At 23.6% G+C, this 57671-nt stretch carries 43 protein-coding genes and 5 tRNA genes (1 of these 48 running past the window's edge); 22 read left to right on the top strand and 26 right to left on the bottom strand.

Features of this window, described 5'->3' with window-relative positions; translation table 11 throughout:
- Window positions 1–723: the 3' end of a DNA primase gene (dnaG, locus tag AB4W75_RS00240; RefSeq protein ID WP_367679466.1), read on the top strand. The gene continues 1020 nt to the left of window position 1, outside the view; 723 of the gene's 1743 nt are visible here — the last part of the coding sequence; the start codon falls outside the window, past its left edge; the stop codon is at window positions 721–723.
- Window positions 724–934: 211 nt separating this feature from the next.
- Window positions 935–2767: an RNA polymerase sigma factor RpoD gene (rpoD, locus tag AB4W75_RS00235; protein WP_367679465.1), complete on the top strand. Its 1833-nt coding sequence runs from the start codon at window positions 935–937 to the stop codon at window positions 2765–2767.
- A 194-nt stretch (window positions 2768–2961) separates the two neighbouring features.
- Here rpoD and cysE read toward each other — a convergent pair whose 3' ends face one another.
- The 5 genes from cysE to argC all read right to left on the bottom strand — a co-directional run bounded on the left by cysE (window position 2962) and on the right by argC (window position 9493).
- Window positions 2962–3810 (bottom strand): serine O-acetyltransferase, encoded by an 849-nt coding sequence (gene cysE / locus AB4W75_RS00230; RefSeq protein WP_367679464.1) that lies wholly within the window; start codon window positions 3808–3810, stop codon window positions 2962–2964.
- A gap of 1187 nt (window positions 3811–4997) precedes the next feature.
- Window positions 4998–6377 carry an argininosuccinate lyase gene (argH, locus tag AB4W75_RS00225; protein ID WP_367679463.1) on the bottom strand — a complete coding sequence of 460 codons (1380 nt, stop codon included), beginning with the start codon at window positions 6375–6377 and terminating at the stop codon, window positions 4998–5000.
- Window positions 6378–6430: 53 nt separating this feature from the next.
- On the bottom strand, window positions 6431–7657 hold the full coding sequence (locus AB4W75_RS00220) for an argininosuccinate synthase (protein ID WP_367679462.1): 1227 nt from the start codon (window positions 7655–7657) through the stop codon (window positions 6431–6433).
- 26 nt (window positions 7658–7683) lie between these two features.
- Window positions 7684–8466, bottom strand: a complete 783-nt coding sequence (gene argB, locus AB4W75_RS00215) for an acetylglutamate kinase (RefSeq protein WP_367679461.1) — start codon at window positions 8464–8466, stop codon at window positions 7684–7686.
- 22 nt (window positions 8467–8488) lie between these two features.
- Entirely contained in the window at window positions 8489–9493 is a 1005-nt protein-coding gene (gene argC, locus AB4W75_RS00210; protein ID WP_367679460.1) for an N-acetyl-gamma-glutamyl-phosphate reductase, read from the bottom strand.
- Between the two features lie 155 nt (window positions 9494–9648).
- Between argC and argE the strand changes: the two genes are divergently transcribed.
- Window positions 9649–10797 (top strand): acetylornithine deacetylase, encoded by a 1149-nt coding sequence (gene argE, locus AB4W75_RS00205; protein WP_367679459.1) that lies wholly within the window; start codon window positions 9649–9651, stop codon window positions 10795–10797.
- A gap of 43 nt (window positions 10798–10840) precedes the next feature.
- Here the strand turns inward: argE and metF are convergent, their stop codons facing one another.
- Window positions 10841–11731, bottom strand: coding sequence for a methylenetetrahydrofolate reductase (metF, locus tag AB4W75_RS00200; RefSeq protein WP_367679458.1), 891 nt, complete (start codon window positions 11729–11731; stop codon window positions 10841–10843).
- Window positions 11732–12243: 512 nt separating this feature from the next.
- On the opposite strand from metF, the gene AB4W75_RS00195 reads away from it, so the two are divergent.
- From AB4W75_RS00195 to purH, 13 genes are all read left to right on the top strand, one after another.
- Window positions 12244–12316 (top strand) — tRNA-Thr (locus AB4W75_RS00195).
- 24 nt (window positions 12317–12340) lie between these two features.
- Window positions 12341–12422, top strand: a tRNA-Tyr gene (locus tag AB4W75_RS00190).
- Between the two features lie 81 nt (window positions 12423–12503).
- A tRNA-Gly gene (locus AB4W75_RS00185) sits at window positions 12504–12578 on the top strand.
- A gap of 8 nt (window positions 12579–12586) precedes the next feature.
- Window positions 12587–12662 (top strand) — tRNA-Thr (locus AB4W75_RS00180).
- A gap of 316 nt (window positions 12663–12978) precedes the next feature.
- A complete protein-coding gene (gene secE / locus AB4W75_RS00175) occupies window positions 12979–13362 on the top strand; it encodes a preprotein translocase subunit SecE (RefSeq protein WP_367679457.1) in 384 nt (127 codons plus the stop codon).
- A gap of 1 nt (window position 13363) precedes the next feature.
- Entirely contained in the window at window positions 13364–13912 is a 549-nt protein-coding gene (gene nusG / locus AB4W75_RS00170) for a transcription termination/antitermination protein NusG (RefSeq protein WP_367679456.1), read from the top strand.
- A 65-nt stretch (window positions 13913–13977) separates the two neighbouring features.
- Window positions 13978–14409: a 50S ribosomal protein L11 gene (rplK, locus tag AB4W75_RS00165; protein WP_367679455.1), complete on the top strand. Its 432-nt coding sequence runs from the start codon at window positions 13978–13980 to the stop codon at window positions 14407–14409.
- 9 nt (window positions 14410–14418) lie between these two features.
- The gene (gene rplA, locus AB4W75_RS00160) at window positions 14419–15111 is read left to right on the top strand and encodes a 50S ribosomal protein L1 (protein WP_367679454.1); all 693 of its coding nucleotides are present in this window, start codon (window positions 14419–14421) and stop codon (window positions 15109–15111) included.
- Between the two features lie 188 nt (window positions 15112–15299).
- Window positions 15300–15791 carry a 50S ribosomal protein L10 gene (gene rplJ, locus AB4W75_RS00155; protein ID WP_367679453.1) on the top strand — a complete coding sequence of 164 codons (492 nt, stop codon included), beginning with the start codon at window positions 15300–15302 and terminating at the stop codon, window positions 15789–15791.
- A 63-nt stretch (window positions 15792–15854) separates the two neighbouring features.
- Window positions 15855–16220 (top strand): 50S ribosomal protein L7/L12, encoded by a 366-nt coding sequence (gene rplL, locus AB4W75_RS00150; RefSeq protein ID WP_367679452.1) that lies wholly within the window; start codon window positions 15855–15857, stop codon window positions 16218–16220.
- A gap of 268 nt (window positions 16221–16488) precedes the next feature.
- Window positions 16489–20520 (top strand): DNA-directed RNA polymerase subunit beta, encoded by a 4032-nt coding sequence (gene rpoB / locus AB4W75_RS00145; RefSeq protein WP_367679451.1) that lies wholly within the window; start codon window positions 16489–16491, stop codon window positions 20518–20520.
- Between the two features lie 86 nt (window positions 20521–20606).
- Window positions 20607–24860, top strand: coding sequence for a DNA-directed RNA polymerase subunit beta' (rpoC, locus tag AB4W75_RS00140; RefSeq protein ID WP_367679450.1), 4254 nt, complete (start codon window positions 20607–20609; stop codon window positions 24858–24860).
- Window positions 24861–25349: 489 nt separating this feature from the next.
- The gene (purH, locus tag AB4W75_RS00135; RefSeq protein ID WP_367679449.1) at window positions 25350–26936 is read left to right on the top strand and encodes a bifunctional phosphoribosylaminoimidazolecarboxamide formyltransferase/IMP cyclohydrolase; all 1587 of its coding nucleotides are present in this window, start codon (window positions 25350–25352) and stop codon (window positions 26934–26936) included.
- 209 nt (window positions 26937–27145) lie between these two features.
- On the opposite strand, the gene metE is transcribed toward purH, so the two are convergent.
- The 4 genes from metE to ftsY form a co-directional block, all read right to left on the bottom strand.
- Window positions 27146–29422 (bottom strand): 5-methyltetrahydropteroyltriglutamate--homocysteine S-methyltransferase, encoded by a 2277-nt coding sequence (metE, locus tag AB4W75_RS00130; RefSeq protein ID WP_367679448.1) that lies wholly within the window; start codon window positions 29420–29422, stop codon window positions 27146–27148.
- An 892-nt stretch (window positions 29423–30314) separates the two neighbouring features.
- Complete coding sequence (locus AB4W75_RS00125) at window positions 30315–31121, bottom strand: Cof-type HAD-IIB family hydrolase (RefSeq protein ID WP_367679447.1); 807 nt, start codon at window positions 31119–31121, stop codon at window positions 30315–30317.
- Window positions 31122–31504: 383 nt separating this feature from the next.
- Complete coding sequence (gene rpoH, locus AB4W75_RS00120) at window positions 31505–32362, bottom strand: RNA polymerase sigma factor RpoH (RefSeq protein ID WP_367679446.1); 858 nt, start codon at window positions 32360–32362, stop codon at window positions 31505–31507.
- A 284-nt stretch (window positions 32363–32646) separates the two neighbouring features.
- Window positions 32647–33840, bottom strand: a complete 1194-nt coding sequence (gene ftsY / locus AB4W75_RS00115) for a signal recognition particle-docking protein FtsY (protein WP_367679445.1) — start codon at window positions 33838–33840, stop codon at window positions 32647–32649.
- A gap of 110 nt (window positions 33841–33950) precedes the next feature.
- On the opposite strand from ftsY, the gene rsmD reads away from it, so the two are divergent.
- Both rsmD and dnaC read left to right on the top strand, forming a co-directional pair.
- Window positions 33951–34541 carry a 16S rRNA (guanine(966)-N(2))-methyltransferase RsmD gene (gene rsmD / locus AB4W75_RS00110; protein WP_367679444.1) on the top strand — a complete coding sequence of 197 codons (591 nt, stop codon included), beginning with the start codon at window positions 33951–33953 and terminating at the stop codon, window positions 34539–34541.
- 235 nt (window positions 34542–34776) lie between these two features.
- Entirely contained in the window at window positions 34777–35517 is a 741-nt protein-coding gene (gene dnaC / locus AB4W75_RS00105; protein WP_367679443.1) for a DNA replication protein DnaC, read from the top strand.
- Between the two features lie 69 nt (window positions 35518–35586).
- On the opposite strand, the gene efp is transcribed toward dnaC, so the two are convergent.
- The 3 genes from efp to AB4W75_RS00090 all read right to left on the bottom strand — a co-directional run bounded on the left by efp (window position 35587) and on the right by AB4W75_RS00090 (window position 38597).
- Complete coding sequence (gene efp, locus AB4W75_RS00100) at window positions 35587–36156, bottom strand: elongation factor P (protein ID WP_367679442.1); 570 nt, start codon at window positions 36154–36156, stop codon at window positions 35587–35589.
- Window positions 36157–36607: 451 nt separating this feature from the next.
- Complete coding sequence (gene groL / locus AB4W75_RS00095; RefSeq protein WP_367679441.1) at window positions 36608–38254, bottom strand: chaperonin GroEL; 1647 nt, start codon at window positions 38252–38254, stop codon at window positions 36608–36610.
- 52 nt (window positions 38255–38306) lie between these two features.
- Complete coding sequence (locus AB4W75_RS00090) at window positions 38307–38597, bottom strand: co-chaperone GroES (RefSeq protein WP_367679440.1); 291 nt, start codon at window positions 38595–38597, stop codon at window positions 38307–38309.
- 303 nt (window positions 38598–38900) lie between these two features.
- On the opposite strand from AB4W75_RS00090, the gene AB4W75_RS00085 reads away from it, so the two are divergent.
- A tRNA-Phe gene (locus tag AB4W75_RS00085) sits at window positions 38901–38973 on the top strand.
- Between the two features lie 97 nt (window positions 38974–39070).
- On the opposite strand, the gene mnmE is transcribed toward AB4W75_RS00085, so the two are convergent.
- The 4 genes from mnmE to rpmH form a co-directional block, all read right to left on the bottom strand.
- A complete protein-coding gene (gene mnmE, locus AB4W75_RS00080; protein WP_367679439.1) occupies window positions 39071–40438 on the bottom strand; it encodes a tRNA uridine-5-carboxymethylaminomethyl(34) synthesis GTPase MnmE in 1368 nt (455 codons plus the stop codon).
- A gap of 129 nt (window positions 40439–40567) precedes the next feature.
- Window positions 40568–42178, bottom strand: a complete 1611-nt coding sequence (gene yidC / locus AB4W75_RS00075; protein ID WP_367679438.1) for a membrane protein insertase YidC — start codon at window positions 42176–42178, stop codon at window positions 40568–40570.
- Window positions 42179–42407: 229 nt separating this feature from the next.
- Window positions 42408–42761 (bottom strand): ribonuclease P protein component, encoded by a 354-nt coding sequence (rnpA, locus tag AB4W75_RS00070; protein ID WP_367679437.1) that lies wholly within the window; start codon window positions 42759–42761, stop codon window positions 42408–42410.
- A gap of 11 nt (window positions 42762–42772) precedes the next feature.
- Complete coding sequence (rpmH, locus tag AB4W75_RS00065) at window positions 42773–42916, bottom strand: 50S ribosomal protein L34 (RefSeq protein WP_367679436.1); 144 nt, start codon at window positions 42914–42916, stop codon at window positions 42773–42775.
- 463 nt (window positions 42917–43379) lie between these two features.
- Here rpmH and dnaA point away from each other — a divergent pair, with 463 nt between their 5' ends.
- The 3 genes from dnaA (at window position 43380) to gyrB (ending at window position 48573) form a co-directional block, all read left to right on the top strand.
- The gene (gene dnaA, locus AB4W75_RS00060; protein WP_367679435.1) at window positions 43380–44756 is read left to right on the top strand and encodes a chromosomal replication initiator protein DnaA; all 1377 of its coding nucleotides are present in this window, start codon (window positions 43380–43382) and stop codon (window positions 44754–44756) included.
- Between the two features lie 4 nt (window positions 44757–44760).
- Complete coding sequence (gene dnaN, locus AB4W75_RS00055) at window positions 44761–45873, top strand: DNA polymerase III subunit beta (RefSeq protein WP_367679434.1); 1113 nt, start codon at window positions 44761–44763, stop codon at window positions 45871–45873.
- 285 nt (window positions 45874–46158) lie between these two features.
- A complete protein-coding gene (gene gyrB / locus AB4W75_RS00050; RefSeq protein ID WP_367679433.1) occupies window positions 46159–48573 on the top strand; it encodes a DNA topoisomerase (ATP-hydrolyzing) subunit B in 2415 nt (804 codons plus the stop codon).
- A 245-nt stretch (window positions 48574–48818) separates the two neighbouring features.
- Here the strand turns inward: gyrB and AB4W75_RS00045 are convergent, their stop codons facing one another.
- The 9 genes from AB4W75_RS00045 to mnmG form a co-directional block, all read right to left on the bottom strand.
- Window positions 48819–49226, bottom strand: a complete 408-nt coding sequence (locus tag AB4W75_RS00045; protein WP_367679432.1) for a F0F1 ATP synthase subunit epsilon — start codon at window positions 49224–49226, stop codon at window positions 48819–48821.
- Between the two features lie 8 nt (window positions 49227–49234).
- On the bottom strand, window positions 49235–50650 hold the full coding sequence (gene atpD, locus AB4W75_RS00040; RefSeq protein ID WP_367679431.1) for a F0F1 ATP synthase subunit beta: 1416 nt from the start codon (window positions 50648–50650) through the stop codon (window positions 49235–49237).
- Window positions 50651–50678: 28 nt separating this feature from the next.
- Window positions 50679–51548, bottom strand: a complete 870-nt coding sequence (gene atpG / locus AB4W75_RS00035) for a F0F1 ATP synthase subunit gamma (RefSeq protein WP_367679430.1) — start codon at window positions 51546–51548, stop codon at window positions 50679–50681.
- Window positions 51549–51589: 41 nt separating this feature from the next.
- Window positions 51590–53128: a F0F1 ATP synthase subunit alpha gene (gene atpA / locus AB4W75_RS00030; RefSeq protein ID WP_367679429.1), complete on the bottom strand. Its 1539-nt coding sequence runs from the start codon at window positions 53126–53128 to the stop codon at window positions 51590–51592.
- A 14-nt stretch (window positions 53129–53142) separates the two neighbouring features.
- On the bottom strand, window positions 53143–53679 hold the full coding sequence (locus tag AB4W75_RS00025) for a F0F1 ATP synthase subunit delta (protein ID WP_367679428.1): 537 nt from the start codon (window positions 53677–53679) through the stop codon (window positions 53143–53145).
- Between the two features lie 8 nt (window positions 53680–53687).
- Window positions 53688–54158, bottom strand: coding sequence for a F0F1 ATP synthase subunit B (locus AB4W75_RS00020; RefSeq protein WP_367679427.1), 471 nt, complete (start codon window positions 54156–54158; stop codon window positions 53688–53690).
- A gap of 98 nt (window positions 54159–54256) precedes the next feature.
- Window positions 54257–54496, bottom strand: a complete 240-nt coding sequence (gene atpE, locus AB4W75_RS00015) for a F0F1 ATP synthase subunit C (RefSeq protein WP_367679426.1) — start codon at window positions 54494–54496, stop codon at window positions 54257–54259.
- A 57-nt stretch (window positions 54497–54553) separates the two neighbouring features.
- On the bottom strand, window positions 54554–55372 hold the full coding sequence (gene atpB, locus AB4W75_RS00010) for a F0F1 ATP synthase subunit A (protein ID WP_367679425.1): 819 nt from the start codon (window positions 55370–55372) through the stop codon (window positions 54554–54556).
- Between the two features lie 292 nt (window positions 55373–55664).
- On the bottom strand, window positions 55665–57578 hold the full coding sequence (gene mnmG / locus AB4W75_RS00005; RefSeq protein ID WP_367679424.1) for a tRNA uridine-5-carboxymethylaminomethyl(34) synthesis enzyme MnmG: 1914 nt from the start codon (window positions 57576–57578) through the stop codon (window positions 55665–55667).
- Between the last annotated feature and the right edge of the window lie 93 nt (window positions 57579–57671).

Here is a 57671-nt window from a genome sequence, read left to right as displayed (position 1 = left end):
TTTTTACCCAATAATACAGATCCCGATACAATTATTCAACAAGAAGGAACAATTTCTTTTCAAAACAGAATTAATAATGCCATGAATGCTTCAGAATTTTTATTTTTAAAATTATTACATAATGCAGACTTATCTTCTATTGAAAAAAAATCTTATTTTAGTTCATTAATTATTCCTTTAATTAATTTAATTCCAGGAAAAATAATGAGAACATATTTGCATCAAAAATTAGGACTACAATTAGGAATTTTAAATATAGAACAACTAAACTCATTATTCCTTCAACAACATAAAAAAAATCTTAATATAAAAATAAAACATACACCCATGCGTACAATAATTGGATTATTAATACAAAATCCAAAACTATCAAAATTCGTTCCAAAAAAAATAACTATAATTAAATTTAATATTAAAGGATTTGATATATTTTTAGATTTATTTAAAACTTGTATAAGTAATCCAAAATATAAAACTGGTCAAATATTAGAATTATATAGAAATAGTAAAATAGAAAATATTCTGAAAAAATTAACTATATGGGATCACATGATCATCAAAGAAAAAATTAAAAACGTGTTTTTAGATTCATTAACCATGATATATAATCAAAAGTTAGAAAAACAATATTATAATCTTATTATGAAAGAAAAAAACCAAGGATTAAATAAAAATGAAAAAAAAGAATTATGGTCAATTACTGTTTCTTTATCACAAAAATAAAAATTATTACTAATTTTATTAATTTAAATACTAATTTAGTTCTATAACATGTTAAAAAAAGTAATATTAATTATATATCAATATATTTATAATATAAAATATTATAAAAAAAAATATTAAAATTACTCAATACATTTATATAACTAACTCATAAATTAATTACTATTGTAATTAATTTAATATTAATTAACTGCAGTATGGATATCGTCTTATGGAGCATAATCCACAATCACAATTAAAATTACTAGTTACTCATGGAAAAGAACAAGGTTATCTGACTTATTCTGAAGTTAACGATCATCTTCCAGAAGATATTGTTGATTCTGATCAAATTGAAGATATTATACAAATGATTAACGATATGGGAATTCAGGTGGTAGAAGAAGCACCCGATGCTGATGATTTAATTTTAAATGAAAATAGTACCAATACAGATGAAGATGCAGTTGAAGCAGTAGCACAAGTATTATCTAGTGTAGAAACAGAACTAGGTAGAACTACTGATCCTGTTCGTATGTATATGAGAGAAATGGGATCAGTTGAATTACTTACTAGAGAAGGTGAAATTGATATAGCTAAAAGAATTGAAGAAGGAATTAATCAGGTACAATGTTCTGTAGCAGAATATCCAGAAGCTATTACTTATTTATTAAAACAATATGATCGAGTTGAATCTGGAGATATACAATTATCAGATTTAATAATAGGATTTATAGATCCTAACGCAGAAGAAACTATTTCTCCATCTATAATAAATATTGAATCAGAACTAGATGAAGAAAAGATACAACATGATGAACAACAAGAAGAAAATCATGTAGATGAAGATCATAATATTGATCCTATACTAGCTCATGAAAAATTTTCTGCATTAAGAAATCAATACTTCGCTACTACAAAAGCTATAAAAAATAAAAATCGAACTCATAAAGACGTTTTATTAGAAATTCATAATCTTTCAGAAATATTTAAACAATTTCGATTAGTTCCTAAACAATTTGATTATTTAGTAAATAACATGCGAAATATGATGGAACGTGTTCGTGTGCAAGAAAGATATGTCATGAGATTATTTGTAGAAAAATGTCAAATTCCTAAAAAAAAATTTATTCATATTTTTAGCAAATCTGAAACTAATAAAAATTGGTTTAATCAAGTTAAAAAAATGAATAAAAACTGGTCAGAAAAATTATTACATTTTCAAGAATCAATTCATAATAGTTTAAAAAAATTAACGGAAGTAGAGCAAGAAACAGGACTTACTATTGAACAAGTTAAAGATATTAATAGAAGAATGTCTATTGGAGAAGCTAAAGCAAAACGAGCTAAAAAAGAAATGGTAGAAGCTAATTTAAGATTAGTAATCTCTATTGCAAAAAAATATACTAATAGAGGATTACAATTTTTAGATTTAATTCAGGAAGGAAATATAGGATTAATGAAAGCAGTAGATAAATTTGAATATCGTCGTGGATATAAATTTTCAACATATGCTACTTGGTGGATTCGACAAGCAATTACACGATCTATAGCAGATCAAGCTAGAACTATTAGAATTCCAGTTCATATGATAGAAACAATTAATAAACTTAATCGTATTTCTAGACAAATGTTGCAAACAATTGGAAGAGAACCTACTCCTGAGGAATTATCAGAAAAAATGCTTATTCCAGAAGATAAAATAAGAAAAGTTTTAAAAATAGCGAAAGAACCTATATCCATGGAAACTCCTATTGGTGATGAAGAAGATTCTCATTTAGGAGATTTTATTGAAGATACTACTTTAGAGTTACCATTAGACTCAGCTACATCAGAAAGTCTTCGTTCTGCTACTCATAACGTATTAGCTGGATTAACTCCAAGAGAAGCTAAAGTACTAAGAATGAGATTTGGTATTGATATGAATTCTGATCATACCTTAGAGGAAGTAGGTAAACAGTTTGATGTTACTCGTGAACGAATCCGTCAAATTGAAGCTAAAGCATTACGAAAATTAAGACATCCTAGTAGATCAGAAATATTAAGAAATTTTTTAGATGAGTAATTTTAAATTGTATTTATTTAAATTTATATTCTAATACAATAGAAATAAAAGCTTCCTTTATTTTTTTGGAAGCTTTTTCTACTCATTAAAAATATTTATTTATAAAAATAATATTTACTAAAAATACAATTAATATATATTATTTTAATGTTATTATTATAATTATTTATACAATAATAAAACTATTAACAAATTTAAATTCCAGATCCATATTCAAATTCATTTTCTATAATTTTACTATGACGCATCTTATTAGTATTATGAAGATCTGTTTTATACAATAGCATACTAATACGATCTTGATTAACAATTTTAGCAGGTACTCCAACTACTGTTGAGTATTCTGGAACTGAATTTAATACTACCGCTCCTGCTCCTATTTTTGCTCCATAACCAACTTCAATATTTCCTAAAACTTTAGCTCCAGCTCCTATAATGACTTTAGATCGAATTCTTGGATGACGACGATTACCTACTACTGTCTGTTTTCCTGTTCCACCTAACGTTACTGATTGCAAAATAGAAACATTATCTTCGATAATTACTGTTTCTCCTATTACAATACCAGTAGCATGGTCAAACATAATTCCAGAACCAATTGTTGCAGCAGGATGAATATCTACCGCCATTAAAGTAGAAATTTGATTTTGTAAATATAATGCTAAAGATTTTTTATTTTTTTTCCAAAAGTAATTACTAATTCTATAACCTTGTAATGCATGAAAACCTTTAAAATACAATAGTGGAATTACATAATGGTTAACTGCAGGATCTTTGTTATAAATAGCTTGAATATCTCTACTAGCAAATTCAATCATGATAGGGTTAGATAAATAACATTGATTAAAAATCTTATATAAAAAGTTATCTGAAATCATAGGATTTGATAATTTTTTCGATAAAATAAAAATTATTGATTCAGTTAAATTATGATGTTGTAAGATATTTTTATAATAAAAACGAAATAAGAACGATTCTTTTTTTAATAAAAATTGAGTTTCATTAACTATTGTAGACCAAAGCATATCTAATGTTTTAAACATTATTATTCTCTCTTAATAACAGGAAAATATAAATATTTAATGTATCAATCATGTTCATATTACAAATAATTTATAATATTAAAGTCAATTAATGTTATTTATATAAATATATATATTATCATTTGTTCTTATTTTTAATAAAAATCATTTGTAAATTTATTTCAATAATAATTCTAGTAACTTTACTTATATTAAAAAATAATATTATGTATATAATACTATAAAATATAAACCAAACATTTAAATATTATATATGAAAATATTTTTTATTTATTTATCATAATGATATATATATAAAAATAAATCTTAAATTAATAAAATTATTATATTTAAATAATATATTTTATATATATATTACTATTGTAATAATATCATTATTTTCATAATTAAAATTAATACTTATTTAAAATTATTTATATTAAAATTTTAATTTATTTTAAAATTATTATTTTATTTAAAAAAAAATATGACATAAAATTATTTAATATCATACTATTTAATAAATATAGAAAATTAAATAATATGATGATTAAAAAATCCAATTTTTAATTAAATTTAATATAATACAATCGTTAAAGATATAAAAATAATACATTAACATATATCTAATTAAGTATATTTTTATAATTTAAATATATTATTAATTTATCAATATCATAGTAATATATAATTTTTATTATTAATATATGTATAAAAAAAAATGATATTAATTTTAAATTAAAGTGAATCATATTGAATTATAAATCATTAATATTATTATAAATATATTTATATAAAATAAATTTTATTTTAATAAAAACATAATTTATTTTAAATACAAATGTTACAATGTTTACCTAAAATAATTTTAATTAGTAACAATGTTTTGCATAAAAGTTTACCTAAATTTTTTTAAAAATTAATAAATTAAATTACTAATAATAATTAAATGAATTCTAATATAAATAAAATATAATTATATGTAATACATAAATTTAAAAAAAAATATTTTAAAAATAATATAAAATATAATTGTTTATTTTCAAATATATATATAAAATTTATATTAAAAAAAAATAAAATTTTATATCAATATATAATATATATGCAATATAATTAATATTACAAACATACTATATACAACATTAAAAATATTGTATATAGTATATTTCATAAATAAAATGTTATTTGTTCATTAATTATGTAAATTAAGTTAAATTTAATCTAATTTTTTCATTTTCAATAACTTTTTTTGTTCGTAAAAATGAAACACCACCTTGAGAATTACGTTTATTAATACAAGACTCTAAACTTAGTATTTTATACACATCTTTTTCGATTACAGTGTGATACTTTTGAAACGTACATAAATCTAATTGTTCTAAAGAAACATTTTTATTAATTGCTTCTAATACAATTTGACCAACAATATAATGAGCTTCCCTAAATGGAATATTTTTTGTAACTAAATAATCAGCTAATTCAGTGGCATTACTATATCCAAGTTGAGCTGCAGAATAACAATTTTTCTTTTTAACTTTAATTGTATCTAAAATTAATCCAGACATTTGTACACAATTATTCCATGTATATAAAGCATCAAATAATCCTTCTTTATCTTCTTGCATATCTTTATTATAAGATAACGGTAAACTTTTTAATAATACTAATATTTGAACTAATGAACCATATACTCGTGCACATTTTCCACGAATTAATTCTAAAGAATCAGGGTTTTTTTTCTGTGGCATTAAAGAAGATCCAGAAGTAACATCATCAGATAATTCAATAAAATTAGCTTCTCCTGAATTAAAAAAAATTAAATCTTCAGAAAACCGAGATAAATGCATCATACTAATAGAAGCTACCGATATTAGTTCAATAACATAATCTCTATCTCCTACACTATCTAAACTATTATTAGAAGTATTAGTAAAACCTAATAAACAAGATATCTTTTCACGATCGATGTTCCAAGTAGTTCCTGAAAGTGCACCAGATCCTAAAGGATTAACATCCATTCTTTGATATGCATCTTCTAATCTACTTTTATCTCTTTTTAACATTTCTAGATATGCTAAACACCAATGAGCGAATGTAATTGGTTGTGCTCTTTGTAAATGAGTATATCCTGGCATAATTACATCAATTGTTTTTTCTGCTACTAATATCAATTTTTTTTCTAAATTGGTTAATTCATCCATTAATATTATTACTTGAGATTTACACCATAACTTTAAATCAGTAGTTACTTGATCATTACGACTCCTACCAGTATGTAATTTTTTAGCTAATGCACCTAATTTATCTACTAATTGTTTTTCCACCCAACTATGAATATCTTCTACATCACTAGATAAAATTATACTTGGTTCTTTTGTAACTTTTTCTAATAAATTAATTAATTCTCTTTCAATCATTTGTTGTTCATCATATGTAATTATATTACTACTTAAGATAGCTTTTGACCAAGCAATAGATCCTAAAATATCTTGTTTAGCTAAATTATAATCAAAATATAAAGAACTATTAAATTTTTTAAAAAAATTATCAGATTTTTTAAAAAATCTTCCTCCCCATAGCACCATTATTACTCCAAAAAAAAAAGTGAATTTTATAGATGTTCAAAGCAATAAAATGTTTAATGATTGTTATTCAATTGATTAGATTTTATTGCTCTAATTCGAGTGGATAAAGAAGTTAAACGAATAAAACCAGAAGCATCAGAATGAGTATATTGTTCATCATGTTCAAATGTAGAAAATGCTTTAGAATATAATGAATGAATTGATTTCTTTTGTAAAATTGTAATAGATCCTTTATATAATTGTAATTTTACCTCTCCTGTTATTAATTTTACTAATACTTCTGAAGCTGCTTGCAATGATTCACGATACGGAGAAAACCAACATCCATCATAAATAATATAAGACATATCTAAACCTAATTTTAATCTCCATTTCATACTTTCTCTATCTAATACTAATTCTTCAATAGCACGTATAACTTTCATAATAATAGTTCCTCCAGGTGTTTCATAACATCCTCTAGATTTAATTCCAACTAATCTATTTTCTACAATATCAATTCTACCAATACCATGTTTAGAACCAATTTTATTTAATAATTCTAAACACTGTAGGGAATCCATTTCAGTATGATTAATAGAATTTACTTTACCATGATTAACATGAATAGTCAGATATTCTGGTTCATTAGGAGCTAAAATAGGATCTACAGTTCGTATCCAACAATCCATAGTTGTATTGTTCCAAGTTTCTTCTAATCTTCCACCTTCAGTAGAAGTATGCCAAATATTGGAATCTCTACTATATATTTTTTCTGCAGTAGCTGTTGTTGGTATATTTTTCAACTTTAAATATGATAATAAATCTTCACGAGAATGAAAATTCCATTCTCTCCAAGGAGCAATTACTTGTAATTGAGGTCCTAATGCTGCATAAACCATTTCAAATCTAACTTGATCATTTCCTTTCCCTGTCGATCCATGACATAAAAATTTAGCTTTTAATTTTATAGCTAATTCAACTTGAGATTTAGCTATAATAGGACGAGCCATACTTGTACCTAATAAATAATTCCCTTCATACATTGCTCCTGTTTGTATTACTGGATATATATAACTATTTAATAGTTCTTCTCTAAGATCTAATAAATAAACTTCATCAGCACCTGAATCTAAAGCTTTTTTTTCAATTCCTTCTAATTCTATTTGTTCTTGACCTACATTAGCAATAAAAGCAACAACTTGTAAATTATAATTTTCTTTAATCCAGGGTATAATAGCAGAAGTATCTAAACCACCAGAATAAGCTAATACAACTTTATTTAATAATTTTTTATTCATTTAATTACTACCTTTAACATTATATATTAATTAGTATGAAATACTCGAGTACCTATTGATACTCCTTGAAATAATAATTCTAATTGTGAAATTTGTTGCCAACTAGCAATATCAATAGGTCTTCCTAACGAACATGCTACATCTAATGCTGCTCGTACTTTAACAATCATACCATTAGTAATAATTCCTTGTTGAATTAATGTTTCTGCTTCAATATTATTTATTGATGTAATTCTTTGTCCTTTACCATTTAAAATAGCACTAACATCAGATAACAAAAGTAAATTAGCATTTAAAGTTTTTGCCAAAGCAGCTGCTGCTAAATCAGCATTAACATTCATTAACTCACCAGAATCAGTAATACCAATAGAACTAATAATAGGAAGAAATTTATTAGAAAGAATTTGTTTTAAAAATACATCTGATCCAGGTTCGGCTAATCCTACATATCCTAATTCTTCATTAAATTGTTTAACATTGATACTATTTCCATCTGATAAACATAAACCAATTGCATTAATATTTGTTTGTTTTGCATACGACAAAATAGTTTTATTTACTGTACCTGCTAATACTCCAGTAATTATATTAATATGTTCACGTAATGTTTGTCTTAATCCATTAATCTTATGTATCTTAAATCCTAACTTTTTCATCATTTGATCAATTAATTTACCTCCTCCATGTACAATTAATACATCACGATTATGTAATTGAAGATAAGACGATAAAATATTAAAAAAATTTTTTATTGCGAAATTATCATTTAATATAGCTCCGCCTAACTTAATGATTAACGAACTATTCATAATAAAAATAAACTCATTGAATTTAAATAAGTGTTTTAGTTTCATCAAAACCAAAACGAATGTTAAAACATTGTATTGCCTGTGAAGCAGCTCCTTTTAATAAATTGTCTTCTGTTACAACAATTACTAAATAATTTTTATTACTTTTAAAACCAATATCACAAAATGGTAATCCTAAAACTGATTTTAGTTTTGGAATACTATCATGATATAAACGAATACAAGAAGAATTCTCATAACATTGAGTAAATATTGAAATTATCTCTGATAACAGAATATTATCTTTTAATACACAAGTAATAGTTGCTAAAATACCACGATTAAATGCTCCTAAATGAGGAATAAATACAATAGGAATACCTAGTTGTTCAGTAATTTCAGGAATATGTTTATGGATAAAAATATTATATGGTTGTAAATCTACTTCGCAAAAACTATTAATCATACTAATTTTTCTACCTGCCCCACTCACTCCACTAATAGCATTTATAATGGGACGATGAGAACAAGATAACAACTGTTTTATAACTAATGGTTTTAAAGCTAATTGAATACATGTTGCATAACATCCTGGAAGAGCAAGTAATTGAGCTTGTTGAATTTCTTTAAAATTCCATTCTGGTAGTGAATAAATAGCATTTTTTAATAAATCTAAATGTTCATGAATAAATCCATAATATTTAGGATATTTATTATAATTTTTTAATCTAAAAGCTCCTGATAAATCAAATATTACACAACCTTTAGAAATAAATAATGGAATTAAATTATAACTGACAAGATGATCAGTAGCAAAAAATACTGCATGAAATACACTATTACTATGTATAAATTTATTGATTGATTCTAAATAAAGATTAACTCTTCCTTTTAAAGAAGGATAAATATCAGAAATGTTTTTCCCAATGTCTTTACTATCATGTGAAACTGCTAAAGATATTGAATTAACATGTTCGTGTTTATTTAAATAACAAACTAATTCAACACCAGAATATCCACTAGCTCCTACTATAAGTATTTTTAACATAAGATTGGTACACCTTTTTGTTAAAACATTTTAAATAAAAAAATAAATTATACAAATATTAGATAATTAATTAAAATCAATTTTAATCAGATTTACTCTATACAATAGAAATAATTTAAGATAAAATTTAAATTTAATTTTCATACTATTTTACCATGAAAAAATTTCCTTCATTTATTCAAATATATAAAAAATTAATACAGACTAATTCAATTAATTCAATAAATATAAATGACGATTCTAGTAATAAAATTATTATTGATATATTAGCTAATTGGTTATATGACTTAAATTTTTCAGTTGAAATTCAATCTATTCCAAAAACTAATAATAAATTTAATTTACTGGCAACTATGGGTTCAGGTCCAGGAGGTCTACTAATCTCTGGACATTCTGATACTGTTAATGTTAATACGAAATTATGGAATTTTGATCCTTTTCAATTGACTATACGAGATAATAAATTTTATGGCTTAGGAGCAGTAGATATGAAAGGATTTTTTGCGTGTATATTAGATTTATTACATGATTTAAACTTAAAAAAAAATACGCATCCATTATATATACTTATCACTGCTGATGAAGAAACAACTATGTCTGGAGCAAAATATTTTTCTCAATTTACTCAAATTAAACCAAAAATAATATTTATTGGAGAACCAACTTCTTTAAAACCTATAATTGGACATAAAGGGCATATTTCAAAATCTATTTCTGTACAAGGTAAATCCGGTCATTCCAGTGATCCAAACAATGGAATAAATAGCATTGATATTATGCATTTAATATTAAATTCATTATTTCAATTAAGAGATAAATTAAAATATATGCTTAACCAGAAGCAATTTCAAATCCCTTATTCTACAATGAATTGTGGATATATCCATGGAGGTAAATCAGCAAATATTATTTGTGATTTTTGTACTTTGCATATAGATATACGTTTACTTCCTAATTTATCTATTCCACAATTTGATGATTTAATGTTTAATGAACTAAAAACAATACAAAATACATGGGGACAAAATATTATAATTAAAAATATACATGAACCCATTCCAAGTTATGCATTATCTCAATCATCTGATCTTTTATATATTGTGGAATATTTATCACAAAAAAAATCAGAATTTGTAAATTACTGTACTGAAGCATCATTTATGCAATATGTAGCTCCTACAATAATTTTAGGACCTGGATCAATTAATCAAGCACATCAACCTGATGAATATCTAGATATGAATTTTATAAAACCTACCAAAAATATTTTTAAAAAATTTATTCAATATTTTTGTAAAAAATAATACAAATAATAAAGAATCATAGTAGATTTTTTCAATAATAATGTCATTCATTAGATGTATTACTTAATAAACGACAAATTGCATACGATAATTTAGAACAATTTAATGTATAAAAATGAAAACTAGTAACACCTTCATAATACAATGATTGTATCATATCCATAGCAATTTTATATCCAATCATCATACTAGTTATTGAATTTTTTTCTACATTTTCAAAAATTTTATATATCCATTTTGGAATATGTACATTGGTCATTTTTGCAAAACGATGAATTTGATTAAAATTAACAATTGGTAAAATACCAGGAATAATCTCAACTGTAATGCCATTAGCTATACATTTATCTCTAAAATAAAGAAATTTATCTGTACTAAAAAAAAATTGTGTTATTGCCTGGTTAGCACCCTCATCAATTTTTTTTTTTAAATAAATTAAATCTGATTTTTCATTAATTGCTTCTGGATGAACTTCTGGATATGCTGCAACAGAAATATTAAAATTAGCAATTTTTTTTAAAAATTTTACTAAATCAGAAGCATACATAATTACTTTTTTTGAAATATTTAATGTATCTCCTCTTAAAGCTACAATATGTTTAATACCAGCTGACCAATATTTTTTTGCAATTTCTTCTAATTCTATCAAATTATGATTTATGCAAGTTAAATGAGGAGCTACTTCTATATTTGTAACTTGATTAACTTGAGTAACTATATCTAAAATTTGATTACAATCACTATTATTAGCTCCATAAGTAATGGAAAAAAAATTAGGATTCAATTTTTTTAATTGATTTATAGAATCCCAAAATTTATTTTGCATATCAATATTTTTAGGTGGAAAAAATTCAAATGAAATATTTATTTTTTTAGTTAAATTTAAGATATGATGATTCAATAATTCGTATTTGTATTTATTAAAAAAAAACATAATGTTATCCCATTAACAAATATTTATTTTATTCTATAATAATTTTAAAATAAAAATATGCAATATTTAATTAATAAACTAATAAAAAATAACTACTTAATAGTAATAATTTATGAAAAACAATTACTACTAAAATAATTTATGATCATTATCAATTATAATTCATTTATTATACTAAAAATTAAACAAAAAAATCTATATATAAAATAATTTATATTTGCATACATAAAAAAAATTTCTAACAATAAGTTATATACTCTATATAATTCATAATTAAAATATCTAGTATTAATTTATTTATGTATAAAATTAAAACAAACATGATTTTTATTATTAGTAAACGTTATAATTTCTATTGATAAATAAAAATGTTAATAAAAATTCAGAATTACATGCTTTTTTATTTTAAATATGATATCATGAAAACATTATAGTTGAATACATTCAATTAGAAAAATTAAAAACTAAAAAATTTATATTAAAATACATATTTTAAAATAAAAAAAATATTAGCCGGCTTAGCTCAGTAGGTAGAGCAACTGACTTGTAATCAGTAGGTCACCAGTTCGATTCCGGTAGCCGGCAGCAATAAGAAAAAATATATATTTAGGTGGGATTCCCGAGTGGCTAAAGGGAGCAGACTGTAAATCTGCCGTCATTGACTTCGAAGGTTCGAATCCTTCTCCCACCATATATACATAACATATGTAATTACAATATATTTTAATGAAAAAATTATTACAATTAGTTTATTAGCTAAAAATATTACTATGCGGGCATGGTATAATGGCTATTACATCAGCCTTCCAAGCTGATAATGCGGGTTCAATCCCCGCTGCCCGCTCCATATTTTTTGCTGGTATGGCTCAGTAGGTAGAGCGCACCCTTGGTAAGGGTGAGGTCCCCAGTTCAAATCTGGGTATCAGCACCATCCATAAAAAAATATTTTTATATGTAATTAATTACTATTCTAACTTATCTAAAAAAAATAAGATTAACAAAAATCAGAAATAATTTTAAAAATATATATAATATTGAAATAATAATATTACATATATTATTGTTAACTTCAGTTTAAACAGTTGATTGCAGGGGGGTAAATTACGATACTATAAAAAATAATAGTATCGTAATTTACCCCCCTGCAATCAACTGTTTAAACTGAAGTTAACAATAATATTGTTACCACATGACACAAAAAAAGGTATAATACAAAAAAATTATATCTATAACTTTTAAACCATCTTATGAATATTACTAATCGAGATCAAAAATTTAATTATTCAATAGAACTAATAAAATGGATTTCTATAATTATTTTACTTATAACAATTATCATTAGTAATTCTTACTATAGAAACATTAATATATTTATTCGAATTAGTTTCATTCTTAGTATTAGTATTATAATACTTAACATCTTTTTAATAACAAAGAAAGGGACTAATACACTATCTTTAATTCAAGAATCTAAAAATGAGTTAAAAAAAATTATTTGGCCAAACTACAAGGAAACATTATATACGACATTAATTGTATCTATCATAACTACTATTATGTCATTAATCTTATGGACACTAGACCAATTTTTATTTTATCTAGTATCATTAATTACCAACATGAGATTGTAAAATGTTTAAGGAAAAAAAGAAAAGATGGTACGTATTACAAACTTTTTCTGGTATTGAGACTCGTGTTTCTCAATCTATACAAGAACACATTAAACTTAATGGAATGGAATCTTATTTTGGAGAAATTATGGTTCCTACAGAAGAAGTAGTAGAAATGAAAAGTGGACAAAGAAGGAAAAGTGAACACAAATTCTTTCCAGGATATATATTAATTCAAATGCATATGAATAATAAGAGTTGGCATTTAATTAAAAATGTACCTCGAGTTATGGGTTTTATTGGAGGAACTTCTGATCATCCAGCTCCAATTAGTGATAAAGAAGTTGATACTATAGTCAATCGTCTGAGACAAGTGAGTGACAAACCTAGACCTAAAACATTATTTGAACCAGGAGAAACAGTTCGAGTAAATGATGGCCCTTTTTCTGATTTCAATGGAATTGTAGAAGAAGTTGATTATGATAAAAGTAGATTGAAGGTATCCGTGTCAATATTTGGAAGATCTACTCCAGTGGAATTAGATTTTGCACAAGTAGAAAAAATTAACTAAATTATAAAATAAATTATGATAAATAATTATATAAAACTAATACAATTCATAGAGCAATTATACTTATGGCAAATAAAAAAATAAATGCTTATATAAAACTTCAAGTAGCAGCTGGAATGGCAACTCCCAGTCCTCCCATTGGACCGGCTTTAGGGCAAAAAGGATTAAATATTATGGAATTTTGTAAATTATTTAACTCTAAAACTGCACAATTAGAAAAAGGAATACCTATTCCAGTAATTATCACAGCTTATGTTGATAAAACTTTTACATTTATCACAAAAACTCCTCCTGCTTCTGTGTTATTAAAAAAAGCAGCAGGTATTAAATCAGGATCTAGTAAACCTAATCAAGATATTGTTGGAGAAATCACTCTACAACAAATTCAAGAAATAGCACAATTAAAATTAGATGATATGACAGGTTCTAATATTGAAAATATAAGTAAATCAATTGCAGGAACAGCTAAATCAATGGGATTAAAAATTAAACAATAGAAAAAAGTTATGAAAAAAATAACAAAAAGAATGAAATATATAAAAAATCAAATTAATATAAAAAAAATATATAATATTGATGAAGCAATTACATTATTAAAAAATGTTTCTTCAACAAAATTTATAGAAAGTGTTGATATAGCAGTTAATTTAGGTATTGATCCAAAAAAATCAGATCAAAATATTAGAGGATCTGTTGTATTACCTCACGGAACGGGTAATGTAGTACGAGTAGCTGTTTTTACACAAGGTGATAATATTAATAAAGCAAAACAAGCAGGTGCAGAATTAGTAGGAATGAATGATTTGGCAGAAAAAATAAAATCTAATGGAATTAATTTTGATGTTGTTATTGCATCTCCAGATGCAATAACAGTTGTTAGTAAATTAGGTTCTTTACTTGGACCTAAAGGTTTGATGCCTAATTTAAAATTAGGTACTGTAACAGAGGATATTAGTACTGCTGTACATAATGCTAAATCAGGTCAAATACGTTTTCGAAATGATAAAAATGGAATATTACACACCACAATTGGAAAAGTTAATTTTTCATTATTGCATTTAAAAAACAATTTTTTCATATTTTTAGAAACATTAAAAAAACTTAAACCAAGTCAATCTAAAGGAATATTTATTAAAAAAATATTTTTATCTACAACTATGGGAGGATCTATCAATATTGATCCATCTTTAACTATTTAATTAATTCATATAATATGAAAATGTACAATTAAATTTTAAATAAGTATTGTTATGATAAATATCATATATTTAAGATTATACGGAAATTAATATGTTAAATGAAAAATATCATAAATATTAAAACCAAATTTTTAGAAATTATGATATTCCATAATAAGTATCTTGATTCTAGAATTTAGGAATAAAACATGGCATTAAATCTTCAATCCAAGAAAACAATTGTTTCAAAAATACATGAAATATCTAAATTAGCATTATCTGCTATCATTGCTGATTCTAATGGTATTGAAACAAATAAAATAACAGAATTAAGAAAAAAAGCTCGTAAATTAAGAGTTACAATTAAAATTGTACAAAATAATTTATTACGTTTAGCTATACAAGGAACTCATTTAGAATGTTTAAAAAATTCTTTAAAAGGACCTTCTTTAATTGGTTATTCTTTTATACATCCTGGTAGTGCTGCTAGATTGTTTACAAAATTTTCTAAAGATAATGTAAAATTTAAAATTATTAGTGCTGTATTTGAACAAAAATTACTAACAAAAACACAAATTAATCAATTAGCCAATATGCCAACATATGAAGAATCTATAATAAAATTACTATTTATTATGAAAGAAGCTTCTGTAGGAAAAATAGTACGCATACTATTTCATTTATCAAAAAAAATCAATTAAATTAAAATAATATATTGAATTTTAAATATAAAAAATTTTAAATTTTCTTTAGGAAAAATTTATATGTTACTTACAAAAGAACAAATTATTGATGCTATATCTAATATGTCAGTTATGAATGTTGTAGAACTAGTATCTGCTATGGAAAAAAAATTTGGTGTTTCTGCTAATTTATCCATAAATTCACAAACAACTCAAAATACTGAAAAAGAAGAAAAAACTGAATTTAATATATTTTTAAAATCTATTGGTAGAAACAAAGTATCTGTAATTAAAGCTGTTCGTAGTGCTACTAATTTAGGTCTAAAAGAAGCTAAAGATCTTGTCGAATCTGCACCAGTAATGATAAAAGAAAATTTGAATAAAGAAGATGCTGATTTGTTAAAAAAAACTTTAGAAGCAACAGGAGCTGAAATAGAAATACAATAAAAAAATAATTTATATCTTAGTTTATTTACAATATTGGCTGGTAATAATTAGTTGCCAGCCTTGATTAAATAAAAGTAATATTTATTATAAAAAATAATATTTTCATTAAGATATTAATTATATTGAAAATTAAATGATCAAAAATATACTTAATTTTACTATAATTAATTTAATATAATTAAATTATTAATACATCTCAGAATACAGTACTTTTTATTATATTTTATGATAAGCAGTTTAAAACTTATCAGGCTAACTGAGGAACCCCATGGTTTACTCTTATACTGAAAAAAAAAGAATTCGAAAAGATTTTGGAAAACGTCCAAAAGTATTAAATATACCATATTTATTATCTATTCAACTTGATTCTTTTCAAAAATTTATTAACAAACATAATTCTAATCCTTCTGGATTAGAATCCGCTTTTCGTTCTATATTTCCTATTAAAAGTTATAGTGGAAATGCAGAATTACAATATGTCAGTTATCGTTTAAGTAATGCTATATTTAATGTAAAAGAATGTCAAATTCGAGGAATCACTTTTTCTGCTGCTCTAAGAGTAAAATTAAGGTTGGTTATATATGAAAAAGAAACTTTAGATACAATTGTTAAAGATATAAAAGAACAAGAAGTATATATGGGAGAAATTCCATTAATGACTAATAATGGTACTTTTATTGTAAATGGAACTGAAAGAGTTGTAGTATCTCAATTACATCGAAGTCCAGGTGTATTTTTTGATAGTGATAAAGGTAAAACACATTCTTCAGGAAAAGTATTATATAATGCTAGAATAATTCCATATAGAGGATCATGGTTAGATTTTGAATTTGATCCTAAAGATAACTTATTTGTTCGAATTGATCGTCGTAGAAAATTACCGGTAAGTATTATTTTAAAAGCTTTAAATTACAACACTGAAAATATTTTAGATATTTTTTTTGAAAAAACAGTATACAAAATATTAAACAATAATACAATTCAAATGGAATTAATTCCAGAACGACTCAGAGGTGATACAGCTTCTTTTAACATTACATACAAATCTAAAATATACGTTGAAAAAGGACGTAGAATTACTGCTCAACATATTAGAGAATTAAAAAATGATCAAGTAACAAATATCATAGTTCCAATTGAATATCTTGCAGGAAGAATTATATCAAAAAATTATATTAATTTATATACTAATGAAACGATTATATCAGCAAACATGACATTATCTATTAATATAATAGAAAAGTTAATTCAATCTGGACATAAAACTATTGAAACTATTTTTACTAATGATTTAGATCATGGACCATATATTTCAGAAACATTAAAAATTGATCCTAGTAAAGATAAATTAAGTGCTTTAATAGAAATTTATCGTATGATGAGACCAGGAGAACCTCCTACTAAAGAAGCAGCTGAATATTTATTTAATAATCTATTTTTTTCTGAAGAAAAATATGAACTATCTTCAGTAGGAAGAATGAAATTTAATCGATCTTTATCAAGAACGAATACCGAAGGATCGAATACATTAAATAAATTAGATATAATTGATGTTATTAAAAAATTAATTCATATTCGAAATGGAAAAGGAGAAGTGGATGATATTGATCATTTGGGAAATAGAAGAATTCGATCAGTTGGAGAAATGGTAGAAAATCAATTTCGAGTTGGATTGATTAGAGTAGAAAGATCTGTTAAAGAACGATTATCTTTAGGTGATGTGGATACATTAATGCCACAAGATATGATTAATGCTAAACCAATTTCTGCAGCTATTAAAGAATTTTTTGGATCTAGCCAATTATCTCAATTTATGGATCAAAATAATCCATTATCAGAAATTACTCATAAAAGAAGAATTTCTGCATTAGGAATAGGAGGATTAACTAGAGAAAGAGCAGGATTTGAAGTCAGAGATGTACATCCAACACATTACGGTAGAGTTTGTCCAATTGAAACTCCTGAAGGACCGAATATAGGATTAATTAATTCTCTATCTGTATATGCAAGAACTAATGAATATGGATTTTTAGAAACACCTTATAGACAAGTTATCAATGGAGTAGTAACTGATAACATTCAATATCTTTCAGCTATTGAAGAAGGAAATTATACCATTGCACAAGCAAATACTAATTTATTTCCTGACGGAAAATTTATAAATGATCTTGTCACTTGTAGACATAAAGGAGAATCTAACTTAATTCATAAAAATCAAGTCCAATATATGGATGTTTCTACTCAACAAATCGTTTCAGTAGGAGCTTCTTTAATACCTTTTCTAGAACATGATGACGCTAATCGGGCATTAATGGGAGCTAACATGCAAAGACAAGCTGTACCTACATTAATTTCAGAAAAACCACTAGTTGGTACAGGTATGGAACGTTCTGTTGCAGTAGACTCAGGAGTTACATTAATAGCTAAAAGAGGCGGTGTAATTAAATATGTAGATTCCTCTAGAATCGTTATAAAAGTAAATGAAGAAGAAAGTACCGTTAAAGAATCAGGAATAGATATTTATAATCTAACAAAATATACTCGATCTAATCAAAATACCTGTATTAATCACAAACCATGTGTATATTTAGGAGAAAAAATAAAAACTGGTGATGTATTAGCAGATGGACCAGCTACAGATTTAGGAGAATTATCTTTAGGACAAAATATGCGTGTAGCTTTTATGCCTTGGAATGGATATAATTTTGAAGATTCGATACTTATTTCAGAAAAAATAGTACAAGAAGATCGATTTACTACAATACATATTCAAGAGTTATCTTGTATAGCGAGAGATACAAAATTAGGAGCAGAAGAAGTAACATCTGACATTCCAAATATTGGAGAAGCAGCATTATCAAAATTAGACGAATCAGGAATCGTATATATCGGTGCGGAAGTAAAAGGAGGAGATATTCTTGTAGGAAAAGTGACCCCTAAAGGTGAAACTCAACTTACTCCTGAAGAAAAATTATTAAGAGCAATTTTTGGAGAAAAAGCATCAGATGTAAAAGATTCTTCATTAAGAGTACCTAACGGAGTATCTGGAACTGTAATTGATATACAAATTTTTGTTCGAGATGGTGTAAAAAAAGATAAAAGAGCAATTTCAATTGAAGAAATGTTATTAAAAAAAATAAAAAAAGATTTAAGAGAAGAATTTAAAATATTTGAATCTGAAATTTTTTCTAATGTTCAAGTAATATTATTAAAATCAGGGATACAAAAAGAAAATTTTATTTTTTTACCAAAAGAACAATGGATGTCAATTAACTTACATAACAAAAAAAATAATGAATTATTATTATCTTTATCTAAACAATATAAAACATTAAAAATAAAATTTGAAAAAAAATTAGAAAATAAAAAGAACAAAATTACTCAAGGAAATGATCTTGCTCCAGGAGTATTAAAAATAGTTAAAGTTTATTTAGCTGTTAAACGTCATATTCAACCAGGTGATAAAATGGCTGGAAGACATGGAAATAAAGGTGTAATTTCTAAAATTAATCCAATAGAAGATATGCCATATGATGAAAACGGAGAACCAGTAGATATTGTATTAAATCCATTAGGAGTACCTTCTCGTATGAATATCGGTCAAATCTTAGAAACACATTTAGGAATGGCAGCTAAAGGTATTGGAAATAAAATTAATGCAATGATTAATCAAAATAAAACAATATTCGAATTACGTCAATTTATTCAAAAAGCTTATAATATTGGAAATAATCTACGACAAAAAATTAATTTATCTCATTTTTCTGATCATGATATTTTAGTATTAGCAAAAAATTTAAAAAATGGAATGCCAATATCTACACCAGTATTTGATGGTGCACAAGAAAGTGAAATAAAACAATTATTACAATTAGCAGAATTACCTACTTCTGGTCAAATATCTCTTTTTGATGGAAGAACAGGAGAAAAATTTGAACGTCCAGTTACAGTAGGTTATATGTATATGTTAAAGTTAAATCATTTAGTAGATGATAAAATGCATGCTAGATCTACTGGTTCATATAGTTTAATTACTCAGCAACCATTAGGTGGAAAAGCTCAATTTGGTGGACAAAGATTTGGAGAAATGGAAGTATGGGCTTTAGAAGCATATGGTGCTTCATATACTTTACAAGAAATGTTAACAGTAAAATCAGATGATGTTAATGGTAGAACTAAAATGTATAAAAATATTGTAGATGGTAATCATCAAATGGAACCTGGTATGCCAGAATCATTTAATGTACTATTAAAAGAAATACGATCTCTGGGAATTAATATTGAACTAGAAGATGAGTAAATAATTAAACATCCATGTTATTACAAGGAATCCTGTTGAATCAAACTGGATTCCTTGTTTCGTTTCACTTTAATGGGAACTAATTTGTGAAAGATTTGCTTAAATTTTTAAAATCACAAACTAAAAAAGAAGAATTTGATTCAATAAAAATTGAACTTGCATCACCAGATATGATTCGTTCTTGGTCTTATGGGGAAGTTAAAAAACCAGAAACAATTAACTATCGTACTTTTAAACCTGAACGAGATGGACTATTTTGTGCAAGAATTTTTGGTCCAATAAAAGATTATGAATGTTTATGTGGTAAATATAAACGATTAAAACATCGTGGTGTAATTTGTGAAAAGTGTGGAGTTGAAGTCACACAAAGTAAAGTTCGAAGAGATCGAATGGGTCATATTGAATTAGCTTCACCTACAGCTCATATTTGGTTTTTAAAATCTTTACCTTCTCGTATTGGATTATTATTAGATATGCCATTAAGAGATATTGAACGTGTATTATATTTTGAATCTTACGTAGTAACTGAAGGAGGAATGACTAATTTAGATAAAAATCAAATTTTAACAGAAGAACAATATTTAGATGCATTAGAAGAATTTGGAGATGAATTTGATGCAAAAATGGGTGCTGAAGCGATTCAATATTTATTAAAAAATTTAAATTTAAAACATGAATGTCATATTTTAAGAAATGAGTTACATGAAACAAATTCTGAAACTAAAAGAAAAAAAATAACTAAAAGGATAAAATTATTAGAGTCATTTATTCATTCAAATAATAAACCAGAATGGATGATTCTAACAGTATTACCAGTATTACCACCAGATTTAAGACCATTAGTTCCATTAGATGGAGGAAGATTCGCCACTTCTGATTTAAATGATTTATATAGAAGAGTTATTAATCGTAATAATAGACTGAAAAGATTATTAGAACTTGCTGCTCCAGACATTATTGTTCGAAATGAAAAAAGAATGCTACAAGAATCTATAGATGCTTTACTAGATAACGGTAGGAGAGGAAGAGCAATAATTGGTTCTAATAAAAGACCTCTTAAATCTTTAGCTGATATGATCAAAGGGAAACAAGGAAGATTTAGACAAAATCTTTTAGGAAAAAGAGTAGATTATTCAGGTAGATCTGTAATTACTGTAGGACCATATTTACGTTTACATCAATGTGGATTACCAAAAAAAATGGCTTTAGAATTATTTAAACCTTTTATTTATGGTAAATTAGAAGTTCGTGGTTTAGCTACAACTATTAAATCAGCTAAAAAAATGGTTGAAAGAGAAGAATCTGTAGTATGGGATGTTTTAGATGAAGTTATCAGAGAGCATCCTGTTTTATTAAATCGTGCTCCTACATTACATCGACTAGGTATTCAAGCTTTTGAACCTGTTTTAATTGAAGGAAAAGCAATACAATTACATCCTTTAGTTTGTGCTGCATATAATGCTGATTTTGATGGCGATCAAATGGCAGTACATGTTCCTTTAACATTAGAAGCACAATTAGAATCTAAAGCTTTAATGATGTCTACAAATAATATTTTATCTCCAGCCAATGGAGAACCTATTATAGTTCCTTCTCAAGATGTTGTTTTAGGTTTGTATTATATGACTAGAGAAAAAATTAATGGAAAAGGAGAAGGAATGATTTTAAGTGGACCAGAAGAAGCTGAAAAATCATATCGAACAGGATATACTGAATTACATTCTATAGTAAAAGTATTAATAACTGAATACACAAAAAACAAAAAAGAAATAATAATTTCAACAAAAAAAATAATCAAAACTACTATTGGAAGAGCTCTGTTATGGATGATAGTTCCTAAAGGATTACCATTTAGTATGGTTAATCAAGTTCTTGTAAAGAAAACAATCTCAAAAATGTTAAACACTTGCTATCGTGTATTAGGTTTAAAATCAACTGTTAATTTTGCTGATCAGATTATGTATACTGGTTTTTCTTATGCTGCTCGTTCTGGATCATCAGTAGGTATTGATGATATGGTAATTCCTGCTAAGAAATCGTCTATTATTTCTGAAGCAGAAACAGAAGTAATTGAAATACAAGAACAATTCCAATCAGGTTTAGTTACTGCAGGAGAAAGATATAACAAAGTTATTGATATTTGGGCAGCTGCAAATGAACGAGTAGCTACAGCTATGATGAAAAATTTGTCTACTGAATTACTTTATAATAATAATGGTAAAATAGAAAAACAAACTTCTTTTAATAGTATTTTTATGATGGCGGATTCAGGTGCTAGAGGTTCAGCTGCTCAAATTAGACAATTGGCTGGTATGAGAGGACTAATGGCAAAACCTGATGGATCTATTATTGAAACTCCTATTACTGCTAATTTTCGAGAAGGATTAAACGTATTACAATACTTTATTTCTACTCATGGTGCTAGAAAAGGATTAGCAGATACAGCATTAAAAACTGCTAATTCAGGTTATTTAACTCGTCGTTTAGTTGATGTTGCTCAAGATTTAGTAGTAACTGAAGATGATTGTAAAACTCAAGAAGGATTAATTATGACTTCTCTTATTGAAGGTGGAGATGTTAAAGAACCATTAAGAGAACGAGTACTAGGAAGAGTATTAGCAGAAGATGTCTTTAAAATAAATTCTTCTATTGTATTAATACCAAAAAATACATTACTAAATGAAAAATGGTGCAATATATTAGAAAAATGTTCAATTGATAATATTAAAGTACGTTCAGTTGTGCATTGTGAAACTAATTTTGGTGTATGTTCTTATTGTTACGGTAGAGATTTAGCTAGAGGTAATTTAGTTAATAAAGGTGAAGCAATCGGAGTAATTGCAGCTCAATCTATTGGAGAACCAGGAACACAATTAACTATGAGAACATTTCATATTGGAGGAGCGGCTTCTAGAGCAGCAACAGAATCAAGTGTTCAAGTAAAAAATAAAGGAATATTAAAACTATATAATATTAAATCAGTTAAAAACTCTATTGGAAAAATTATAATTACATCAAGAAATGTAGAATTAAAAATTATTGATGAATACGGTAGAACTAAAGAAAGTTACAAAGTACCCTATGGAACCATTATGGCAAAAGAAGACGGAAACACAGTATACTCCGGAGAAACTATTGCAAAATGGGATCCTCATACTATGCCAGTAATAACAGAAGTAAATGGATTCATACAATTTATTGATATGATAGAAGGACAAAGTATTATTAGACAAACTGATGAATTAACAGGATTATCATCTATTGTTGTATTAGATACTGCTGAACGCACAACCACAGGAAAAGATTTTAGACCAGCTTTAAAAGTTGTTACAGATCATGGTGAAGATGTACTTATTCCTGGAACAGATATGCCAGCTCAATATTTTTTACCTGGAAAAAGTATAGTACAATTAGAAAATGGAGTAAAAATCACTTCTGGAGATACATTAGCAAGAATACCACAAGAATCAGGTGGAACAAAAGATATTACAGGTGGTTTACCAAGAGTAGCAGATTTATTTGAAGCACGTAGACCAAAAGAATTAGCTATTTTAGCTGAAATAACCGGAATTATATCATTTGGAAAAGAAACTAAGGGAAAAAGAAGATTAATTATTTCTCCAATTAATAATGAATATGAATCTCATGAAGAAATGATTCCAAAATGGAGACAATTAAATGTTTTTGAAGGAGAAAAAGTAGAAAGAGGAGATGTTATTTCAGATGGTCCAGAATCTCCTCATGATATTTTACGTCTAAGAGGAATACAATCAGTTACTAGGTATATTGTGAATGAAGTACAAGAAGTATATCGTTTACAAGGTGTTAAAATTAATGATAAACATATTGAAGTGATAATAAGGCAAATGCTTCGTAAAGCAACAATAATTGATAAAGGAGATTCCAACTTTTTAGATGGAGAACAATTAGAATATTCAAAAATTAAAATTGAAAATAAAAAATTAACACAATTAAATAAAAATATAGCAATTTTTTCTAGAGATTTACTAGGAATTACTAAAGCATCTTTAGCTACAGATTCTTTTATTTCTGCAGCCTCTTTTCAAGAAACTACACGTATTTTAACAGAATCAGCAGTGGCAGGTAAAAAAGATGAATTACGTGGTTTAAAAGAAAATGTTATAATCGGTAGATTAATACCAGCTGGTACAGGATATGCCTATCATAAAAATAGATTTAATCGAAAAAACAGAAATATGAATTATGATTCTCAACAAAATAAAAGTAATCAGCAAATTAGTGCTGAAGAAGCTTCCGCAAGCTTATCAGAATTATTAAACGCCAATACTTCTAATATAATAAATAAAGAACATATTTAAAATATATATTTATATTTACTACTATGAGGAGTGTTTTATACTCCTCATATCATGAAGTTGATGATAGAAATAAATAATTATGTTAATAGTTGATAATTTTATCATTAATTGATTAAATTTAATAATGTTTGAAATTCAATTTAAATTGCAGTGTTTTTTAAAATTACAAATATTATTATATTAAAATATATAATTTATTTTAATTTAAAGTTTATAAAATATTTTTAATGAATATTAAATATTATTATGTAATAAAATTATTATATATATAATTTATTAAAATAATTAGACATTATAAAAAAAATAAAATTTATGTTTATTTTAAAATAAAAATAAATTTTATTTATATAAATTATAAATCTGTTTTTTAATTATATTAAAATATAATAAATTAAAATATTTATGTATTTTTATATAATTTTTAGTTTTGTTATTACAAATAACATTGTATTTATTAATATATGCTTATATATAAAAGAAACAAAATACATGAATACATTTAAATTTGTAAAATATGCTCTCATTAGTGTTTCTAATAAATTTGGAATATTAGAATTCGCTCAATCATTAATTAAGAGAAATATCAAAATATTATCTACTGGAAATACAGCACAACTTTTTAATAAACATAATATTCCTATTACAAATATTTCAGAATATACAAATTTTCCAGAATTAATGAATGGAAAAATCAAAACTTTACATCCGAAAATACATGCTGGAATTTTATTTCAAAGAAATCAAGAAGATGATATTATTAAATTATATAATATTATTCCTATAGATATTGTTATTGTAAATTTATATCCATTTTCTGAAAATAGTTTTAATATCAATGCAAATTTAAATAATATGACAAATTATATTGATATTGGAGGAAATGCTTTAATTCGTGCAGCAGCTAAAAATTATCGAGATGTAATGACTTTGATTGATCCATCTGATTATCAAATGGCAATTAATTTACTTGATTCTAATAATAATATTTTTCCAATAGAAAATAAATTAGTTATGGCCTGTAAAGCATTTGAATATACTAGCCAATACGATACTGATATTTGTCATTTTTTTAAAAAACAATACAATCAAACTACAAAAGAACAGCTTAATGTAGATTATTTTCCTAAATATTTTTATATTAATCTTATAAAAAAACAAGAATTACGTTATGGTGAAAATCATCATCAAAAATCAGCATTATATTTAGATAGTAATCAAAAATCAGGAGATTTAATCTCTTATAAGCAAATTCAAGGAAAAAAATTATCTTTAAATAATTTATCTGATGCAGAAATAGCGTGGGAATGTGTAAAAACTTTTGATCAACCGGCTTGCGTAATAGTTAAACATGGAACTCCATGTGGTGTATCAGAAAATATATCTTCTTTAGAATCTTATGTTCAAGCATATAATTGTGATCCTATATCTGCTTTTGGAGGTGTTATAGCATTTAATCAATTAGTTGATTCTATCACAATTAAAACTATAATTAATCAACAATTTGTTGAATTAATTGTAGTATATAAAATTACAAATAATGCATTAATGATATTAAAAAATAAAAATAATATCAGAGTCTTAATTTGTCCAAGTATAAAAATAAATAATGCTAGATGGAATATAAAACAAATCAACGGTGGAATAATTATTCAAGATTGTGATGAATCTAAAATTTGTAACAAATTTTGGAAAATTGTAAGTAAAAGAAAACCTACTCAAATTATATATGAAGATGCTATTTTTGCCTGGAAAGTTGTAAAGTTTGTAAAATCAAATGCTATAGTATATGTTAATAATAAAAAAACTATTAGTATAGGTTCAGGTCAAACTAGTAGAGTTGATTCAACCAAAATAGCTAATTTAAAATTGATAGAAAAAAAACTAAAAACAAAAAACATTGTTATGGCTTCAGATGCATTTTTTCCTTTTAGAGATAATATTGATATAGCAAAAGAAATAGGTGTGGATTGTATTATTCAACCAGGTGGTTCAATTCGTGATCAAGAAATTATTGATGCTGTAAACGAATTTAATATGGTGATGATTTTTACTAATAAACGTCATTTTAAACATTAGTTATTAATGTCTATTTCTTATAGATTAACATTAATTAATATTATATTAATTAATATAACACATGAATCAATATAATTATTAGTATTAAGTAATATGATAATTGCCGTTAAAAAAATTCGTACTGAGTTGGATAGTGTGTAATTGTATATAAAAAAAGAGGATGCTTTATTAATATAATATAATTAGCATCCTCTTTTTGTTATATACAATTACACACTATCCAACTCAGTACGAATTTTTTTAACGGCAATTATCATATTACTTAATGCTTGTATTGTTTCTTTCCAGTTTCTAGTTTTTAAACCACAATCAGGATTAACCCATAATCTATGAATCGGAATATAATTCAATGCTTTTTTTAATAATTTTTCTATCCATTCTACTGTAGGTATATTAGGAGAATGAATATCATATACTCCAGGTCCTATTGAATTTAGGTATTTAAAATCCTTAAAAAATTCTAATAATTCCATATCAGAACGAGAAGTTTCAATAGTGATTACATCTGCATCTAATAATGCAATTGAACTCATAATATCATTAAATTCACAATAACACATATGAGTATGAATTTGAGTATCATCATCAACTCCAGAAGAAGCTAATTTAAAAGCATTAACAGACCATGATAAATAATCATTCCATAAACTTTTACGTAATGGTAAACCTTCTCGTAAAGCTGGTTCGTCAATTTGAATAATTTTAATACCTGATTGCTCTAAATCATGTACTTCTTCTCGTAAAGATAGAGCAATTTGTTTAGCAATAATTTCTTTTTCTATATCTTCTCTAGGAAAAGACCATAATAATATTGTCATTGGACCAGTCAACATACCTTTAACTGGTTTTTTTGTTAAAGATTGTGCATATTTTGCCCATTTTATAGTCATTGATGATGAACGACTAACATCTCCTACAATAATAGGTGGTTTTACACAACGAGAACCATAACTTTGAACCCATCCATTAATAGTAAAAACAAATCCATTCAATTGTTCACCAAAATATTCAACCATATCATTTCTTTCAGGTTCACCATGTACTAATACATCTATATTTAATTTTTCTTGTTCACATATGATTTTTTGAATATAATCTGAAATAGATTGATTGTATTCTTGAAGACTAATTTGATTTTCTTTAAAATTTAAACGTAATTTTCGAATATCTTTAGTCTGTGGGAATGAACCTATAGTAGTAGTAGGTAAAATTGGTAACTGAAATTTATCATTTTGTATTTTTAACCTAATAGAATATTCACTTTTACGATGTAATTGTTTTTCTGAAATAGAATTTATTTTTTCTTGTACTTCTATATTATTAACAAAAGTAGAATATTTTCTTTCATGTATAGCTGAACTCCATATATTAATTTCATTAGTACAGTCTGTATTTAAAGCATGAGATAACAAAGATAATTCAGTACACTTTTGAACAGCAAAAGAGAACCAATTTTTAATTTTTTTATCTAATTTACGTTCAACATTGATATCTATAGGGACATGAAGTAATGAACATGAAGTACTTAACCATAAATTACTACGTTTAATTAACATTGGTTGTATTAATTTAAACCATTTGATTAAATTAGTTTTCCAAATATTTCTACCATTAATAACACCTAAAGATAAAATCCAATCTTTCGGTAAAACACTATTTAATTTTAATAAATCATATTTTCCAAATATAACATCAATATGTAATCCTTGGATCGGTAATTTTTGAATAATGTTTAAATTATGATTAATTTCATCAAAGTAAGTAGTTAATAATAATTTTACAGATCCATATAAATAATTATAAGCAATAGAAAAAGATTGTTTCCATAAATCAGGTAATTCTAATACTAAAATAGGTTCATCAATTTGGACCCATTCTATGTTTTTTTTTGCTAATTTATCTAAAACTTGTTTATAAATTGGTAAAATTTTATTTAATAGTTCTAATTTATCAAAATGTTCACCTTTAATTTTTCCTAACCAAAGATATGTTAATGGACCTAAAATTATAGGTTTAACTTTATGATTTAACAATAAAGCTTCTTCTACTTCTTGTAATAATTGTTTCCAAGTTAAACTAAATTCTTGATCTTTAAAAAATTCTGGTACTATATAATGATAATTTGTATCAAACCATTTTGTCATGTCTGATGCATAAGCAGATTTACCAGTAGGAGCATGACCTCTAGCAATACGAAACAATGTATCTAAAGTTACTGATTTATCATTATTTTGATGTCTTTTTGGAACATTTCCTAATAACATACTAGTACTTAATACATGATCATACCAAGCAAAATCTCCAACAGATAAAAAATTAATATTTTTATCTATTTGATTAATCCAATTATCATGTCTTATTTTGTATCCAACAGATAATAATTGTTGTTGAGTACATTGATTACTCCAATATTTTTCTTGAGCATATTTTAACTCTCGATTTAATCCAATTCTAGGAAAACCAAGAATATGATTTAAAATAGTCATAATAGTCATCTCTATAATTATAATATTAATTACGTAATTAATTACATTACGTTTTAATATTAAATGTTGTATTCTAAATTTAATTACAATTAACAAATGAAATACTACACTAATTAAATAAAGTAACATTACGATCAAAATGTAGTATTTTAAAAATATAATTAAAAATAATAAATATATTTTTACCTACAATAATAAAAGTATATCAAATACAATCAATATTGTCTCATTAATTACACATATAAAATAAAATAAATCAAATAATAAATATATAATATATCATTTATATTCGTTTAAAAAAAATTATTAACATTTTTTATAGCATAATATCATTTATTATATATAATATTCATCGATAATATATATGTTATCTTAAATACAATCACTATAAATAATGTAATAGATTACATAATATTATTTAACCAATCGTTTTTTATTAAATATTATTTTTTATTGAAAATAATTTTATTATTAAGTAAATTACAATATAAAAAAATATTTTTATTTATTATTTAATAATGAAACAAAAATATTGTATTATTTTAATAATATTTGAATAAATTTTATTTATCTTTGATTAAACATACTACTTTGAATTATATTAATAATTATTAATAGTTATTAAAATTAAACATTTTTAATATATATATATTTTTAGTAGATTTAACTTATTAAATTAAAATATTTATTTTAAAATTTACTAATAAAAAGATCTAAAGATAATATAAATATTAAAAATATAGCAATAGTAATTACATTTCAAATTTTATCAAAAAAAAATAGAAAATTATTCCATAACAAATTTGATATAAAATCTTTAAAATCTAATATATTTAATGTCCAGATATTATAATCTGTAAAAAAATTTAATATAATAATAAAATATATAAATTTACGTAAATTGATATAAATTACGTAAGTAATGTGCTACCCCATCTTCATTATTATTACCAATAATTTCTAAATTTGGTAAAATTGATTTTAAACGAGGGTCAGCATTATTCATAATACATCCTTTTCCAGACATGCTAAGCATATCTTGATCATTCATCCCATCACCAAATGTAATACAATGATTTAATGAATATCCTAAACGTTCAGCAACAAACTTTAATGCTAATCCTTTAGATATACCTTTCGGAACAATTTCTAAACATTCTGGAAACGAAAAAAATATATTAAAAAATTTATCACTCCATATATGAAGAATCTCTTTTTTTAATAATTCTAATTTTTTAATATTATGAGAAGTAAAAAATATTTTATTAATATTCATAAATGTTAATTTATTTAAATTTAAAATTTTAAATTTTAAAAATAAATTATTACAAAATTTATGTTTGTTAAATTGATTTGAATGAATATACCATTGATTAGTACAATATAATTGAGTAACAATATCTATGTCTATATATCTAATAGTACATAAAGACATAACAATATTTTTTTTTAAGAATCGATTAAATATTAATTTTTTATTGTTATCATATATTTTTGCTCCATTAGATGTAATCATATATGATTGTATATTTAATTCATCACTTAACTTAAATACATCAATATGATGTCTACCAGTTGCAAAAACAAAATGTAGACCTTGAGAAGTTAATGATAATAATGTTTTTTTAGTAAAATCAGTAATTTTATATTTAGATGTTAATAGTGTACCGTCTAAATCAGAAGCTACAATGTTATACATAATCACTCGATAATAAATTATTAATTATATTTTTTTAATATTTTAGTACAATTTAAATTACATATATAAATTATTAATAATAATATTAATTCTTTATATAATAATTAAATTTTTATTACGAAATGACAAAATTATTAATTAAAAACTATATATTACTTATAATTCATATAAACATTTTTTTAAATATCAATAATTATTGATATTTAAACTAATATCGAAGCATCAACAAAATATATAATAGATTATTTTGCTGACGCTTTTTAGATAAAAAAAAAATTTCTATTATTTATATAAAATTATATATATATATTCTAAAAATGATTATTAAAATATTAAATTTAATTATTTCAATTAATATCAATAAAATATATTTTTTACAATATTTATGTTTCTATTGCTATTCTTAATTTTTTCATAGCATTTTTTTCTAATTGTCTAACTCGTTCTGCTGAAATTCCATAATCGTTAGCTATTTTTTGTAAAGTAATTTTATTAGTATTGTTTAACCATCTAGCATAAATAATTTTTCGACTCCTTTCATCTAATCCTAATAATGCATGATTAAGTTTAATAGATGTATGTTTTTCCCAATTATTTTCTTCAATCAAATGAGCAAAATTTGAAGTATTATCTTTAAGATATGACATAACAGATGTAGATTTTCCATCCATTGTCTCTTCTTCTGGGTTTACATGTAGATTAACATCTTGTGCTGACATGCGAGATTCCATTTCTCTTACATCTGCACTACTTACTCCTAATTCTCGAGCGACTACATCAATCTCTAATTGATTAAACCAACCAAATCGTTTTTTAGTTTTTCTTAAATTAAAAAATAATTTTCTTTGTGATTTAGTAGTAGCAATTTTAACTATTCTCCAATTTCTTAATACATACTCATGTATTTCAGATTTTATCCAATGCACAGCAAAAGATACTAACCTTACTCCTATCTCTGGATTAAATCTACGAACTGATTTCATTAATCCTATATTACCTTCTTGAATTAAATCTGCTTGAGGCAAACCATAACCAGAATAATTTCTTGCTATATGTATGACAAAACGTAAATGAGATAAAATTAATGTTTTAGCTGCATTTAAATCACTATGAAAATATAATCTTTTAGATAACATTTGTTCTTCTTCTAGTGATAACATAGGCCAAGAATTAGCTAATCTAATATAAGATTCTAAATTTCCTAAAGTAGTGATTTGAAATTGATTTTTTGTATCATTCATTTAATATCTTATTGTAACAAATTATAACATAATTAAAATAAATTAAATTAAGATAATTATTATTATAAATAAATAACATTAATAAATATGATATATTATTAAACATTATTTGTAATATACTTATTATATTAATTGATTAATATTATTAATGTTAAATTTTAAATTAATCGCATTATTAATTATTTTTATTTAACAAATTACATGATATTTAAATTTATAAAAAATAAATAATATTAATACTGTTGTGTTAATAAAAAAATAATTTATTTATTAATTTAATATATTTAATATTTTTCATAAAATAAAGCATCAATAAAATCTTTACTATTAAATTCTCTTAAATCTAGTTCTTTTTCTCCAATCCCAATATAACTAATTGGAATTTTAAAATTATTAGCTAAAGAAAAAATTACTCCTCCTTTAGCAGTACCATCTAATTTAGTTAATATTATACTAGTAATTCCTAAACATTCATGAAATAATTTAGTTTGTGTTATTGTATTTTGTCCAGTACATGCATCAGTTACTAGTATAATTTCATGTGGTCCATTATTGAGTTTTTTATTAATAACTTTCTTAATTTTTTTTAATTCTTGCATTAAATATAATTTATTATGTAATCTTCCAGCTGTATCTATGATTAAAATATCTGTTTTTTTTGAAATAGAGATATCTATAGCATTAAAAATTATAGCTGATGGATCCATATTTTCATGAGAAGAAGAAATCACTGGTATATCATTTATTTGCTTTCCCCAAGCTTTTAATTGATCAACTGCAGCTGATCTAAATGTATCACCTGCTACTAACATAACAGATTTACCTTGTGTCGTATATTTTTTTGCTAATTTCCCAATTGTAGTTGTTTTACCTACTCCGTTTACTCCTACAACTAATATAACAAATGGAATAATGTTGCTATTATATTGAATTGGTTTTTCCACTTGTTTTAAAACCTCTAACATTTCTTCTTTAAGTATTTTAAAAATTGTATTAAAATCATTTATTGTTTTAACATTTAGTCTTTTAGTAATTTTTTTTATAATATAATCACTTGTATCTATATTAATATCAGATGTTAGTAATTTCTCTTCTAATTGTTCAAAAATAGAATCATCAATCTTTTTTCTTTTAAAAAAATAACTAAAATTATTACTAAATTTTTTACTAGTATTATATAAACTATTTTTAAGTCGAGAAAAAAAATGAATATTTTTATTAACTTCATGATAATTTGAAGTATGATTAATTGAATTTGAAAACGTTTTTATTTCTGTTAAGTTTTCACTGTTTACTTGTTGATTAAATATATTTGTATTTATAATATTATTATTTGTTTTAATACTATTAGTATTGTTATTTAAGTTACTTTTTTTGGTATGAATTAAATCATTTTTTTTTTTTATTTTAGATTGAATATTAGATGTACTTTTTTTTAGTTTAAATAAAGAAAAAAAACTTTTTTTATTTTCAGACATAAAGATTCCTTGTGTAATAATTATAAATAAAATATTCAAAAAAAAATAATTTTATTGTAATATATTAAATATTTTGAATATATTATAATTATTGATTAAAATATATATTAATGAACCAATATAATATAAAAATTAATAAAAAAAAACATGGAAAAATTCGTATTACTGGAGGATTTTTAAAAAATAGTATTATAAGGATTCATAGAAATAGTATAATACGACCCACAACAAGTTTTATAAGAGAAAAATTATTTAATTGGCTAAATAGTTACATTAAACATGCGAATTGCTTAGATTGTTTTGCAGGAAGTGGAGTATTAGGAATTGAATCTATATCTCGTTATGCTCAATCGGTTACATTTATAGATAATAATAAAAAAGTTATTTTAGATTTAAATAATAATGTAAAAAAAATAAATATTTTAAATCATGTAAAAATTGTTCATAATAATATTTTACGTTGGTTAAAACAAAACAATTGTATTTATCAAATAGTATTTATTGACCCACCTTTTAATCATCAAATAATTAATAAGACAGTTAATTATTTAGAAAAATACAATTGTTTAACATCTAATTCATTCATTTACATAGAAAAAAAAAATGATTTATTATTAATAGATATTCCCAAAAAATGGATTTTATATAAATCAACAAAAACGAAAAATATTGCATGTTATCTATATGTTAAACAATACTAATCAAAAATTATATTTAATATAATTATTACTAATTTATTTTATATTTACAAATTCTTAATAAATTCAGTATTTAATTAATATTATATAACAATAATACATTTATATTATTACATTTCTTTAGATAATTTATAATAAAAGTTAAATCAACATACATAACCAATATTAAAAATACATAAATTTTAATATTAATAAGAAGATTTTTATAAATTATTAAAAAATTTTGAGATATATAATTATGGATAAATATACTAATATTTTAAAAAGATTAAAACAATTAGTTCCTCACAAAGTTAAACCAAAATTCAAACATGAATTTGAGTTATTATCTTGGAATCAAGAACAAGGAAGAATATCTTCTGAATCTATTTTACGTAAAAATCGTGCAATAAAAATGGAAAAAATTTTAGGTAGATCAGGTATTAGAGAATTGTATATTAATTGTTCATTTGATAATTATCATATCCATCATGAAGGACAAAAAAAAGTAATGGAGTGTGCAAAAAAATATGCTAAAGAATTTAATAATAGTATATCTAGTTTTATTTTCTCTGGAAAACCAGGTACAGGGAAAAATCATTTAGCTTCTGCTATTGGTAATTATTTAATTTTACATGGTAAAAGTGTATTAATTGTAACTGTAGCTGATTTAATGTCAAATATAAAAAGTACATTTAATGGATTAAGTTCTACAACAGAAGAAAAATTATTAAATAATTTAAGTACAGTAGATTTATTAATGATTGATGAAATTGGAATGCAAACAGAATCAAGATATGAAAAAATTATTATTAATCAAATAGTTGATAGAAGATCATCTTCTAAACGTGCTACAGGTATGTTATCTAATTTAAATTATAGAGGTATGACTAATTTATTAGGAGAAAGAGTAATTGATCGTATGAGATTAGGTAATAGTTTATGGTTGAATTTTGAATGGGAAAGTTATAGAAAATATATTACAGGTAATGAATTTTAAGATTATATAATTAATAATTTATATAAAATAAAAATATTGTACATACATAATATTTATTATTTATATAAATTATTTTTTTATTCTACATATATATTGGTTAGATCTAGTGTCTACTTTTATTATTTCACCTATTTGAATAAATACTGGAACTTTAATAATCGCACCATTCTTTAATACAGCTACTTTTGTATTATTATTGACAGAATCTCCTTTTACTCCTGGAGTAGTTTTGACCACTTCTAAATTAATAAAATTCTTTGGAATGATAGAAATAATTTGATTATTCCATAATGTTGCCATATAAGAATGTTGTTCAATTAACCATTGTAACTTATTAAATAATATTTTTTTTTCTACATAAAATTGTTCAAAATTTTTTTTGTTTAAAAAATAACCATGATAATGATCTTGATACAAATATAATAATTTAACATCAATAATATCAGCTTGTTTTAAATATTCGGTAGACCGAAATGATCTATCAATTAATTGACCAGTTAATAATTTTCGTAATTTCACTCTAGTAAAAGCTTGACCTTTCCCTGGCTTAATAAATTCACTGTTTTCTATAACACAAGGTTCGTTTTCAAAAATAATTTTTAATCCAATTTTAAAATTATTACTATTATATATTTCCATTTTTTTCCTATGAATTATGTATATAATACACAACTGACAGTATATCAAATAACCTTAATTATCATAAAAATAATAAATAAGAAAATTAAATACAAGAACGATCTCATACTAATACTAAAATTTTAAAAAAATTTAATATTACTTTATATAGTAGTTATATTTTACCGTACTATCTACATTTATTAAATATAATTCACGACAGTTCTTATGGTTTTTTTTCAAAAAGATAAAGAAAAATTAATTTTTACAAAATTAATAAAATTAATTTCAGGAAACTTAATTCCTAAATTAATAAAAGGAAAATATATCATAAATAAAAATAATTTTTAATTTTCATAAAATAAACAATTGTACATAATATATTGAAATATAGAAAAATAAAAATGAATCTCCAGACATGTATAAAACATAGTCTGGAGATAAAAATTAAGTAATGAAATTATATTAAAATTTACATCATACCGCCCATACCACCCATTCCACCACCATTAGATGGTACGTTTACATCTGTTTTTTCTTCTTTTGGTAAGTCAGTTACCATACATTCTGTAGTAATCATTAATCCTGCTACAGATCCAGCATACTGTAATGCAGATCTAGTGACTTTCGTAGGATCTAGTATTCCGAAATTAATCATATCTCCATATTCGTCTGTTGCAGCATTGTATCCATAGTTTCCTTTCCCATCTTTAACATTATTTGTTACTACAGATGGTTCTTCTCCAGAATTAGATACAATTTGACGTAATGGAGCTTCCATAGCTCGAAGAGCAACACGAATTCCTACATTTTGATCTTCATTTTGACCATGTAAATTAGAAATTTTTTGAGCAACACGAACTAAAGCTACTCCTCCTCCAGGAACTACACCTTCTTCTACAGCTGCACGAGTTGCATGTAAAGCATCTTCTACTCGAGCTTTTTTCTCTTTCATCTCTACTTCTGTTGCTGCACCAACTTTAAGAACAGCTACACCACCTGATAATTTAGCTAATCTTTCGTTTAATTTTTCTTTGTCGTAATCTGATGTAGCTTCTTGTACTTGTTGACGAATTTGACTAATTCTGTTTTGAATATCTTGCTTTTTACCTATACCACCAATAATAGTTGTAGTATCTTTAGTAATAACAACTCTTTTTGCTTGTCCTAAATCTTCTAAAGTAGTTTTTTCTAATTCCATAGCTAATTCTTCAGATATTAAAGATCCGGAAGTTAATATCGCAATATCTTGTAACATTGATTTACGTCTATCACCAAATCCAGGAGCTTTTACAGCTGCAATTTTAACAATTCCTCTCATGGAATTTACTACTAAAGTCGCTAATGCTTCTCCTTCTAAATCTTCTGCAATAATTAATAATGGTTTACTAGATTTTGCTACTGATTCTAATAATGGCAACAATTCTCTTATATTAGATATTTTTTTATCAGCCATCAAAATATAAGGATTTTCTATTTCTACAATCCCAGTTTCAGGTTTATTAATAAAATAGGGTGATAGATATCCTCTATCAAATTGCATTCCTTTAACTACTTCTAATTCATCTTCTAATCCAGTTCCTTCTTCTACCGTAATTACTCCATCATTCCCTACTTTTTCCATTGCCTCAGCAATTAAACAACCCACTTTTTCATCTGCATTAGCAGAAATGGTTCCTACTTGAGTAATAGCTTTAGAATCAGAACAAGGAACAGATAAATTTTTTAATTCTGCCACTGCACTTATTACGGCTTTATCAATACCCCTTTTTAAATCCATAGGATTCATTCCAGCAGCTACAGCTTTTAATCCTTCATTTACTATTGCTTGAGCTAATAATGTAGCTGTAGTAGTTCCATCTCCGGCAGCATCATTTGCTTTAGATGCTACTTCTTTAACCATTTGAGCACCCATGTTCTCAAATTTGTCTTCTAATTCTATTTCTCTAGCAACAGATACTCCATCTTTAGTGATACTAGGAGCACCAAATGATTTATCTAATACTACATTTCTTCCTTTTGGACCTAGAGTAACTTTTACTGCATCTGCTAATACGTTTACACCTCGAAGCATTTTAACTCTAGCTTCGTTACCAAATTTTACATCTTTAGCTGCCATTTGACATTCCTTCAATTCTTTTTAGTTAAAAAAATCAGCTTATCATTGTTTCTTATTCAACAATCGCTAAAATGTCACTTTCAGTTAAAATTAGAACTTCTTCATGATCCATTTTTTCTGTTTTTGCTCCATATCCTTCATTAAAAATTACTACATCCCCAACTTTTACATCTAAAGATTTAACATTTCCATTGTCTAAAACACGACCATTTCCTACTGCAATAACTGTCCCACGAGTAGATTTACTAGCAGCTGAACCTGTAAGTACAATACCACCAGCTGACTTAGATTCAGCCTCTTGTCTTTTTACGATCACACGATCATGTAATGGACGAATCTTCATATAATTTTTTCCCTTTAAAAAAACTAATAAATCATATAAATAAATATAATGATTTATTGAAATACATTAAAAAAAATAGTATTGCTTATCTTCAGATATGAGGATTAATATTAGAACTTTCAAGTGTTAGATATTTTTTTTTTTTATTTATGTATAAAATTTATAATTACAAATAAATAATACTGTAATATTATTTATTATATATGATAAATAAAATATTTTATTTATTTATTTTATTTTTTTTTATATTTTTAAATAAAAAGATTGACTTTAGTTAAAAATTAATGATTAAATACTTATATTGCCCGAATAGCTCAGTTGGTAGAGCAGGGGACTGAAAATCCCCGTGTCGGTGGTTCAATTCCGCCTTCGGGCAATAAATAAATTAACTTAATAAAATTAGTATAATTTTTATTATTACAATACAATTATTTCTATTATGTAAATATAGTATTAATTTAATATATACAGATTTATTTACCAATGCAGAAATTAGAAAAAATTTCATCTAATAATTTTTCATTATTAAATACACCTGTTATTTCTCCTAATTTTTTTTGAATAATAAATAAATCTTCAGCTAATAATTCAAAATTAGATGATAACAACCAATTTTTTTTATTAATTAATAATAATTTATTAATTTCATTTAATATAATTAAGTGTCTTCTTCTAGCTAAAAATAAACCTTCTGTATTATCTTGATCAGATTTTATTATTTGAATTAGATGTTTTCTTAAATCTTCTATCCCTTGTCCAGTTAAAGATGATATATATAAAATTGGATATTTACTATCTATTCCTAATAATTTTTGTCTTTTATTTAATAAATCAACTTTGTTCATTATTAAACTAATTTTAATATTTTTAGGTAAAATTTTTATAAAATTAGAATAAACTTTTAATTTTTCATGTGAATTTTGATTGCTATCTATTACAAAAAGAATATGATTAGCACTATAAATTTCATTCCATGCTAAATCAATTCCAATTTTTTCAATTTCATTTTTAGGAATACGTATCCCTGCTGTATCGACTAAATGGAACATTACATCATTTATATTAATATATTCATGTAATACGTCTCTAGTTGTCCCTTGAATATTTGTTACGATAGCTTTATTTTGAGAACAAAGTAAATTAAATAAACTAGATTTTCCCACATTTGGTTGTCCAGTAATAACTACTTTACAACCTTCTCTAATAATAATCCCAGTTTTAGCTTGTTTTTGAATTATTACAATATCTTTATACAAAGATGTTAATTTTTTATATATATAATCTTTTGATAACTGTATTGTTTCAAGCTCTATAAAATTAATAGAAGATTCTATTTTTAATCTAATATTTTTAATTTTTGTTACTAAATTATGTATACGATTAGAAAATACACCTTTCATAGATTCTAATGATAATTGAATGGACTTTTTTGAATTAGAATTAATTAAATCAGCAATAGCTTCAGCTTGAATTAAATCTAATTTACCATTTAAAAAAGCTCTTTCAGAAAATTCTCCTGGATTTGCTATTCTTATTCCTTTAATAGATAAAATAGCTTTACATAATAAATCTAAAACTAATGGACTACCATGTCCTTGTAATTCTAATGTATTTTCTCCAGTAAAAGAATTAGGACCTGGAAACCAAATAGCTATTCCTTCATCTATAATGATATTATTTTCATTCTTAAAGGATGAAAATGTAGCATATCTAGGATTTGGAATTTTACCAAGTATTAATTGAGCTACTTGTTCAGAGTGTATTCCTGATATTCTTAATATTCCTATTCCTCCTTTACCAACTGGAGTTGCTTGAGCTATGATCGTATCATGAAATGTCATTTTTTATCTTTAATTTAAAATGAAATAGTTTTAATACTATAAATTAATTAGTATAATTAAGGTTATTAAATATATTTAAAATATATATACTAATATTTAAAATATTTATTTTATTTGTTTTATTAATATTTAATTATCTTTTAATCCATAGTAAATTATTTTTTGTTGTATAATTGTCACTATATTACTAATAATATAATATAAAACTAAACCTGATGGAAACCATAAAAAAAATATTGTAAAACCAATTGGTATTATATTCATAATTTTTTTTTGCAAAGGATCACGTGCAATATTTGGTGAAATGTATTGAGTAATTAGCATTGTTATACCCATTAATATAGGTAATATATAATATGGATCTTTATCTGATAAATCATGAATCCAAAATATAAAAGGAGCATGTCTTAATTCAATGGCATTAATTAACATATAATATAAAGCTAAAAAAATAGGCATTTGAATAAATAATGGTAAAAACCCTTTTAATGGATTAATTTTTTCTTTTTTATACAATAATATAATTTCTTTACTTATTTTTTGTTTATTTTCGTTATATTGTTTTTTAATTTGATCAATTTTGGGTTGTATTTTCCTCATTTTTATCATAGATATATATTGTGATTTAGTAAAAGGATACATAATTGCTCTAATTAATAATGTAATAGCTATAATAGCTCCTCCCCAATTTCCAATAAATGTATAGAAAAATTTTAGCAATTTAAATAATGGTTGAGACAACCACCAAAACATACCGTAATCAGTTGTTAAATTTAAATAGGGTGCGATTAAAACCATATGGTCTTGTATCGTTGGACCAATCCAAATATTGGATTTAAAAGTATAATTTGTAAAAGGAGCAATATATATTGATTCTGATTTATATCCTATAGTTGCAGTAGAATGATTGTTTACAGATTTAGTATAAATTACATTTATTTTAGGAATATTAGGAATCCATGCACTAATAAAATATTGTTGTATCATTGCTATCCAACCATGATTAGTTGTAATACTTAATGATTGTAATTTATTAATTGCATTAAAATCATACTTTTTATATTTTGTATTTTCAGTAGAATAAGCTGCTCCACGATAAGTATGTAAAGAAAATATTTTAAAATTAGTATTTTTTTGATTAGGTAATTTAATAGTTTGTTTTAGCTGTCCGAATACAGACATTAATAATGGTTTTTTAGTATTGTTTTTTATAATATGTTTAACTGTTATATAATATTTTCCATTTTGTAAGGTAAATGATTTAACATATTCTACTCCATTAGTATCTTTCCAAATAAAAGGAACAGTTAGTTCTGTACTATTTTTATTTAATTCAAATATATTACTAGTAGTTTTATAAAAAGGTCTTTTTTTATAAATTGAATTATCAGGTCCGTTTTCTCCTATTAATCCACTTTGAGCATGATAAATAAAGTTAGATGTAGTATCTAATAAATGAAAACATTTTGAAGAATATAATTTATCTTTATATTTTAGTAAAATAACTTTTTCTATATCACCTCCAAATTGATTTATTGTAACGGATATTACATCATTTCTTAAATTCACATATTTTTTTTTATTTACAAAACTATAATTTTTTTTTGTATGAATATTAATATAGCTTTTTTCATGTTGTTCATTTGTTATTTTTAATTCATTATTATTCCAAGTATTCCATAATATAAAAGTGATAAATATAAAAATAATTGTAAAAAAATTACGTTTTAGTAAATTCATTATTAAAAATCTCGTGTAACTTAAATAATTTTAAATAGATTAAGATTATCAAAATTATATATATAAAATTATTAAATCTATTAGAATAATAAATAAATATAATTTTTATTATAAAAATATAATTTTAAAATATAATACAATTTAAAAAATAAAGAATTTAATAAATTATAGTTAGTATATATAAAAATGTTTTTAAAGAACGTTGTTATATTAAACAATTTTTAATAAATTAAGAATTTAAAAATGATTGATAATATTTTTTCCATAAATTGTTTAAACTATCAATTAATTTTTTATTATTAATTTTATTCAATTGTTTTTTTTTTATCACTAAAAAATCCATATTTAATAATTGATGTTGTGATAATCTAAATGTTTCTCTGATTAATCTTTTTATTCTATTTCTTTCATGAGATTTATTAATATTTTTTTTTGATATAATCAAACCTATACGAGAATAAGAAAAAGTATTAATTCGAGATAATATAATAAATTCTTTATTACTTATTTTTTTTTTAAAAGAATATTTAAAATTTTTTGATTTTAACAATCTTGATTTTTTTTTAAAAAAATATCTGTTCATTAATAATTATATTATTTAGAAGAAACAGTCAAATGAATACGTTTCTTATTTCTTCTTCGAGAAAGAATTAGTCTTCCATTTTTTGTAGCCATACGGGATCGAAATCCATGTCTTCTATTTTTTTTTATAATGGATGGTTGAAATGTTCTTTTCATTATTTTGAAATCCTTATATTTGTTTTTATGTAATTATTTTATATTTTTAATATTATAATTAATAATTTTTATAATTATTAATTATAATATTAAAAATAATTTTATCATATTTAATTTATTCTCTAATAAGAATAGTAATATAATTTAATATTTTTTTTTAATTAAAAATATTTTTTTAAATTGTATTTTGATATCGTTAAAAAAAAATCATCAATTATATTTTAATAATATATTACTATTAATAGTATTATAACAATTTAATTATTTTTAATGTTTAGATATAGAAATATAATTTTTATAACAAATAAAATTATATAAATTTTAAAAAATAACATTTTATAATATTATTCATTATAAAAAATATTAATTTAATAAATTATTATTAAGTTAATATTGATTATTTAAATATACATAAAAAAATATTTTTTATATTAATTGTTTATTGGTATATTGACGTTGTAATATGGAGCTTACTGTGTCAGTGTTATTTTGGCAATATTTTCTCAATACATTACAAAATAAGTTATCTTCTGTAGAATTTAGTATGTGGATTCGTCCATTACGTGCTCAATTATTAAATAATACATTAGAATTGTATGCTCCCAATCAATTTGTTTTAGATTGGATTAAAAATAAATATATTAATAATTTTAATGAATTAATTTCTAATTATTTTGGATCTAATCCTCCTGTATTAAAACTAAAAATTAAAACAGATTATTTAATACCAAATGAATTAAAAATACAACAAATACAAAAACAAAAAAAATGTTTGATTAATAAAATTAATTCTTTTTCACAACAATGGAATTTTTTCTATCATTCATATATTAATAAAAAATATAATTTTGAAAATTTTGTTGAAGGAAAATCTAATCAATTAGCACGATCGATTGCATATAAAATAGCAAATAATAATGGAAAAAATTATAATCCTTTGTTTTTATATGGTAAAACTGGATTAGGAAAAACACATTTATTACATGCAGTAGGAAATACAATTATTTTAAATCAAAGAAATGCTAAAGTAATATGTATTAATTCCGAATTTTTTATACAAAATATACTATATGCATTAAAATATAATATTATAAATGAACTAAAAGCATACTGTCATTCTATTGATTTTTTTTTAATTGATGATTTTCATTATTTTTTAGATATAGAACAATTTAAAAAAAAGTGTATTAGCACATTTTACTCTTTAATAAAAGATACGCAAAAAATTATTTTAACTTCAAATCGTTATTTAAAAGAAACTTTAGATGCTAAATTTTTTTTTGATTCTAAATTTAAATTAGGAATTGAAATAACTATTAATCCACCAGAATTGAATACTAGAGTTTCTATTTTAATTAAAAAAGCACATGAAAACAATGTTTCATTATCAAAAGATGTAGCTTACTTTATAGCAAAAAAAATTTATACTAATATTAGAGAACTAAAAGAAACATTTAATAAAATTATGTTAAGTTCTTATTATAACCAAAGAAATATTACATTAAATTTAGTTAAAAAAATAATTCATAATACATTTAATAAAAAAAATCAAATAATTACAATTAACTATATTCAAAAAGTAGTTGCTAAATATTATAAAATTCAAATTATTGATTTATTATCTTATAACCGATCTCGTTCAATCGTTCGATCAAGACAAATTGCTATGACAATTTCAAAAAAATTAACTAATTATAGTTTATCTGAAATTGGAAAAGCTTTCGGAGGAAGAAATCATACTACCGTATTGCATGCTTGTAAAACTATAAAAACATTAATTCAAGAAAAAAATCAAATGAAACATGATTTTTTAAATTTAATTCAAACTATATCAATATAATTTTATGAAATTTACTATCGAAAAAAAAATACTATTAAAGTATTTACAACAAATTAGTATTCTATTAGGAAAAAATACTGATGTACCAATACTTAATAATATTTTAATCAATATTGAATCAGGACATTTATTTTTAACTAGTAGTAATTTAGAAATAGAAATTGTAGCAAAAATTATGTTATGTCTTCCATATACTGTTGGTAAAATTACTATTCCAGGAAGAAAATTTTTAAATATTTGTCGTTTATTTCCTAGTCAATCTCATATGTTAATTTATCTAGATGGAGAAAAAATTATTATAAAATCTAATAAAATTTTTTTTTCTTTATGTACATTATCTAGTGAACAATTTCCTGAATTTTTAAAAAACAATCATTCAAATCAAATTATTTTTGTTATGCAAGAAAAAATATTTAAATATATGTTAAATGTAAGTTACTTTTGTATGGCTAAGCAAGATGTTCGATCATATTTGAATGGAATGTTGTTAGAAATAGAAAAAAATGTTATTCGAATTGTTACTACTGACGGTTATAGATTAGCAATTTGTAGAATAAATTTTAAAAATTTTATACCAGAATTTTCAATTATTATTCCTCGTAATAGTATAATTGAATTAATTAAAATATTACAAAATTCAAATGATGAATTGAAATTATTTATTAATAAACAAAGTATGTCAATTTATACTAAAGATTTAACTTTTACTACTAAACTAATAGAAGAAAATTTTCCTGATTATTCTAGTACCTTATTAAGTAATAAAAAAAAAATTGTTGAAATAAATACAAAATCACTTCGTGATTCAATATTAAGAGTTGCAATTCTATGTAATCAGCAATTTAAAGGTATCTCTTTTTATATTAATAACAATGAATTTAAAATTACTAGTAACAATCAATTAGATGAATTAGCTGAAGAAATTATAGATGTACATTATCAAAATAATTTTGAAAATATAGAGTTTTCTTTAAATATTAATTATATTTTAGATGTATTAAATGTAATTAAAGGTAAATATATTCGATTTATATTAAATATTCCTATTTCTAATATTCAAATTGAAGATACAGAAAAAACATTCACGAAATATGTGATTATGCCAATGTATATATAATATTTTTTATTTAATAATATTAATGTTATAAACAATAACACTAAAATTAATTTTTTAATAATATATTTTTATAAATTGTAATATTTTATTAAAAATTGATTAAAAATTAATTTTTTTATATTAAAACTATATAATTCTTAACTATTTTACAAATAATAAAAAAATTGCAATTTTTATATATTAATGTTTTATAGTATTTCATATTATTAATTTTACTAATATATTAAGTATATATATCAATAAAAATAATTGATTTTATTTAATTTAGAATCAATAGGAGCATTAATGTCTAAAATTTATGATGCATCTAGTATTAAAATTTTAAAAGGATTAGATGCCGTTAGGAAACGACCTGGTATGTATATTGGTAATACTGATGATGGTACTGGATTACATCATATGGTGTTCGAAGTAGTAGATAATTCTATAGATGAAGCATTAGAAGGATATTGTACTGAAATTATCGTTATTATTCATAATGATAATTCTATTTCTGTAGAAGATAATGGAAGAGGTATTCCCATAGAAATTCATCCAGAAGAAGGAGTTTCAGCTGCTGAAGTAATTATGACGGTTTTACATGCTGGAGGAAAATTTGATGATCATTCTTATAAAATATCTGGTGGATTACATGGTGTAGGTATTTCTGTTGTAAATGCATTATCCGAAAAATTAAAATTAATTATTTTAAAAAATAAAATTATATATACTCAATGGTATATTAATGGAGTAGCAAAAAAACCATTAGAAAAAACAAATTCCATTAATAATAGTGGTACTACTATTCATTTTTGGCCAAATTACCAAATATTTAAAAATAAAAATAAATTTGAATATAAAATTTTATCTAAAAGATTAAGAGAATTATCGTTCTTAAATTCTAAAGTAGCTATTTACTTAAAAGATATACGCAATAATATTAATGATCGATATTATTATAAAGGAGGTATTAAGTCTTTTATAAAATTTTTAAATAAAGAACAATTATTAATTCATTCTCATATATTTTATTTTGTTTCTGAAAAAGAAAATATTAAAATAGAAGTAGCTATGCAATGGAACAATTCTTTTCAAGAAAATATATATTGTTTTACTAATAATATACCACAAAGTGATGGAGGTACTCATTTAGTTGGTTTCAAATCAGCTATGACACGAACTTTTAACACTTATTTAGAAAAAGAAGGATTTAATAAAAAAAATAAAATTAATATTTCTGGTGAAGATGTTAGAGAAGGATTAACTGCTATATTATCAATAAAAATGTTTAATCCAAAATTTTCTTCACAAACTAAAGAAAAATTAGTTTCATCTGAAGTAAAATCTATTGTTGAATCTTTAATTAGTGAACATTTAATTGATTTTTTATTAGAAAATCCTAATGATTCTAAATTAATTATAGCAAAAATTATTGATTCAGTACGTGTAAGAGATGCAGCAAAAAAAGCGAGAGAAATTACTAGAAAAAAAAATTTATTAGATTTTTCAATTGGGATTCCTGGTAAATTAGCTGATTGTCAAGAAAAAGATCCTTCACTTGCTGAAATCTATCTTGTAGAAGGAGATTCTGCTGGGGGTTCAGCTAAACAAGGAAGGAATAGGAAAAATCAAGCTGTTTTACCTTTAAAAGGAAAAATCTTAAATGTAGAAAAATCTAGATTGGAAAAAATATTATCATCAACTGAAGTCACTACATTAATTAAAGTATTAGGATGTGGTATCGGTGAAAATGAATATAACCCTGATAAATTAAGATATAAAAATATAATTATTATGACAGATGCTGATGTTGATGGTTCACATATTAGAACATTGTTATTAACTTTTTTTTATAAATTCATGCCAGAAATTATCAAAAGAGGTCATCTTTATATAGCACAACCTCCATTATATAAAGTGAAAAAAGGTAAAGAAGAACAATACATTCATAACGACTTAGATATGTTTTATTATAAAATGAAAATTGCTTTAGAGAAAATTTTTATTTATGTAAATAAACCAAATAAAACAATAATAAAATTAATTACTTTTAAAAATATTATTAAAGAATATTATTCTATTAAAAAAATAATAGAAGATAATTCCTGTTCTATTCCTAAAATAATATTATATGCATTAGTTTATGAACCTGTCATTAAAGAACTAAATAACAAAAATGACATAGATATTTGGTTACAAAATTTAATCAATAATTTAAATAAACAAGATACTACTAATACTAATTATACTGGAAAATTACAGTATAATACTGATCAAAAAATATTTGAACCAATTATTGAAACTGATTTATATGGAGAAATCAAAGAACACATTCTGACAAAAGAATTGATAAATGGACAAGTATATCAAAAAATATCTTTATTTAATTTAAAATTAAATAATTTAATAAATAGAGATTTATATATTGAAAAAGAAAATGATATATGTAAAGTAAATAATTTAGAACATATAATCAATTGGTTAATTAAAAAATCTTTAAATAATATTTATATACAAAGATACAAAGGTTTAGGAGAAATGAACCCTATTCAATTATGGACAACTACTATGAATCCTGAGACTAGAAATATGATTAAAATAACCATTAATGATGCTATTTCAGCTAGTAAATTATTTTCAGTTCTTATGGGGGATGCAGTAGAACCAAGAAAAAAATTTATAGAAGCAAATGCATTAAACGTACAACATTTAGATGTTTAATCTAAATATAATAATTATTATATAATATTTATATTCAATTAAAGTAATTGTACGTTGTATATGACAATCATTAATATTTTAATCATATATTGACATTTAAAATATATAACAAATAACATTGGTTATTAAAAAATATAACTTTTAAAATTATCTATATATTTTTTACATACATGATTGTACATATATAGTCGGCAGGATAGTATAATAAATTACCTGCCGATCTCTTTATTAAATTAATTTATTTTTTAGATTTTTGATTTATCCATTTTTTCAATTACTTTTAACTGTGCTATAGCTTGAGATAATTTAATTGATAATTTTTTATTATTATAATTTTTTTTTATTAATTTTTCAGTATTATTTTTTGCATTTATAATATTATTTCGATCTAAATCAATTCCACGAATAGCTATATCAGATAGAATAGTAATTAATTTCGGTTGAATTTCTAAAATTCCACCAGATACATAAATATGTTCTTTTTTTTTATTGATATGTACTATTAGCAATAATCCTGGTTTAATTATAGTTAATAATTGAGAATGTCCAGGATAAATTCCTAATTCTCCTTCTATTCCTGTAATATGAATTTTTAATATAGAACCTGAAAAAATTTTTTTTTCCATGCTAACAACATTCAGATAACAATACATAATTGATCCTATAATGTTTTGTTTCCATTATTCTTTTTTTTATTATTTGTCAATTCATCTAACGAACCAATCATATAGAAATCTTGTTCCGGTAAATGATCATATTCTCCTTCAATAATTTTTTTAAAATCTATAATAGTATTTTTTAAAGGTACATATTTACCTGGAAATCCAGTAAATACTTCTGCTACAAAAAATGGCTGTGATAAAAATCTTTGTATTTTTCTTGCTCGACTAACTAAGATTTGATCATCTCCTGATAATTCATCCATACCTAATATTGCAATAATATCTTTAAGTTCTTGATATCTTTGTAATATAGATTGAACGTCTAAAGCAGTTTGATAATGTTCTTGACTGACAATTTGAGGGTCTAGTAATCGACTAGTAGAATTCAATGGATCAATAGCAGGATAAATTCCTAAAGAAGAAATATCTCGACTTAGTGTTACAGTAGAATCTAAATGAGAAAATAAAGTAGCACATGATGGATCAGTTAAATCATCTGCTGGTACATAAACTGCTTGAATAGAAGTAATTGAACCTTTTTTTGTAGAAGTAATTCTTTCTTGTAACTTTCCCATTTCTTCAGATAAAGTAGGTTGATATCCTACAGCTGAAGGCATTCTTCCTAATAATGCAGATACTTCTGTTCCAGCTAAAGTATAGCGATAAATATTATCAATAAAAAATAAAACATCTTTCCCTTCGTCTCTAAATTTTTCTGCTAAAGTTAATCCTGTAAATGCCACTCTTAATCGATTTCCAGGTGGTTCATTCATTTGACCATATACTAAAGATACTTTGTTTAATACTTTTGAAGTTTTCATTTCATGATAAAAATCATTACCTTCTCTAGTTCGTTCTCCTACACCAGTAAACACAGAATATCCAGAATGTGCTATAGCAATATTACGAATTAATTCCATCATATTTACTGTTTTTCCTACTCCTGCTCCTCCAAATAATCCAACTTTTCCACCTTTTGCAAAAGGACACATTAAATCTATTACTTTAATTCCAGTTTCTAATATTTCTTGTGAAACTGATTGATCTTCATAATTAGGTGGTGATCGATGTATTTCCCAATGTTCTATTGGTTCTTCATTATTATTTATAAATTTTCCCTTCATATCTATAGGTTCACCTAAAACATTCATTATTCTTCCTAAAGTACTATAACCAACAGGAACTTTAATAGTATGTTTTAAATTAATTACTAATAAACCTCTTTTTAGTCCATCAGATGAACCCATAGCTATAGTGCGAACTATTCCAGAACCTAATTGTTGTTGTACTTCTAGAATTAAACTAAATTTATCATTTTTTACTTCTAATGCATGATAAATTTTAGGAACTGATGTTGATGGAAACTCAACATCAATAACAGAACCAATAATTTGAATAATTTTTCCAGAAGACATTGATTCAAGCCTCGAATGATTATATTAATTAATTGAAATTTTTTTTGTTAGATCCAGAAATAATTTCAATTAATTCTTGAGTTATTGAAGATTGACGAGCTTTATTATAATTTAATTGCAATTCTTTAATAAAATTATTACTATTATCTGTTGCATTTTTCATGGATAGCATTCTTGCTGCTTGTTCGCTGACTAAATTTTCTAATATACTTTGATAAATTTGAGATTCGATAAATCTATCTAATAATGTATTCAATACCATTTTTGCATTTGGTTCATATATGTAATCCCATTTTATACTATTTTTATTTTGATTATTGTTAATAATAGGCAATAAAATGTTCAATTTAGGTATTTGTATCATAGTATTTTGAAAATGATTATATGCTATAAATATTTTATCAATATTATTATTTTTATATTCTTGTAATAAAATATGAATATTACCTAGTAATTCAGATAAGTTAATTTTGTTATTTATTTGATTCATATAACTAATAATATTACATTGTAATTTATTAAAAAACTGAAAACCTTTAGATCCAAAAACAACTAATTTACATTTAATATTTTTTTCAGCATATCGTTGCATATTAATTAATATTTTTTTAAATAAGATAGAATTTAAATTACTACATAATCCTCGATCAGTTGAAATAACTATAATTCCTATATTTTTTGTTTTTCTATCTTGTAGATATGGATGTTTATATTCCACGTTAGCAAGAGAAACATGATTAATAACTTTAATAATATTTTCAAAATAAGGACGAGTAGATAACATTTTTTCTTGAATTTTTCTCATTTTTGAAACTGCGACCATTTCCATAGCTTTAGTTATTTTTTTTGTGTTTTTAACAATATTAATTTTATTTTTTATTTCTTTTACTGAATTCATAATTGACCTAAATGAACATATTTATTTTTATTAAATGATAATTATTCTTTTGATATAAATTTTTTAATTATTGATTTAAATGAATTCTTGATATTTTGATCATATACACCAGTACTATTAATTACATTTATTAAATCTTTATATTTAGATTTAAACATTTGTAATAATTCATATTCAAATACAGAAATATTATTAATTTCTATTTCATCTAAATAATTATTTTCAGCAGTATATAAAAGTAAAGCTTGTTCAGCTATAGATAATGGAAAATGTTGTTTTTGTTTAAGTAATTCAGTTATTTTTCTTCCATACATTAATTGTTTTTTAGTATTTTTATCAAGATCAGAAGCAAATTGAGAAAAGGCAGCTAATTCTCTATATTGTGCTAAAGCTGTCCTAATACCTCCAGATAATTGTTTAATTATATTTGTTTGAGCACTGTTTCCAATACGAGACACTGAAATTCCAGGATTGACAGCAGGTCTAATACCGGAATAAAATAAATTATTTTCTAAAAATATTTGACCATCAGTAATCGATATAACATTTGTAGGAACAAAAGCAGAAACATCTCCAGATTGAGTTTCAATAATTGGTAATGCTGTTAATGATCCTGTTTTATTTCTTATTTTTCCTTTAGTAAATTGTTCTACATAATTAGCATTGACTCTTGCAGATCTTTCTAATAATCGAGAATGTAAATAAAAAATATCTCCTGGATATGCTTCTCGACCTGGAGGTCTTCTTAATAATAATGAAATTTGTCTATATGCTATAGCATGCTTAGATAAATCATCATATACTATTAAAGCATCTTCGCCTTTATTACGAAAATATTCACCCATGGTACAAGCAGAATATGGACATAAATATTGTAATGAAGCCGATTCTGAAGAAGATGCAACTACTATTATAGTATTACTTAACGCTTTGTGTTCTTTTAATTTTTCTACTATATTTACAATAGTAGAAATTTTTTGTCCAATTGCGACATATATACATTTAACACCAGATTTTCTTTGATTAATAATAGTATCTATTGCTAAAGTAGTTTTACCAGTCTGTCTATCTCCTATAATTAGTTCTCTTTGTCCTTTTCCGATAGGTATCATAGTATCTATTGCTTTGTATCCAGTTTGAATAGGTTCATCAATTGTTTGTCTATCTATTACTCCTGGTGCAATAGATTCAATTTTTTCAAACTTTGTACATGAAACAGGTCCTTTCCCGTCAATTGGTTCACCTAATGTATTAACTACTCTTCCTAATAATTCTGTTCCTATTGGTACTTCTAATATTTTATTTGTACATTGTATAATCATACCTTCCGTTAAATGAAGGTATGAACCTAATACTACTGCTCCTACTGAATCTCTTTCTAAATTTAATGCAATTGCATATGTGTTACATTCAGGAATTAACAACATTTCTCCTTGCATAACATGAGATATTCCATATATTTTTAATATCCCATCAATAATAGAAATAATTTTTCCTTCATTTCGGATAATAGGTTCAATATTAAATTCAGTAATTCTTTTTTGTATTAATTCACTAATTTCAGTGGAATTTAATTGCATACATTATTTTTCTCTTAATTTTTTATTATATTAGATAAAATTTTTAATTGTGTTGAGATAGAATAATCTATGGTTTGATCATTATTTTTAATAACTAATCCTCCAATAATAGAACTATCAATTGTATGTTTAAATATAATTTTTTTAGAAAAATATTTTTTTAATTTTTCATGAATAGAATTTAAAAATATTAATTCTAATTTATAAGCAGATATAATTTCTAAATGTATTATTTGATAATAATCATCAATTAATTTTAAAAAATAATTTAAAATATTAGGAAATAAATTTAATCTTTTATTTTGTGTCATTATTGAAATTAAATTTTTTGTTTCTTGATTTATTTGATCTTTACCGATAGAAATAAATATTTCAATTAATTTTATAGAATTTACACCATTAAGACATTGTTGTTGAATCAATTCTGTTGATGCAATTTTTGTACAAATTTGTAACTGTTGTTTCCAATTTATAATATTGTTATCTTTTATAGCTAAATTAAAAATTGCTGTTGCATAAGGTCTAGCTAAAGTGATGTATGCAGGTATCATTGTTTTTCTTAAAAATTAGCAAGTATTTGATCAATTAAATTTTTATGATCTTTTTGATTAATAGATCTCTGTAACATTTTTTCTGCAATTGTAATTGAAATTAATCCTGTTTGTTTTTTTATTTCTTCATAAACTTTTTTCTTGTCAATTTCAATTTGAATTCTACTTCTTTCAATAATTTTTTTTTCTTCTTGGATAGCTTTCTTTTTAGCTTGTTCAATAATATGATTTTTATTTAAATTAGCTTTTTTAATTATATTTATTGCTTCTTTTCGAGCGTTATTTAATTTTTTTTCAATTTCATTATTTTTTTTAATTAATTCTTCTTCTTTTTCTTGAATTAATAAAAAATTATTTTGAATTTCTTTTTGTCTATTTTCAATTATATTAATGATAGGTGGCCAAATGTATTTCATACAAAACCAAACAAAAAGAAAAAAAGAAATTGTCTGTCCAAATATCGTAGCATTTAAATTCACATTGTTTTACCTATAGTTGATTAATATAAGACAATTTTATTTTATAAAAAATTAGTATGTAATTAAATTAATATGATTTAAAAATCATCCTCATAATATTAAGAAACTGCAAATATAATATATAAAGACAAACCAACTGCAATCATTGGAATAGCATCGATTAAACCCATAACAATAAAAAATTGAGATCTCAATAAAGGAATTAAATCAGGTTGCCGAGAAGCTCCTTCTAAAAATTTTCCTCCTAATAAACTAATACCAATTGCTGCACCAATAGCTGCTAATCCTATCATTATAGCTGCAGCCATATATAACATATCTATATTAGAATGTTCCATAATTATTTTCTCTTCTAACTTAAAAAATTAAAAATTATTAATCATCTTTAACAATAATTAATGTTTTTGAGATGCCATGGATAAATATACAATTGTTAATACCATAAAAATAAATGATTGTAAAAAAATTACAAGAATATGAAAAATAGCCCATGGTGTATTTAAGATCCATTGAGACCACCATGGTAGTAAACTAGATATCATAATAAAAATCATTTCTCCTGCATACATATTACCAAATAATCTTAGTGCTAACGATATAGGTTTAGATATTAAAGTAATTAACTCTAATGTAAGATTAAAAACCAAAAATATAGGATGATTAAAAGGTTGTAATGTTAATTCCTTAATAAAATTTACGTATCCTTTTATTTTTAAATTATAATATAAAATTAAGATAAATACACCTATTGCTAGAGATAACGTAATATTTATATCTGCAGAAGGAACAATTCTCATGAATTTAATTTCAAATAATGTATTACCTAAAACAGGAAGATAATCTATTGGTAATAAATCCATTAAATTCATTAAAAATATCCACATAAAAATTGTTAATGACAATGGTGCTATTAGTTTATTTTTTTCTTGATATATTTCTGTTACATTTTTATTTATAAAATTTATTATTATTTCAATAAATGTCTGTAATTTACTAGGTTTTCTTTGTTTTAATGTTTTTGTTGTTACGTAAAATAGAACTGAAAAAATAAAACCTAATATAAAAGAAAAAAAAAGAGAATCAAGATTAATAACCCAAAAATTATTTAATATATTTTCTTTACCCAATAATTTTAAAGTATGTAAGTCTAATGTTAAATGTTGTAAATGATGACTAATGTACTTTTGAGGATTAAGTGTTTCTGGTAAAGACATAAAAAATGATCATCCTTATTCGTAATATGTAATATTTTTAATATATTAATATGTATATTTATATTTAGATACATATCTTTTATTTAATTTATTAAAAATAATATATATAAATAAAAAATTTAATATAAAGTAATTAATTTGTTAAGAATTTATAAAAATTTTGAAATACTTTTATTTTTGTTTAGATTATTTTTTTTTTAATATTGTAATCATATTTTTTTAAATAATTATATATTTTACGAAAAACAATTATTATGTACTAAATTTATAATTTAGAAAACTGTTTATTATTTTAATTTAATAATATTGAATTATTATTTTTTATTTTTAATAATGATTGTTTTTTCAAATATATTAATATTATTGATATCGCTGCAGGAGTAATTCCTGAAATTCGGGAAGCTTGTCCTATAGACATAGGTTTATAATTATTTAATTTTAATATTACTTCGTTAGATAAACCTGGAATTTTTGAATAATCTAAAGATTGAGATAAATTAGTATATTCATTATTAATTTGTTTTTTAATTTCATTATGTTGACGTTGAATATAACCGGAGTATTTAATTTGTATTTCAATTTGATCAGAAATAATTTTTTCTTTTGACAAATTATTTAATAAATTTATTTCAATAAGATCATTATAATGAACATTAGGTCGTTTTAATAATTCCTCACCAGTAATTTTTTTATGAATATTAATACTTAATTTTGTATTTAATTTAGCTGATTCTATTGTATTAGGATATATAATTAATTTTTTTAATTTTTTTTTCTCTTTTTCTATTTTTGAAACTTTTTTGTTATATTGAATCCATCTGGTATCGTTAATTAATCCTAACTTTTTTCCTATTTCTGTTAAACGTAAATCAGCATTGTCTTCTCTTAATAATAATCTATATTCTGCTCTTGAAGTAAACATACGATATGGCTCGTTAGTTCCTTTATTACAAAGATCATCTATTAATACTCCTAGATATGCTTCATGTCTTTTTGGAAACCAAGGTTCTAAATTTGATACATATAAACTAGCATTAATTCCTGCTAATAATCCTTGAGCAGCAGCCTCTTCGTAACCGGTAGTACCATTTATTTGACCGGCTAAAAATAACCTATGTATTAATTTACTTTCTAAAGTTAATTTTAAATCTCTAGGATCAAAATAATCATATTCAATAGCATAACCAGGATTAATGATTGTACTATTTTCTAATCCTTTAATTGAATTAATCATCTGAATTTGAATTTTTATTGGTAAACTAGTAGAAATTCCATTTGGATATATACTAGTGGTAGATAAACTTTCTGGTTCTAAAAATATCTGATGACTGTTTTTTGTTTCAAAACGAATAATTTTATCTTCAATAGAAGGACAATAACGAGGTCCAATTCCTTTTATTTTACCTTGATAAATCGGACTTTCTTTTAAGTTTGATTTAATGATATCATGTGTTTTTTCATTAGTATGTGTTATATAACAAGGTACTTGAAAAAAATTATTTTTTTTATTTTGAATAAATGAAAAAAATGGAATAGGAACATCTCCATTTTGAATAGTTAAATCTTTAAAATTAATTGTTTTTCCTTCTATTCTAGGTGGAGTTCCTGTTTTTAATCGATTAATGCGAAATGGTAAATCTCTTAATTTATTTGATAATATAATAGAAGATTGATCACCAATTCTACCTCCTTTTAATTGATTTGATCCAATGTGTATCACACCATTTAAAAAAGTTCCAGTAGTTAGTATTACACATGAAGAAAATATTTTTTCTTCTAATGTAGTTATAATTCCATAAATACAATTATTTTTAATAATTAAGTCTTGAACTTCTGATTCTAAAATAAATAAATTTTTCTCTTTATTTAAATAACTAACTGCATTTTTATGATATAAGATTTTATCTGCTTGAGCTCTTGTAGATTGTACAGCTGGTCCTTTTGATGCATTTAATATTTTAAATTGAATTCCAGATTGATCAATAATTTCAGCCATTAAACCACCTAAAGCATCAATTTCTTTAACCAAATGACTTTTACCAATTCCTCCAATTGCTGGATTACATGACAATGCTCCAATAGTACACTTTTTTTGAGTAATTAACAAAGTTTTTTTTTTCATTCTTGAAGCAGCGGCTGCTGCTTCAATTCCAGCATGTCCTCCTCCTATAACGAGAACATCAAATTTTTTGTCATTTTTATTCATGAAGCAAACCTATTTTTTTCTGTATATTTTTTTTATAAAGAACTAAAAATTGATAAATATTAATTTTTATGTTGATTTATACTTTGTATATAA

Origin of the sequence: Buchnera aphidicola (Eriosoma lanigerum) (assembly GCF_964059125.1) — a bacterium.
GTDB lineage: Bacteria > Pseudomonadota > Gammaproteobacteria > Enterobacterales > Enterobacteriaceae > Buchnera_D > Buchnera_D aphidicola_C.
This window is presented reverse-complemented; position numbering and strand designations above follow the sequence as displayed.

Bases quoted from the DNA above. Each gene is read 5' to 3' on its own strand.
- rpoD (WP_367679465.1), top strand. From the start codon at position 935: ATGGAGCATAATCCACAATCACAATTAAAATTACTAGTTACTCATGGA.
- cysE (WP_367679464.1), bottom strand. From the start codon at position 3,810: ATGTTTAAAACATTAGATATGCTTTGGTCTACAATAGTTAATGAAACT.
- argH (WP_367679463.1), bottom strand. From the start codon at position 6,377: ATGGTGCTATGGGGAGGAAGATTTTTTAAAAAATCTGATAATTTTTTT.
- AB4W75_RS00220 (WP_367679462.1), bottom strand. From the start codon at position 7,657: ATGAATAAAAAATTATTAAATAAAGTTGTATTAGCTTATTCTGGTGGT.
- argB (WP_367679461.1), bottom strand. From the start codon at position 8,466: ATGAATAGTTCGTTAATCATTAAGTTAGGCGGAGCTATATTAAATGAT.
- argC (WP_367679460.1), bottom strand. From the start codon at position 9,493: ATGTTAAAAATACTTATAGTAGGAGCTAGTGGATATTCTGGTGTTGAA.
- argE (WP_367679459.1), top strand. From the start codon at position 9,649: ATGAAAAAATTTCCTTCATTTATTCAAATATATAAAAAATTAATACAG.
- metF (WP_367679458.1), bottom strand. From the start codon at position 11,731: ATGTTTTTTTTTAATAAATACAAATACGAATTATTGAATCATCATATC.
- secE (WP_367679457.1), top strand. From the start codon at position 12,979: ATGAATATTACTAATCGAGATCAAAAATTTAATTATTCAATAGAACTA.
- nusG (WP_367679456.1), top strand. From the start codon at position 13,364: ATGTTTAAGGAAAAAAAGAAAAGATGGTACGTATTACAAACTTTTTCT.
- rplK (WP_367679455.1), top strand. From the start codon at position 13,978: ATGGCAAATAAAAAAATAAATGCTTATATAAAACTTCAAGTAGCAGCT.
- rplA (WP_367679454.1), top strand. From the start codon at position 14,419: ATGAAAAAAATAACAAAAAGAATGAAATATATAAAAAATCAAATTAAT.
- rplJ (WP_367679453.1), top strand. From the start codon at position 15,300: ATGGCATTAAATCTTCAATCCAAGAAAACAATTGTTTCAAAAATACAT.
- rplL (WP_367679452.1), top strand. From the start codon at position 15,855: ATGTTACTTACAAAAGAACAAATTATTGATGCTATATCTAATATGTCA.
- rpoB (WP_367679451.1), top strand. From the start codon at position 16,489: ATGGTTTACTCTTATACTGAAAAAAAAAGAATTCGAAAAGATTTTGGA.
- purH (WP_367679449.1), top strand. From the start codon at position 25,350: ATGAATACATTTAAATTTGTAAAATATGCTCTCATTAGTGTTTCTAAT.
- metE (WP_367679448.1), bottom strand. From the start codon at position 29,422: ATGACTATTTTAAATCATATTCTTGGTTTTCCTAGAATTGGATTAAAT.
- AB4W75_RS00125 (WP_367679447.1), bottom strand. From the start codon at position 31,121: ATGTATAACATTGTAGCTTCTGATTTAGACGGTACACTATTAACATCT.
- rpoH (WP_367679446.1), bottom strand. From the start codon at position 32,362: ATGAATGATACAAAAAATCAATTTCAAATCACTACTTTAGGAAATTTA.
- ftsY (WP_367679445.1), bottom strand. From the start codon at position 33,840: ATGTCTGAAAATAAAAAAAGTTTTTTTTCTTTATTTAAACTAAAAAAA.
- rsmD (WP_367679444.1), top strand. From the start codon at position 33,951: ATGAACCAATATAATATAAAAATTAATAAAAAAAAACATGGAAAAATT.
- dnaC (WP_367679443.1), top strand. From the start codon at position 34,777: ATGGATAAATATACTAATATTTTAAAAAGATTAAAACAATTAGTTCCT.
- efp (WP_367679442.1), bottom strand. From the start codon at position 36,156: ATGGAAATATATAATAGTAATAATTTTAAAATTGGATTAAAAATTATT.
- groL (WP_367679441.1), bottom strand. From the start codon at position 38,254: ATGGCAGCTAAAGATGTAAAATTTGGTAACGAAGCTAGAGTTAAAATG.
- AB4W75_RS00090 (WP_367679440.1), bottom strand. From the start codon at position 38,597: ATGAAGATTCGTCCATTACATGATCGTGTGATCGTAAAAAGACAAGAG.
- mnmE (WP_367679439.1), bottom strand. From the start codon at position 40,438: ATGACATTTCATGATACGATCATAGCTCAAGCAACTCCAGTTGGTAAA.
- yidC (WP_367679438.1), bottom strand. From the start codon at position 42,178: ATGAATTTACTAAAACGTAATTTTTTTACAATTATTTTTATATTTATC.
- rnpA (WP_367679437.1), bottom strand. From the start codon at position 42,761: ATGAACAGATATTTTTTTAAAAAAAAATCAAGATTGTTAAAATCAAAA.
- rpmH (WP_367679436.1), bottom strand. From the start codon at position 42,916: ATGAAAAGAACATTTCAACCATCCATTATAAAAAAAAATAGAAGACAT.
- dnaA (WP_367679435.1), top strand. From the start codon at position 43,380: ATGGAGCTTACTGTGTCAGTGTTATTTTGGCAATATTTTCTCAATACA.
- dnaN (WP_367679434.1), top strand. From the start codon at position 44,761: ATGAAATTTACTATCGAAAAAAAAATACTATTAAAGTATTTACAACAA.
- gyrB (WP_367679433.1), top strand. From the start codon at position 46,159: ATGTCTAAAATTTATGATGCATCTAGTATTAAAATTTTAAAAGGATTA.
- AB4W75_RS00045 (WP_367679432.1), bottom strand. From the start codon at position 49,226: ATGTATTGTTATCTGAATGTTGTTAGCATGGAAAAAAAAATTTTTTCA.
- atpD (WP_367679431.1), bottom strand. From the start codon at position 50,650: ATGTCTTCTGGAAAAATTATTCAAATTATTGGTTCTGTTATTGATGTT.
- atpG (WP_367679430.1), bottom strand. From the start codon at position 51,548: ATGAATTCAGTAAAAGAAATAAAAAATAAAATTAATATTGTTAAAAAC.
- atpA (WP_367679429.1), bottom strand. From the start codon at position 53,128: ATGCAATTAAATTCCACTGAAATTAGTGAATTAATACAAAAAAGAATT.
- AB4W75_RS00025 (WP_367679428.1), bottom strand. From the start codon at position 53,679: ATGATACCTGCATACATCACTTTAGCTAGACCTTATGCAACAGCAATT.
- atpE (WP_367679426.1), bottom strand. From the start codon at position 54,496: ATGGAACATTCTAATATAGATATGTTATATATGGCTGCAGCTATAATG.
- atpB (WP_367679425.1), bottom strand. From the start codon at position 55,372: ATGTCTTTACCAGAAACACTTAATCCTCAAAAGTACATTAGTCATCAT.
- mnmG (WP_367679424.1), bottom strand. From the start codon at position 57,578: ATGAATAAAAATGACAAAAAATTTGATGTTCTCGTTATAGGAGGAGGA.